A 54,692-nucleotide genomic window follows, 5' to 3' on the forward strand; every position below is an offset into this window, starting at 1 on the left:
GTTCGAGAACATGGGCGCACAGCTGGTGAAGGAAGCGGCGATCAAGACCAACGACGTGGTGGGCGACGGCACCACGACCGCGACCGTGCTCGCCCAGGCGATCGTGGGCGAGGGCATGCGGGCGATCGCCCACGGCGGCAACCCCGTGCTCGTCAAGCGGGGCATCGACGCGGCGGTGGGCCGGCTCGTCGAGCACCTGGAGACGATGGCGCATCCGGTGAAGTCCGAAGAGGACTACGCGCGGGTCGCGGCGATCTCCGCCAACGACGACGGGGCCGTCGGCTCGGTGATCGCCAAGGCGCTGCACACGGTGGGGGAGAGCGGCGTCGTCACGATCGAGGAGTCGCCGCGCATCGGCATGTCGGTGGAGTTCGTGGAGGGCTTCGAGTTCGACAACGGCTACCTCTCGCCGTACCTCGTCACGGATCCCGGGCGCCTGGAAGCGGTGCTCGACGACCCGTACATCCTCATGTGCAGCGAGAAGATCAGCAACGTGCAGCAGCTGATGCCGGTGCTGGACAAGGTGATGCGCAACCCGCGCCCGCTCGTGCTGATCGCGGAGAACGTGGAGGGCACGGCGCTGTCGATGCTCGTGCACAACCACGTGAACCGCACGTTCCAGGCCGTCGCGATCCGGGCGCCGGGCTTCGGCGACCGCCGGCTGCACAAGCTGGAGGACCTCGCGGCCGTGGTCGGCGGGGCCGTGCTGTCGAAGCACTCGGGCTTCACGCTGGAGACGATGAAGCTGGAGCACCTCGGCCGCGCGAAGCAGGTGCGGGTGACGGAGAACGCGACCCAGATCGTCGGGGGCGCGGGGTCGGCCGACGACATCGAGTTCCGCGTGAACCAGCTGCGGGCCGAGCGCGAGCGCGCGCAGTTCGGCATCGACGACGACGTGCTGACCGAGCGGATCGGCGCGCTGACGGGCAAGGTCGCGGTGATCCGCGTCGGCGCCGCGACGCCGGCCGAGCTCAAGGAGCTGCAGCACCGCGTGGAGGACGCGCTCTCGGCCACCCGGGCCGCGATCGCGGAGGGCGTGGTCGCCGGCGGCGGCGCGACCCTGCTGCACGCCGAAAAGGTACTGGAGGGTCTCGACCTCGAAGGCGACTACGCCATCGGCGCCGACATCGTGCGGCGCGCGCTGAGCGCGCCGGCGCTGCTGATCGCCAGCAACGCCGGGTACGCGGCCGAGGAGATCGTGGCGCAGACCCGGAAACTCGGCGACGACGAAGGGTTCGACGCGTTGGTCGGGCGCTTCGGCGACCTCGTCGAGCTCGGCATCATCGACCCGCTGCGGGTGTGCCGGTCGGCGTTGCAGAACGGCGCGTCGGTCGCCGGCCTGCTGCTGACGACGAACTCGCTGATCGCCGAGGAGCAGACGCCGTGGGGCGGCAGCGCGGCGCTGATGACCGAGTTCGGGCCGCTCGACGAGGGCCTGCACCAGCCTTCACCCGACGCGAGCACTCCGCAGTCGCTCGGGATGGGGCCGTCGGTCGGCTGATCCGTTCTCGGTCCGGGCTGCCGATCCGGGCGACTCGACCCCCGCGCACCTCACCCCCGTACGGGTGCGCGGGGGTCTTCCCGTTGAGCGGCACGGAAAGCCGCGAGTGCCCCGGTGAGCGCGAACCGGCCCGGCCCGGTGAAGGCCAGCACCAGCAACGTCCAGCAGAACAGGGCGGCCTGCTCACCGCCGTTCTGGATCGGCAGCACGTCATTCGGCGCGTGGACGGTGAAGTAGGCGAAGGCCATCGACCCCGAGCCGATCAGCGCGGCCGCGCGGGTGCCGATGCCGAGGCACACCAGCGTGCCCGCCACGAGCTGGATGAGCGCCGCCCACCAGCCGGGCCACGAGCCGACCTGCGCGGGGGCGTGGGCGCCGAGGAGGCCGAAGAGGGTTTTCACGCCGTGGCAGGCGAAGAGGAACCCCACGACGATGCGGAAGAGTCCGATCGCGTGGTCGCGGATCGCGTCCAGCCGGTGCATGGTACCTCCACAAAGGACGGTGCCGGGGCGCGGCCGGGCCGACACCCCGGTCGGCTGCCGTAATGGTCCAGACCTATCGGTGCGTGCGACCAGGTATACCGGCTGTGCCGTCCGGCGCGGTACCTGCGAAAGTGTGGCCTCGCGCGTGCGGGGTGCTCAGGCGCGCCGCGGCGGCCAGCCGGACTCGAGGAGATCGAACACGGCGTTGAGCGCGGCGAGGGGGTCGGGCTCGGTGCCCGTGAGGTCGGGGATCTCCAGCACGAAGCGGGCCAGGGCCCTGGCGGCCGTTTCGGTGGTAGGCAGGTCGCTCGCTTCGGCGATCGCTTCCGCCAACGCGTCTTCGCTCGCGATCCAGAGCTTGCGCGCGTACCCGCGCAGGGCCGGCGTGGAGACGATCAGGGCGCGCTTGCGTTCGTACTCCGGCGGCAGTTCGGCCGCGAACGGCCCGCGGCCGGCGAAGAACCGGCGCAGGGCGGCGAGAACGGGTTCGCCGGCTTCCCGCTCGCGCACGGCGGCGACGAGACCTTCGCGGCGTTCGGTGCCGTCGTCGAAGATCAGGGCTTCCTTGCCGTCGGGCACGTGGGCGAACAGCGTGGCGACGGAGACGTCGGCCTCCTCGGCGATCCGCGCGACGGTGACGTGGTCGTAGCCGTGTTCCAGGAACAGGCGCAGGGCGGCTTCGTCGAGCGCCTGGCGGGTGCGGGCCTTCTTGCGTTCGCGTCGTCCGGGCATGAATCTCACGATAGCCAAAACTGGAGTTACTCTGAAATCAGAGTGACTACAGAAACGAGGGCTCGTCATGCCGACCCAGTCCACGATCGCGCTGGTGACCGGCGGCAACGCCGGCATCGGCTACTTCGTCGCCGAGCAGCTCGCCACGGCCGGGGCCGCCGTGGTGCTCGGCAGCCGCGACCCGGTGAAAGCCGCCTCCGCGACCGCGGCGATCCAGGCGCGGCTGCCCGGCGCCCGGGTCACGTCCGTGCGCCTCGACCTCGCCGACCTCGCCTCGCTGAAATCCTCGGCCGACGCCCTCGACGTGCCTCGGCTCGACGTGGCCGTCCTCAACGCGGGGGTGCTCCTCGACGGTCCCGAGCGGCGCGAAACCCCGGCCGGCCACGAGCTGACGTTCGGCACCAACCACCTCGGCCACTTCGCCCTCACGGCCCTGCTGTGGCCGCGGTTGTCGGCCGGTCGCGTGGTGACCACGGGCAGCTTCACGGCCCGCTCCGCGCGTCTCGACCTCGACGACCTGCAGAGCACTCAGGCCTACGCCCCCAAGCGGGCCTACGAGCGCGCCAAACTCGCGCAGATGCTGTTCGGTTTCGAGTTGGCCCACCGTCTCGAGAAGGCGGGCAGCGGGGCCCTCAGCGTCGTGGTCCACCCGGGCGGCGCGCTGGACGCACTGACTCCGTCGCGGCCGCCGGTCCACTCGCGCACCACTGCCCAGCTGCTCCGTACGCTTCCCGCCGGCCTGCTGCTGCAAGGAAAACACGCAGGCGCGTGGTCCGCCGTGCACGCGGCGCTCGACCCGTCCGTCCGGAATGGACAGCTGTGGGGCCCGCGGTCGTTCGGGCTGCGCGGAAAACCGCGCCTCGAAACGCCGAAGGGCCCGCTCGCCGACCCCGCGACGGGCCGTCGGCTGTGGGACTCGAGCGCGGAACTCGCGGGCGTGGACCCGGACTTCGTGACCGCGCCCTGATGGGCGGTCGATGAGGGGATTTGGGCCTTTCGGGTGGTACTGCCCGATGTGCGCCGGTGAAGCGCGGGGTTCGGTTACGGTCGTGCCGACGGGATCGGCGGCGGGAGGCCGGCTGACGCGTGGTCTGTCTTTCCTGGGGAGGAAATCCGCACCGTGACGGGCAAGGTCTACACGTCGGACGCGCCGGACTACACGCAGGCGGTCTTCGAGGCGTACGCGGGCAGCACGAAGGTGGGTGCGGCGCAGACGCGGACGGTGAGCCGGTACGCGGTCTACAAGGAATTTTCGTTCGTGGCCGAGGATCGCGACCTGGTCGGGGGCATCGACCGGATCAAGGTCACGCTGTGCGTGTACGTCCTGTCCGGAAGCACTGTGGCACGCCCTACCAGGCGTGGTGGCCCCAGGCCTGATCACCCGGGAAACGCCGGTCACCGGGGTCCGGTGACCGGCGCGGGGTTCAGCCTGCGGGTGTCACGTCGATGAGGATCTTGCCCGTCGCGCCGTTTTCCGAGGCTTCGTGGGCTTTCGCGGTGTCGGCCAGGGCGAAGCGGTGCACCGGCAGGCCGCGCTCCTCGCCCAGGCGCAGCGCGCCGTCGACGAGGGCCGCGGTGACGTCCTCGGCGCCGGCGCGCAGTTTGTCCAAGCCGACGGTGTAGAGGACCAGGAACTGGTAGCGCGAGTTCAGCCACAGGTTGCGGCCGAACTCGAGGGTGATCCTGCCGGTGCCGCGGTCGTCGCCGTAGGCCGCGACGGTGCCGCGGGTGCGCAGGACGTCGGCGTGCAGCCCGGTGTTCGTGCCGGCGGCGACCTCGACGACGAGGTCCACGCCGTCGGGGGCGATCGCCCGGATCTCGGCCGCCAGGTCGCCCGAGGTGTAGAGCAGCGCGTGGTCCGCGCCGGCCGCTCGGGCGAGGGTGGCTTTGGCCTCGGTGCTGACGGTGGTGAGCACGGTCGCGCCGGCCCAGCGGGCGAGCTGGATGGTGGCGTTGCCGACGGCGCCCGCCCCTCCCGTGACCAGGACGGTGCGGCCCGCGAGCGCGCCCGGGGCGAGCCGCGTCGGCCCGTCCTCGGCGACGGTCAGGGCGCGGTGCGCGGTGAGCGCGGGAATCGCGAAGCCGGCGCCCTCGTCGAAGCCGACCCCGTCGGGCAGGCGCACGAGCCGCTCGGCCGGCAGCACGGTGTACTCCTGCGCCGTTCCGGACGCGGGGGAGTGGGCGGCGGCCAGCAGCACCCACACGCGGTCTCCGGCCGCGAACTCCGTGACGCCCGGCCCGACGGCGTCGACCACGCCGGCACCGTCCTGGTTGGGCACCGCCGGGCCCGCGAGCTCCCCGGGCCCGCGGCGCGACTTCCAGTCCGTGGGGTTCACCGCCGACACGACGATCCGCACGCGAACCTCGCCGGCGCCCGGCCCCGGGACATCCCGCTCCGACACCGACAACACTTCCGGCCCGCCGTGGCGGGTGAACGTGACAGCCTTCATGTCTCGTGCAATCCCGTACCCCCGCGGCCCTATTCCTTGCCCGCCGGAATTTCCTCCCGCCGGGCGTGGGGTTTACCCCACACCGGCGGCTGAGCGGCCGTGGTGGCTGCTCGATGGCTCCGCGGCGCCCCTCACGCGAGGCTTGGACACACGAGCAGCGCCGACGAAAGGAGCGAACGATGGCCACCCACCGCACGCCGGATTCGCACCTCGAACGAGCGGCTCAGGCGCAGTCCGTCGCCACGGCGAACCCGCCGTTGCGCACCGCGGCGCCCGGCTTCACCATGCTCGACCCGGTCCAGGACACGCGCGCGACGAAAGCCGCTGCTGCGCAAGCGATCGCGGTCCTGCGGGAGGCCCTGCACTGACAGGGCGTGCCGCCGCGCCCCTCCCGCACAGCGGCGGCACCCGCGGGCCGGCCATCCCCCCCGTCATGGCCGGCCCGCGGCTCGCGGCGCCCGGCCCGGCGACGGTGACCACACCGGCGCGGGCGTGGGTACGGTGAAGGCCTCCGACCCGGTCGGGAGGGCGCCGTGGAATCTCCCCGTGAAACGCTCGAGCTGATCCTGCACACGGTTCCGCAGCCGGTCTGGGTGATCGACCACGGCGGGGCGATCGTCTACGCGAACCCGGCGGCCGTCGGCGCGCTCGGCTACGGCGACCTCGCCGAGCTGCGCGGGCGCCAGAGCCACGAGACGGTGCACCACCACTATCCGGACGGCTCGCCCTTCCCCGCGTCGGAGTGCCCGATGCTGCGGTCGCGCCAGGCCGGGGAGACCGTGCACAGCGACGAGGACTGGTTCTTCCGGCGGGACGGCTCGATGTTCCCGATCGAGTGGTGGTCGGCCCCGCTGGACCTGCCCGGCGGCCGTGGCGCGGTGCTCGCCTTCGAGGAGACCACGCGGCGCCGTGCGGCGGAGCAGGCCGTGCGCGAGCGGGACGCCGCGCGGATCCGCGCGGCCGAGTCGCGCGCCACCGGCCGGCGCATCGTCGAGAGCGCGACGGCCGCCCGCCGGCAGCTGGCCCGCGACCTGCACGACGGTGCGCAGCAACGGCTCGTCGCGCTGCTCATCGACCTGCAGCTCGCCCGTGAGGAGTTCGCCGCCGCGCCGGAGCGGGTGCCCGGGCTGCTCGACGAGGCCGTCGAGCAGACGCGCGCGGCCATCACCGAGCTGCGGGACCTCGCCGCCGGGATCCACCCGGCCATCCTGTCCGCGCGCGGGCTCCGGTTCGCCGTCGAGGCGCTCGCCTCGCGCGCGGCGCTGCCGGTGGCGGTGACCGGGTCGGTCGAGGTCGAGCTCGCCGAAGGGGTCGAGGCGTGCGCCTACTTCGTCGCCGCCGAAGCGCTCACGAACGCGGTCAAGCACTCGCACGCCTCGCAGGTCACGGTGACCGTGGCGGCGACCGGGCCCCTGCTCACGGTCGAGGTGCGCGACGACGGCGTCGGCGGGGCCGTCGCCGGCGGATCCGGTTCCGGCCTCGCCGGCCTGGCCGATCGCGTCGACGCCCTCGACGGCCGGCTCACCCTGTCCTCCCCGCCCGGCGGCGGAACCGTGCTGCGCGCGGAGTTCCCCCTCTGAACGCGCGAACTGTGGGGACATCCCCATGGCGGGGCCGGGTGCGGGACGGGGACCCTTGAGCTATGCCGCCCACCGCCCTGATCGTCGACGACGACACCGGCTTCCGGCGCGCGGCGCGGCGCCTGCTCGCCGCCCGGGGCTTCGCCGTCGTCGCCGAGGCGGCCGACGCGGGGCAAGCCCTGGCAGCCGCACGGGCCCACCACCCCGACTGCGTGCTCCTCGACCTCCACCTCCCCGACACCGACGGCCTCTCGGCCGCCCGCGCCCTCACCGCCGCCCCCGGCCCGGCGCCCCGGATCCTCGTCACCTCGACCGAGCCGCCCGGCTACACCCCCGCCGACCTCGCCGCAGTCGGCATCATCGCCTTCATCGCCAAGGACCACCTCGCGACGGCCGACCTGCCGACGCTGTTCGGCTTCACGGCCGCCTGACCCCTCGGCGCGGGGACGTCAGCCTCGGTCGTCGAACGGCTCGTCGCTCCAGCGAAACCACGCTTTCCCGTCCTCGACGTGGAGGAGGAACTCGGCCACCGGCCCACGCGACGACAGCAGGCTCAGCGATCCCGTGATGCGCTCGTGGATCCGTTCCCAGGCCTCCACGTGATCGTCCAGACCGGACTCGACCAGCTCCAGTTCTTCGTCGAACAGCGGCTTGACTCCGGCGAAGGCGGGCCGCGCCGCCGAAATTTCCTCGGCACGATCTCCGGAACGCACGACCCCGGGACGTCAGCTCCGCAGGTACCGCAGCACCGCCAGCACCCGCCGGTGCCGGCTGCTCGCCGACTGGTGCAGGCCGAGTTTGCTGAAGATCCCCGTCACGTGGCGTTCCACGGCGGGCACGGTGACCACGAGCTTCTCCGCGATGCCGACGTTGGAGTGGCCCTCGGCCATGAGGGCGAGGACGTCGCGCTCGCGGGGGGTGAGGTCGTCGAGCGGGCTGCCGACGCGTTTGCGCCCGACGAGGCGGGCGATGACGTCCGGGTCGAGGGCCGTGTCGCCGGCGGCGACGCGGCGGACGGCGTCGATGAGGACCGCCGGGTCGGCGACCTTTTCCTTGAGCAGGTAGCCGACGCCTTCCGCGCGGTCGCCGACGAGCTCGAAGGCGTAGCGGTCCTCCAGGAACTGCGACAGGACGATCACCCCGACGTCGGGGTCGGAGGAGCGGATCTCCAGCGCCGCGCGCAGGCCGTCGTCGGTGAGGTCCGGGGGCATGCGGATGTCGGTGATCAGCACGTCGGGCCGGTGCGCGCGGACCTGACGCAGCACGGCGGGCGCGTCGGAGGCCACGCCGGCGACCTCGAAGCCGGCGCGTTCGAGGACGCGCACGATCCCCTCCCGGACCAGGGCCTGGTCCTCGCCGACGACCACCCGGATCCGTTCCGACACCGGCCTCACGCTACCGGGGCCGGTCCGCCCGGGCGCGCCCGGAAAACCCGTCCGGCGGGCGCGGGTGCGGTGCGTGCCGGGGCGGTGACCGGCTGCTGCGCCGCCGGACCGTGACCGCGAACCCCCTTGAACTCTGGCTAACGACGAGTTACCGTCCGCCTAACCAGTATTCACCTCCCGCAAAGAAGCAGGTGGCCCATGTCCGAAGTGGCGACCAACGCCCCGGCCGGCGTGGCCGGGTCCGCCTACACCCGAAGAGAGCGCGGTCTGATCATCGCGGCCGCGGTCAGCGGCTGGGGGATGGAGTACTTCGATCTCGTGATCCTGTCGCTCGTGGCCGGCGACGTCGGGAAGACGTTCGGCGTCTCCACGGCCGCGGTGGGCGCGGTCTTCACCGCGCAGCTCGCGGCCACGGCGATCGGCGGCATCCTGTTCGGCCCGCTGGCCGACCGGTTCGGCCGCCGCCGCGTGCTCACGTGGACGATCTGGATCTTCGCGATCGGCACGGGGCTCGGCGCGCTCGCGCCGAACTTCGGGTTGTTCGTGGTGTGCCGGATGCTCGCCGGGGTCGGCATCGGCGGCGAGTGGGCCATCGGGTTCGCGCTGCTGAACGAGGCGTGGTCGCCCAAGCGCCGCGGGCTCGCCGGCGGCATGGTGCAGGCCGCGATCTGGCCCGCTTACGCGATCGGCATCTTCGTCGCCGGCGCGGTTCCGAACTGGCGCTGGGCCTTCGCCATCGGCGCGCTGCCCGCGCTGGCCGCGGTGGCGATCCGGCTCGCCTGCCCGGAGTCGAAGCAGTGGCTGGAACTGCAGCGCGCCAAGGCGGAGGGCCGGACGGCCGGCACGGCGCAAACCCGAGAGCCCGCCGGACTCGCCTTGCTGTTCAAGAAGAACGCGCTGAAGATGGTCGTGCTCGGCACCGTCGTGGTGTTCGGCGCGCAGTACTCCTACTACGTCTACTCGTCCTGGATGCCGACCTTCCTCAAGACCGGCCTGCACCTGGGCGCGGGACCGACGCAGACGGTGCTCTACGTCAGCGCCGCCATCTCGCTCGTCTCCTACGTCGCGGCGGGCGCGCTCGGCGACCGGTGGGGCCGGCGCAAGGCGCTGCTCGCCTTCGCCTCGGTGCAGCTGGTCGCGTTCATCGCCTTCGCCGTGCTGATCGCCACCGGCGCCGCGACCGGGTCGGTGATCGCGATGTACTTCGTGATCTCGTTCGGGCTCGGCTATTTCGCCGTGTTCGGCACGTGGTTCGGCGAGCTGTTCGCGACGCCGATCCGGGCCACGGGCTCGAGCTTCTGCTACTCGGTGGGCCGCGGCATCGCGAGCTTCGGGCCCGGGATCGTCGGCCTGCTCGCCGCCCGCTACGGCCTCGGCGGCGGCATCTCGACCGGCCTGTTCGCCGTGGCACTGATGATGATCACCGCGCTGTTCCTGGCCGACCGCTCCGGCCGGGCCATCACCGCGGCGGAATGAGGAAGGGGAACGCCTTGCAGCACCTCTGGAGGGACCACGTCGACGAGCGCCTCGCGCTCGAGGCCCGCGAGTTCACGCGCGAGCACGTGGCCCCGGTCGCGGACGCCCTCGACCGCGACGACCGCTACCCGCTCGACCTCGTGCGGCTCACCGCCGAACGCGGCTGGAACTCGATGACGCTCGACCCGCGCTACGGCGGCGAGGGCCGCCCGATGACGGAACTGCTCGCCGTGCTGGAGGAGCTCTCGGTCGCCAGTGCGATCCTGGGCATCTCGCTCATCACGATCTTCCAGAGCCAGCGCTGCATCGAGCTCTACGGCGAGGAGTCGCTCAAGGAGCGCTACCTGCCGCGCTACGCGGGCGGCCTGCCCGCGTCGTTCGCGCTGACCGAGGACGGGCACGGCAGCGACATCCGCACGCTCGACACCAAGGCCCACCGCACCGACAAGGGCTGGGTCCTCAACGGCGAGAAGGCCTTCATCACCTCCGGCGCGGCCGCGGAGCTGTTCGTGGTGCTCGCCGAGACCGACGTCGGCGTCTCGACGTTCGCGGTCACCAAGGACACCCCGGGCGTGTCCAGCTACCAGGGCCACGAGGCCGAGACGTTCGGGCTGCGCAACGGCCCGCACGTCAACCTGGTGCTGGAGGACGTCGAGGTGCCCGCCGACCACCTCATCGGCACCGAGGGCCGCGGCCTCAAGCAGGTGATGGTCACCCTCGCCAACTCGCGCACGCTCGCCGCCGGCATCAGCCTCGGCATCGCGCGCGCGGCGTTCGAGGGCGCGCTGAAGTACGTGGACACGCGCTCGGCGTTCGGCACGAAGGTCCTGGATTTCCAAGGGATCCAGTGGTACTTCGCCGAGCTGGCCGCGCAGATCGACGCGACGCGGCTGCTCACCTACGAGGCCGCGCGCGACCTCGACGCGGGCCGCGACATCGCGCGCTCGTCGTCGTCGGCGAAGCTGCTGGCGGCCTCGCTCGCCACGAAGGTCGCCTCCACGGCGGTGCAGGTGTGCGGCGCGCACGGCACGCGCGAGACCCAGCCGTTCGGCCGGTACCTGCGCGACGCGAAGGCGTACGAGGTGGCCGGGGGATCGGCCGAGGTGCTCAAGAACACCGTCGCGAAGAGCCTGGTCAAGGCCGTCAGGGTGGAGGATCGGTAGATGTTCGCGGCAACACTGAAGCAGCGGTGCGAGACCAGCGGCGACGCGCCGTTCCTGCTGCAGGACGACAAGGTGATCAGCTGGGCCGGGCTGCTCGACGTGGTCACCCGCACCGCGACGCTGCTGCAGAGCAACGGCGTCCGGGCCGGTGACCGTGTGCTGCTCGCCTGCGGCAACACGCCGACGTTCCCCTACCTGTGGTTCGCGCTGCGCTGGCTCGGCGCCACGTGCGTGCCGCTGCACAACCAGGCGACCGGCGCGCACATCCGCCAGGTCGTGGCCGACGCGGGCATCGAGTTCGCCGTCGGCGACACCGCGAGCATCGCGCGCCTGGTCGCCGACGCCGGCTTCGACCCCGGGCACACGCTCGGCTTCGCCACGGCCGGCGAGCTGGAGCACGCCGTGGCCGGCCTCGCGCCGCACCCGATGCACGAGGCCGGGATCGACGCCGAGAGCAGCCTGCTCTACACCTCGGGCACCACCGGCCCGCCCAAGGGGGCGGTGCTGTCCGACGGCGCGTTCCTCGCCGGCGGCCGGGAGCTGGCCGACGCGATCGGGATCCGCGCCGACGACCGGATCATGGTGGCGCTGCCGCTGTTCCACACCAACCCGCAGGTGTACGCGGTGATGACCGCGATCGCCACGGGCTGTTCCCTGGCGCTGCTGGAGAAGTTCGAACCGGCGAAGTTCCTGGAGCAGGCGATCCGGTACGAGGCCACGGGGTTCACCTACGTCGGCACGATGCTGGCGATGCTCGTGCGCAAGCTGCCCGAGCACATCCCGCCGCACAAGCTGCGCTTCTGCACCGGCGGCGGCGCGCCCGTCGGGCTGTGGACGACGATCGAGGACCACGTGGGCGTCGAGGTCCACGAGCTCTACGGCATGACCGAGACCGGCGGCTGGGTCACGGCCAACCGGTCCGGGCAGCGTCGCCGCGGCACCTGCGGTACCGTCCGGCCCGACATGGACCTGGCGATCCTCGACGCGAACGACGTGCCCGTGGCACCCGGCGAGCCCGGGCAGATCTGCGTGCGCCCGCGTGAGGCCTTCGTGCTCTTCGACGGCTACCACGGCAAGGCCGAGCTGACGCTGCAGAAGTTCCGCAACCTGTGGTTCCACACCGGGGACCTGGGCGCGCTCGACGACGAGGGTTACCTCGTCTTCCACGGCCGGGCCGACGACATGATCCGCCGCGCCGGCGAGAACGTGCGCCCGGCCGACGTCGAGGCGGCGATCGCCGAGCACCCGGCGGTGGACGAGGTGGCCGTGGTCGGCGTGCCCGACGACGTCGTGGGCCAGGAGGTCCGTGCCGTCGTGGTGCCGCGCGGCGAGTTCGACCCGCTCGGGCTGCCCGCGTTCCTCGACGGCAAGCTGCCGAAGTTCGCCTGGCCGCGCTACATCTCGGTGCGCCCCGCACTGCCCAAGACGGCGACGCAGAAGGTCCGCTCGGCCCTGCTGCGCACGCACGAAACCGACGACGTCGACCTCCGCGGAGCCCGCTCATGACCGAACCCGAACCCGTGCTGTTCGAGGTGACCGACGGCGTCGCCGTGCTCACCCTCAACGCGCCGCGCAAACGCAACGCCATCGACGGCGAGCTGGCCGGCGCGCTGATCGAGGCGTGCGAACGCATCGACGCCGACCTCGCGATCGGCTCGGCCGTGATCCAGGGCGCCGGCGGGTACTTCTGCTCGGGCGGCGACCGCGACGAGCTGGCGGCGATCTCGGCCGCCCCCGCGTCGGACGAGGGAATCCGCGCCACGCAACGGATCTACGACGCGTTCCTGCGTTTCGGTGCGCTGAAGGTGCCGACGGTCGCCGCCGTGCGCGGCGGGGCGGTGGGCGCCGGGATGAACCTCGCGCTGGCCGCCGACGTGCGCGTCGTCGCCGAGGACGCCGTGCTCGCGTCCGGCTTCACGCGCCTGGGCGTGCACCCCGGCGGCGGGCACTACACGTTGCTGACGCGGGTCGTCACGCCGGAGGCCGCGACGGTGCTCGGCGTGCTGGGCGAGTCGGTGAACGGCCGCCGCGCCGTGGAGCTCGGGCTCGCCTACGAAGCGCAGCCCGACGAGGAGGTCGAGGCCCGGGCCTTCGCGCTCGCGGCTCGCGGCGGCGGCGACCCGGCCCTCACGCGGGCGGCGATCCGCAGCCTGCGGGCGGAGGTCGGCCCGCCGGCGTTGAGCTGGCAGGCGGCCGTGCCCCTGGAACAGAGCGCGCAGCTGTGGTCGTTCGCCCGCAAGGGCTCCGACCGCTGGAAGGGCACCGAGCGCGCAAGCGACTGAGCCGCGCGCGCGACACCTGTGGCCGCGCAACCGGACGGGTGCGGCCACCGGAGAAAGCCGAAGGGCGACCGGCTGAGAACACCGAGGGCGGGGAAGGACCTGACCGAGGGGGAAGGTCCACCCCCGCCCTCGGTGTCCGTCCACTGTGTCTGTATGGAACAGGGTCGGTACAAATCGCTGTCTGTACAGATCACGGTCTGTACAGATCACTGCGTCCGTACAAACCGGGGACGCGTCAGACCGCCACGCTCGTCAGCGCCGCCAGCGCGAGCCCGACCGTCCACTCGGGACGCTCCGGCACCGCCGCGAACCGCCTCGACCGGGCCACGGCGTCGATCAGCTCCATCACCGCGAGGCTCGCGGTCTCCGCCACCGCTTCCTCGACGCCGGGGTTCACCGCGAGCACCGCGCCCACCCAGTAGTCCAGGTAGCGCTTGCGGTCGCGGCGCACGGCCTCGCCGAGGTCCTCGGGCACGTGGTGCTCCTCGGTCATCCACACCGCGATCAGGTCGCTCTTCGCGATCGCCGTGCGGACGTGTGTGGTCACCAGCCGCTCCAGCACCTCGTGCGGGGTCCCGTCCGAGGCCATCGCCAGCGCGCCGCCCCAGCACAGCTCGTCGGCGATCTCCTCGACCACGGCGGTGAGCACGGCCGCCTTGCTGGGGAAGTGGCTGTAGATCGACGGGCCGGCGATGCCCACGCCCGCGGCGATGTCGTCGATGCCCACGGCGTGGTAGCCGCGTTCGCGGAACAGCTTCGCCGCCTCGTCGAGGATCGCGCGGCTGCGCGTGTTCTCCGCCACGGCCGGTGATTCCCGGTCCACCACGCGGATTTCCGGCAGGGTCTTCGGCGGTTCCGGCGCGAGCAACGTGGCCAGCAGCACGGTTTCCAGCGTCGCCGCGTGGGCCGACAGCCGGCGCCGCGGCAACGCGGGCACGCTGTTGAGCAGGCCCAGCGCGGCGCGGATCCGGAACTCCGCCTGGCTCGTGGTCAGTTCCGGGCGCGCGTCCACCAGCACGCGCAGCCAGAGGCCGACGCCTTCGACACGCACCGCCACCAGCTCTTCGCGGACCTCGCTCGTGAGGTAGTGGGCCTCCTGGTGCCACAGGCGCACCACGTCGGGTCGCTCCAGCACGACGCCGACAACGGAGGTCGCGAGCCGCCGCAGCACCTCGTCGGTGTCGCCGCCCTGCGCCAGCGCGAGCACCTCGCGGTTGCGCCAGGTGAGCACCATCTCGCGGATGGGCTCGGCGAGCAGCGCGCGCTTGTCGGGGAAGTGCTTGTACACCGCACCGGCCGTGATGCCGACCTGCTCGGCGATGTCCGCCACGGACACTCCGCCGTAGCCGCGTTCGCGGAACAGCCGGGCCGCGGCCGCGAGCAGCTCGGCGCGGCGGTTGGGACGCGCGGACGGCGAGGACTGCCGCTTCGTCCCGCGAACTTCCGCCCGGCTCACTCGTTCTCCTCATCGCGTCAGCACCGTTCCCACCAGGTTAGCGGGCGCGCGCCGCGAAGGCTTCCACAACCGGGATTCGGGAAGCGCTGCTAGGGCTGCTGGTTCTGGAACTGGAACTGCACGCGCACCTGCCCGTCGAGCGGGACGACGAACGTGGTGTCGCTGGCCGACCACGTACGCGGAACGAGGAACATGCGGTCGTTGCCGTGCACGAGCAGCCGCAGGTTGCGGTAGCGGTAGCGGAAGGTCTGTCCCGGTGCCGACGGCAGCGCGGTCTCCTCGATGCCCGGGCTGCGCAGGAACAGCCGCTCCTTCGTGTCCACGATCACGCTCGGCAGCTGGTCCAGCGACCGCGCTTGCGCCATCGCGAGCCCGCGCCCCGACCACTGCGCGACCGTGGCCGTGGTCCAGAACAAGCTCACCGCCACGACCACCAGCACCAGGGCCAGCGACACGCGCCGCACGGGCGAGACCGGCGGCGGGGCGCTGCCGGCCAGGCGGCGCAGGATCCGGAAGCCGTACACCACCAGCACGCCGCCCGCGGCGATGAGCAGGGGAGTGACCAGGGCGTAGAAGGTCCAGTCGCGCACGAACGCATACAGCAGCAGCAACACCACCCCTGCGGCCAGGACCGTCAGCCCCGCCGCGGTGAGCGTGCGCACCGTGGACCGGAGCCGGCTGGTGTCCTCGGCCGCCGCGATCCGCTTCTGCACGACCGAATGCAGGGCCAGCGCGCCGACGCTGGCGAAGGTGAGCACGAGCAACGGCGTCAGCAGCGGCTGCGGGCTGCGCATCACGTAGTCCTGCGTGGCCAGGCCGATCGTGTCCACGTCGATGCCGAAGTACTCGTACTGCGAACGCGTGGAGACGTAGCCGAAGTAGAACAGCAGCGTGGTGAGCAGGGTCGCCGGGGCGACGACGTTCCCGACCGTCCGCACCCAGTGCTCGAACCGGCCGGTGACGTCCCCCTCCTCGGGCACCTCGCTCAGCCCGACGTGGCCGACGTCGTCGTGGATTCCGTCGTCGTCACGGCGGACTCCTCCGTCGTCGTCGTGGTTTCCGGGGTCTCGAGCGGGTTCGTCAGGTCGATCGTGTTGGTCCGCAGCGTCTTGCCGAACTCCGCACACGCGCTCGGGTCTCCGCCGCAGGCGTAGCTGCCCTTCATGGTCAGCGTGGCGCCGTCGCCGGGCCGGTGCCAGGAGAGCGCGACGGAGCAGGAGTTGTCCTGCGCCGTGAAGGTGTACGACGAACACGCGGGAGGGCCGCCGCAGGCCCCGCCGCCGGTGACGAGGTCCCCGGGACCGGCGGCGACCTCACCCACCGCGATCCGGGCGCCTTCGGGGACGTTGCTGTCGAGCAGGCTCACGCGGATGCAGTCCTGCGCGCCGCTCGCGTCGTTGCCGCCCCCGACCGGCAGGCCGGCCAGCGCCACCGAGCCCTCGCGTTCGGACGAGCGCGGCGGCTCCGGGCCGGTGCCCTCCGTCGAGGGATTCGAGCCGGTGGTCTCGACCGACGACGCCGTCGACGCCACGCCGGTCGAGACCTCCGTTGCCGGACCGGCGCCGGAACCCGGCCCCGAACAAGCCGCGGCGCTCGCGAGCAGGAGCGAACCGGCACCCACCCGCACGGCGAACCGGTGACGTATCGACATGGCACCCACCTCCCACTCAAGTTAGAGCGGGAAGAGCGAGAGGAACACACCACAGCGGCACAACCCGGTCACGAGGTTTTCACCGCCGGCCGAAGTCCGAAGTGGACTCACCGGCCGGTGAGGCGCTCCACGAGCGGGGCGAACTCCTCGACGAACGCGCTGTTCACGGTGAAGTACGACACCCCGAGCTCTTCGCGGCGGCGTTCGAGCTCGGCGGCCATCGTGTCGAGGTCACCGTTGAGCACCGTGAGCGAATCGCGCTCGATGAGGGTTTTCGCGTCGAGGCCGCCGAGGAACCCGCTCATCCACGGCGGCGCCTCGGTGCCCACCACGAAAATGTTGTGCGACAGCTCGATCTCGCCGGCGCGGGCCCCCGCGGCCGCGCGGATCTCCGCCACGTGGCCGGCCATCTCCGCGCGCGTGGTCAGCGCGCCGCCGGCGAGGGTGACGATGTCGGCCTTCGCCGCGGCCAGCCGGCGGGCCTTGGGGCCGCCGGCCGCGATCATCACCGGGGTGTGCGCGGCGCCGTCGAGGCGCCGGACGTGGTCGACGGTCTCCGACACCTGGTCGAGCCGGTCCTGGCCGGAGCCGTAGGGCAGGCCCAGCTCGTCGGCCGCCTGGCGCATCGTGGGCAGGCCGGTGCCGAGGCCGAGCTCGAAGCGGCCGTCGGTGAGCTGCGTGAGGCTGTGGGCCTCCCACGCGGCCGCGCGCGGCGTGCGCAGGGGGCTGGCCAGCACGAACGAGCCGACGCGCAAGGTCGTGGTGACCGCCGCGGCGATCGCCAGCGCCGCCGTGGGCGAGGGCAGGTTGAGGTTGTCGGGTGAGAGCAGGGTCGAGTAGCCCAGCTCCTCCGCGCGCCGCGCCGTGGCCTGCCACTGCGCGCCGCTGCCCTGGGCCGCCGCGACCACTCCGAACCGGAACGCCTTGTTCGCCATGGAAACACCCCCGTAGTCGATGACGCCGATACAACCACCGTCCGGGGTGCGGGTGCCACCACGGCGGGTGTCCTCGCCGGCTCTCGGGCGAACCGGCGAGGACGTCGCCGTCAGCCGCGCTGGTACTCCTCCCAGGTTTTCTTCGGGTTCACCGCCGGGCCGTCGTCCGGGCCGCGTCCGGCCAGGCCGTTGAGGCCCAGGTAGTAGTCGCCGGTCTGGTGCTGGGCGCCCGAGGACAGGTCCGGGTCGGAGATCGCGACGGTGTGGATGTGGTAACCCCAGTCGGCCTGCTCCGGCGTGCGCAGCCACGCCGCGAACCCGACCTGGCGCAGGGTCTTGACCACGCTCGTGCGGGTCGCGGTGGACAGGCCCGCCACCGAGACGTCGAACGTGCCGCCGCCGTCGTGCGTGCCGGCGGAGGCGTCGACGCCGCCTGGGTTGTACGAGCCCTGCGTGAGGCTCAGCTGCCGTCCGAGCAGGCCTTCGGCGGCCACGAGCATGGCCTTGGTGCGGGTGTTGAGCGTGACGCCGTGGTAGGTCACGTGGCTGCCCGCGGCGATCACGGCGGTGACGGTGTAGCGGTTCGCGCCCAGCTTCTCCAGCGACGTCCGGCCGGGTAGGCCCGAGGCGTCGATCCCGGTGTAGCCCAGCGACTTCTGGTATTGCGAGTACGCCGTGATGGTCGTGGTGCCGAAGTACCCGTCCACGTACTTCGCGTCGAGCAGGCCCTTCGCCTGCAGCGCCTGCTCCACCAGCAGCACGCTGTCGTGCGCGCCGGGCGTCTGCGTGCTGTCGGCGCGGCGCGGGTCGATCTGCGCGGCCTTGAGCACGGCCTCCATGCTCGCCGCGGGCAGCGCCTGCGTGGCCGCACCGGCCGAAACCGGTGCGGCCACGCCGAGCGCCGCCGCCGCGAGCGCGGTCAGTGTGACGACCTTCCTGAGCATCCCTGGTCCTCTCGTCCGCGGATGAATCCGGGCAAAGAATCATGGAACGGGATACAAGGGACGTACAACTCGAAGGTCCAGGCCGGGTTCAGTCGGCGATGAGCAGCCTGGTCAAGGCCACCCCGCGCTCCTGCTGGCGCCGCGCGAGCCACCGGCCCGGAGCCACCCCGCTGCCGCCGTGCTCGGGGTGGATGAGGTAGGCGGGCGCGGAGTTCTCGAACACCGCGATGCCCAGGTTCAGCGGGTCGCGGACCGACGAGGTCCACCGGCAGGTGTCCGGATCGGCCACCAGGGTGTGCGGGTTGCGCCCGTCCACGCCGCGCACCAGTTCGACACCGCCGCGCGGCACGTCCTGCCACCACGCGTTGGTGTGCAGCACGACGGTACGGGCGACAAGGGCGTGCGGGATGACGATGAGGTCGCCTTGGGCCTGCAGCCCGTCGAGCACGGGAACGGTGACTTGCCGTTCGAGGTGCTCCAGCACGTCGAGGCCGGAGCGGTCGAGGAGGTCGGCGAGGCTGACGGTCCGGGTGTCCGTTGTGGATGTTTCGGTCATGGTGATCACCTTGGGGTTTCGCAGGGTTGGGTCAGGTCCGGCGAAGCAGGCCGGTGTACTGGGCTCCGGTGAGCCCGTAGGACCAGCCGGCGGCGTCGACGGGATCGTCGAACCACGGCGGCACGGACAATCCGTAGCGGCGGCGGGTGCCGTCGCGTTCCACGGATCCGTTGACCGCGAGGAGAAGCCGGCGCGCGATGATGCCGGGCGCGCGGGGCACGTCGTAGAGCTCCAGTTCGGAGTCCCGGTTGCCCGGATCCGGTGCCCGCGCCACGAACGTGAGACCGGCCCGCTCGATGTAGGCGTCCCAGCCCAGGCGTTCGACGGCGCACCGGCGGACCTCGACGTTGCGTTCGGTGTTGATGGCTTCGGCCGTCACGTCTTCGATCACCCACGCCGGCACCGGGGTGCCGTGCCACGCATACGCGCGCCAGCCGTCGGGGTAGGCGATGGCCGGTCCGTCGGCGGCGTGCGTCCGCACCTCGCCGTACGCGGCGCCGGGCACGGGTTCGGTGTGGACGACGACCGGGCGTTCGGTGAGCACGCACACGTCGTCGCGGGGCCACCACCAGCCGCACGAGCGCACGGTTTCCGCCCACAGGTCCAGCTGCCGTTCGGGTTCGGGTCCGAAGTGGACACCGAGCCGGCGGTGGGCGTCGTAGTGCGCCACCCAGTGGGCCTCGTGCTGGCCGTACCAGCCGATCCCGGTCGGCGCGCGCAGTGCGGCCCTGATCGTGCCGGCGACGGAATCGAGGATGCTGCGCCGCACCGACCAGAGGATGCCGGAGTACAGCCACGTGTCCAGGGACCCGCGATCGAGCGCTTCCGAGGGATCTTCGGGCAGGACCGACGGTCGCCACGAGTTGCCGGAGGAGCGGATCCTGCGGTCGAACCGGGCACGCAGGCCCGACAAGGAGTTGGCGAGGCGGCTCTCCAGCCAGGTCGGCGACCCGGCCGACAGCGGCCGGCTCGGTGGTACGAATTTCACTGCCGCGCCAGGAGAATCCACCCACACGAACGTCGGGGGAGGCTGGTCGACGAGCTCGTAGAGCGCGGTGATCGCCGCTTCCGCGGCCGGCCGGTCGGCGGGCTCGCAGGACAGGGCGTGGCCGAGCCACTCCGCTCGGGCCGCCTCGGCGAGCTGCCGGCGAACCCGTTGCGGGTCAACGATTTCAGGGTGTTCCGGAGCGCGGGCTCCCGGCCCGCGGGGCGCGGTCACCGCGCGAGGGCGAGCACGCCCTTTCCTTCAGACATACCGCGATCATGACAGCAGCCGGGGTTATCGCGCAAGCGTTTTGGCCGCCGCCGTGTCCTCGGGGCGCACGGCAGCGGCCGGCCGGCGTCACTCTTTCCAGTCGGAGTTCTCGATCACGTCGACGAAATCGGTGTGCTTGAAGCCGGGCACGAAGTGCTCCAGCACGTCGGCGTTCACCGTGCCGAACGTCGAGTCGGGACGGTGGGCGAACCCGTCCTTGAACGCCTGCAGGATCCGGCGCTTGAAGTCGGGGCGCGGGTGCGCGGCGGTGACGGCGGCGATGTCCTCGCCGGACACGCGGTCCAGGTGCAGGCCGAGCACGTCGGTCTCGACGCCCGCGGTCGTGGCGGCGATCTCGGGCGCCATCCGGTAGGGCACCTCGGGCGTGGTGTGCAGCGCGATCGACGTCCACACCAGGTCGGCGTCGGCGGCCGAACGGCCGTGCGCGAGCAGGAACTCCCGGGCCTGGTCGGCGCCGTCGATCTCGAAGCGCTGCTGCTCGCTGCGCCACGGCGGCACGAGACCGGTGTCGTGGAACAGCGCGGCGACGTAGAGCAGCTCCGGGTCGGGGTCGATGCCGAGGGCCCGCGCCTGCAGGCTGCCGAACAGGAACACGCGGCGCGAGTGGTTGAACAGCAGCTCGGTGGACTTCTCGCGGATCAGCGCCGTCACCTCGGCGACGAGCTCCGTGTCCGGCACGGTGATCCCGGCGATCGTCTCGGTCATCACGACTCCCTGGGTGAGAAACGGTGTGGTCCTCGCAGTTTGCTGCGTGCGAGCCCTCCTCCGCCGTGCCCGGACCGGACACGAACCCCACCGATAGGGACATCGCTCAGGCGAGCGCGATCCGCCGCAGCACGTCGGTGAACGCCGTGCGCTGCTCCGCGCTCAGCTCACCCAGCAACGTGTCCTCGGTCTCGGCGACGAGCGGCGCGACGCGGCGCAGCACCGCGGCGCCGTCCTCGGTGATCCGCAACAGCTTGCGCCGGCGGTTGCCGGGGTCGACGCGCCGCACGACGTGACCGCGCTCCTCGAGCCGCGCGAGGAGCGGCGTGAGCGTGGCCGTGTCGATGCGCGTCGCCTCGGCCAGCGCCGCCTGGTCGAGATCGGGCGAGGCCCGCAGCACGCGCAGCGCGACGTACTGCGGCGGCGTCACTTCGCGCACGGTGTCCTGCCAGTGCGCGGTGTAGGTGCGCAGGGCTTGGCGCAGCAGGTAGAGCGGAGCGTCGCCGAGCGGGCGCTCGCCGTCCTCGACGTCGTGGTCCGGTCCGATGTCCATGGCCCCAGGCTGCCTCATGCCGCGCGGGCGTACGCGGGCGCCATGGCCAGATCCACGGTCGCGGCGCCGCTCGCCGGCACCGTCAGGGCCCGCGTCTGCGGCAGGAACCCTTCGGCGACGGCGGTCAGCGTCACGGAGCCGGGTGCCAGGCCGGTCAGGTGGAACCGGCCGCGGCCGTCGGTGTCCGACCGCGCGGTGACGGCGCCCTGCGGATCCGTCACGACGAGGACCGCCGGGGCGCTGACGTGCCCGGAGATCTCCCCGGCCGGCGCCGGCTGCCCGGGCTCGGCGGCGGTGGCGCGGCCGCGTTCCCGCACGTGGATCAGGAAAGCGGCACCCGCGGACCACGCCAGCAGGGTCAGGACCGGCACCAGCAGGTGGGCGCCGTGGAAGTAGTCGAGGTCCGACAGCGCGCGCACCGCGGCACCCGGCGGCAGCGCGGCCGAGGCCCACCGCGCCGGTTCCGGCAGGAGGTTCACGCCGAGCACGCCGCCGCTGGTCGAGTTGCCGACGGTGAGCAGCAGCAGCGTCGACATCGGGATGCCGATCGCGCCGAACCACGTGCCGAGCGCCTTGGTCGCCAGCGCCGTCGCGGCCGAGAGGAGGCCGAGCGTCAGCGCGAGCGGCACGAACGGCGCGGGCAGTGCGCCGAGCACCGGCCCGGCCAGCGCGGCCGCGGCGATCCCGGCCAGCGCCGCGAACCCCACGAGCGCCGCCATGCGGTGGCGCAGCCGGACGCGCCGCGCGGCCGCCAGCAGGTTCTGCGCGAGCGCGAACGACGCCAGCGTGACGCCGAAGGCCACGTAGAAGCCCGACATCCCCTTGCTGTCGAACGCCGAGAGCGGCAGCACGTCGGTGACCGCCAGCGGCTGCCCCCGGTGCTGCGCGAACGCGGTCACGAGCTTCTCGGCCGCGGACACCGTCGAGGCGCCGCTCGCGCCGACGACGTCCAGCCGCAGGTGCCCGGCCTGGTCGGTCAGCGTCGCGACGGCGTCGCCGTGGCGCAGCAGCGCGTCGCCCGCGGCCTGGTCGGCGACGGGCACGACGGCCACGGCCGGCCCGGTCGCCCCGGCGAACTGCGCTTGCAGCGAGGTCCCGGCCACCGCGACGGGCACCTGGTAGGGCCGCGGGCTGCGCTGGAACCCGACGTAGAGACCGATGAACACGAGCACCAGCAGCAGGGAGATGCCCAGTGGCTGCCACCACCAGCGGTGCCGGGTGAGCACGGAAGTCTTCATGCCCGGTTCAACTATTCGTGCACGAATAGTATTCCGGACGGCGGCAGCGGTGACCGCGCGCACAGGTCTTCCCGTAGTGAAAACTACCATGTACTGTCACCTGTCATGAAAACTACAACAAGGCTGGACGGTCCACAGTGGACGCGGTGACCGTCACCGACTACCACACGGCGGGGGAGCCCTTCCGCATCGTCACCGGTGGGGCGCCGGAGATCCCCGGCACGACGGTGCTCGAACGGCGCGAGGCCGCACGGTCCACGCCGGCCATCGACGCGGTGCGCGAACTGCTCGTGCGCGAGCCGCGCGGGCACTCGGCGATGTACGGCTGTTTCCTGGTGCCGCCGCAGACCGAGGGGTCGTTGTTCGGCGTGCTGTTCTGGCACCGCGAGGGCTACTCCACCGCCTGCGGGCACGGCACGATCGCGCTCGGCGCGTGGGCCGTGCGCACCGGCCGGGTCGAAGCGGCGGCCGACGGCGTGACCGAGGTGCCGATGGACGTCCCGTCGGGTCGCGTCATCGCCGCGGTGACGTGCGAGGGCGGCGAGGTGCGGAAGGTGGCCTTCCGCAACGTCGGCACGACCGTGCTCGGCCGCGGCGTCGAGGTCAGCACGAAAAGCGGCCCGGTCGCGGTCGATCTCGCCTACAGCGGCGCGATCTACGCGTGCGTGCCGGCTTCCGCGTTCGGCCTCGCCGTGGTCCCCGAGCACCACGCCGAGCTCGTGGCGGCCGGCCGCGAGGTCAAGGCCGCGCTCAGCGGCACCGAGTGGGCACGGCACTCCGCGGACAGCCGGCTCGGCGGCGTCTACGGCGTGATCCTCTACGACGACCTCGGCGACACCGCGACCGGGCCGCACCAGCGCAACGTGACCGTGTTCGCCGACGGGCAGGTCGACCGTTCCCCTTGTGGCTCCGGCACTTCCGCGCGGCTGGCGCTGCTCGCGGCCGAAGGCCGGCTGCGCGAGGGCGACGTGCTCACCCACGGCTCCATCATCGGCACGACCTTCACCGGCCGGATCCTGTCGACCGGCGGCGACGGCACCGACGGCAGCGTCGCCACGGAGATCGAAGGCACCGCACACCTGGCCGGCGAGAGCGTGTTCACGCTCGACCCGGCCGACGAACTGGGAACGGGGTTCACCCTGCGATGACGAAACTGGCCATCATCGGCGGCGGCAACATGGGCGAGGCGCTGCTCGCCGGACTGCTCGCCGGCACCGAACCGAGGTTCACGGCGGCCGAGGTCGTCGTGGTCGAGCTCGCCGGCGAGCGCGCGGCGTACCTGCGCGAGCGCTACGGCGTGGCCACCACGGCCGAAGCCGGACCCGCGATCCGGGCGGCGGAAACCGTGCTGCTCACGGTGAAGCCGTACCACGTGGACGACCTGTTCGCCGCGGTCGCGGACGACGTGAACGACGACCAGCTGTTCGTCTCGGCCGTCGGCGGCGTGCGCACGTCGCGGCTCGAAGCGCTGCTGCCGGGCAAGTCGCCGGTGGTGCGCTGCATGCCCAACACCCCGGTGTCCGTCGGCCGCGGGGTCGTGGCGATCAGCGCGGGCACGCACGCGGGCGAGGCCGAGCTCGACTACGCGCAGTCGCTGTTCGAGCCGGTGGGCAAGGTCGTGCGCGTCGAGGAGTCGCGCATGGACGCCATCACGGCACTGTCGGGCAGCGGACCGGCGTACTACTTCTTCCTCACCGAGGCGCTGATCGAAGCCGGGATCCTGCTCGGCCTGCCGCGCCCGCTGGCCGAGGAGCTGGTGAAGGCCAACGCCGCCGGCGCGGCCGAGATGCTGCAGGTCCCGGACGCCGACGCGGTGCGCATGCGCGCGGCCGTGACCAGCCCGGGCGGGGCGACGATCGCCGCGATCCGGCAGTTCGAGGAACGCGGGGTGCGCGCGGCGGTGATGGCGGCGATCGAGGCGGCGCGCGACCGGGCCGCTGAGATGGGGCGCTGAGATGGGGCGCTGAGCCCTGGTCACTCCCGGCCGGGCCGCCGCGCCCGCATGTCGCGGGGCACGAGGGCGGTGCGCAAGGCGGTCAGCAGGTCGGTGTGGTCCGAAACCGCGGCCGGGTCCTTGCGCGCCAGCCCGGCCACCAGGCAGTCGACGACCAGCGTCGCCCCGAGTCCCTCGTGCGTCAGGCCGCTGACCGAGTGCACGGCCGTGAGCACGACGTCGACCTGGTCGCCGAGCACGGGCCGCAGGGAGTTGGTCACGAGCAGCACGCGCGCGCCGATCGCACGCGCGTGGTCGACGAGGGTCTTGACGTCGTGCAGGAGCCGGTCGGGTACGCACAGCACCACGACGTCGTTCCCCTTGAGGCGCAACAGGTCGTCGGCGAGCCGGAAGCCCGTGGCCGACGTGCTCCAGGCGCGCCGGCCGAGCCGGTGCAGGCGGGTCACGAGGTACTGCATCGGCAGCTCGGACGGGCCGAGGCCGTAGCCGAGCACCTCGGCCGCGGAGTCCAGCAGGTCGACGGCCGCGGTGAACTCGGGGTCTGCCAGCAGCCGGCGTGTCTCCGTGAGCCGCTCGACCGACTCGGTCAGCACCTGGTCGAGCAGGGCGCCGGTGTCGTCGCCGGTCCGCTCGATGCGCTCGCGCAGCCGCGTGGCCGGGTTGGTGTCGCCGACGACGTAGCGGCCCACCACGCGCTTGAGCTCCGGCAGGCCGGAGTAGCCCAGCGCCTTCACCGCGCGGACGACCGTCGCGTCGCTGGTGCCGCTGAGCACGCCGAGGTCGCCGGCCGTGGACAGCAGGATCGCTTCCTGGTGGCTGCGCAGGTACTCCGCCACGCGCTGCTCGGCAGGCGACAGCCCGGCGAGCCGCTCCTCGACACGAGCGCTGAGCGAGTCGGTCCGGTCGTCGTGGGCGGTCACGACCCGACAGCCTACCGAGCAGCGGTCGCGGCCCGCCGCGCCGGACGGTCAGTGCACAGTGGACGGTGCGGCCGCTGAATTTTCAGCGCCCGCCTCAGGCGGGCTGCCGGCCGGCCAGCACGGCCCGGACGGCGCGCTCGACCAGGATCGGCACGAACGCCTGGACCGGCGCGCCGGTGAAGCGGGCCCGCTCGCGCTCCACGAGGTCGTGCACGGACTCGGCGCCGACGGTCGCGAAGTCGCGGCTGAGGCGGTCTTCCAGGTGCCCGAAGTGGGCGTCGGGCTGCTCCGGGGCCAGGGCTCCGAGGGTCTGCGTGCTCATGAAGCCTCCTGGCGTCACCCGATGGAGGTTTCATTGCAGTACACCTAGGTAAACGTGGGGTAAACGAAGCCGGTCGTCACGGTGTCGGCCGACGGTGTCAGCTCGACTTGGCCGCAGGCAGGCCCAGCAGCGTGTCGAGCTGCTCGGAGGTGAGCAGGCCGGCGTCGACCACGAGCTCGTGGATCGAACGGCCGGTGGCCGAAGCCTGCTTCGCCAGCGCGCTCGCCGCTTCGTAGCCGATCACCGGGTTCAGCGCCGTGACGAGGCCGATCGACTCGCGGACCTGGCGGCGCAGCTGCTCGGTGTTGGCCGTGATGCCCGTGACGCAGCGGCGCGCCAGCGTCTGCGCGCCGGTGCGCAGGTGGCGCAGCGACTTCAGCAAGGAGTGGGCGATGATCGGCTCGAACGCGTTGAGCTGCAGCTGCCCGGCCTCGGCGGCGAGCGTGACGGTGGTGTCGTTGCCGATCACCTCGAACGCGATCTGGTTGACCACCTCGGGGATCACCGGGTTGACCTTGCCCGGCATGATGCTCGACCCGGCCTGGACCTTCGGCAGCCGCAGCTCGTTGAGCCCGGCCTGCGGACCGGAGGACAGCAGCCGAAGATCGTTGCAGGTCTTGGAAAGTTTCACCGCCACGCGCTTGAGCACGCCGGACAGCTGCACGAACACCCCGACGTCGGCCGTCGCCTCCACGAGGTCGGTGGCGGTGACGAGCGGCGTGCCGGTGAGCCGGGCGAGGTGCTCGCACGCCAGGCGCGCGTAGTCCGGGTGCGCGTTGAGGCCCGTGCCGATCGCGGTGCCGCCGAGGTTGATCTCGGTCAGCAGCGTGAGTGCCTCGGCCAGCCGCTGCTCGTCCTCGCCGAGCGTCACGGCGAACGCGGTGAACTCGCGGCCCAGCGTCATCGGCACGGCGTCCTGCAGCTGAGTGCGCCCGATCTTCACGACGTCGGCGAACTCGCGGCCCTTGGCGGCGAGCGCGCCGCGCAGCTCGGCCATGGCGTCGAGCAGCTCGGTCGCGGCCGCGTGCACCGCGAGCTTCACGGCGGTGGGGTAGACGTCGTTGGTGGACTGGCCCAGGTTCACGTCGTCGATCGGGTGCAGCCGGGCGTAGTCGCCGCGGGGGTGGCCGAGGAGCTCCAGCGCCCGGTTCGTCACGACCTCGTTCACGTTCATGTTCGACGACGTGCCCGCCCCGCCCTGGATCACGTCCACGGTGAACTGCTCGTGCAGCCGGCCGGCCTCGATCTCCTCGCACGCGGCGACGATCGCGGTGGTCTTGTCGCCGGACAGCAGGCCGACGTCGTGGTTGGCCAGCGCGGCCGCGTGCTTCACGCGGGCCAGCGCGACCACGAGCTCGGGGTGGGTCGAGAGCGGCAGGCCGCTGATGGGGAAGTTGGCCATGGCGCGGCGGGTGTGCACGCCGTAGTACGCGTCGGCGGGCACGGCCAGCTCGCCGAGCAGGTCCGCTTCGGTGCGGGTGGACGTCATCGGTCACTCCTGGTGAACAACCCGCCGTGGTCGGCGGTCACGGCGCCGGCGACGACCGTCGCCACGGGCCGGTGGGTGAAGGACAGGCCCGCGAACGGGGTGTTGTGCGAACGGCCGACGGTGTCGGCGGGGTCGACCGTCCAGCCGGCCCGCGGGTCGACGAGGGTGAACGTGGCCGGCTCGCCGACGGCGATCGGCCGGCCCGCGGACGCGGCGATGCCGCCGATGCGCGCCGGGGCGTGGGACATGCGGTCGGCTACCAGCGCCCAGTCGACGCCGCGGCTGGTGTGCAGGACCTCGGACACCACGGCCAGCGCCGTCTCCAGCCCGGTCATCCCGAACGGCGCCCCGCACCAGTCGGCGGCCTTCGCCTCGGCGAGGTGCGGCGCGTGGTCGGTGGCGACGGCGTCGATCGTGCCGTCGAGCAGCGCGGCGCGCAGCGCGCGGACGTCGCTCGGGGAGCGCAGCGGCGGGTTGACCTTGAACTTCGTGTCGGCGCTCGCGGCTTCGCCGTCGGTGAGCAGCAGGTGGTGCGGCGTGACCTCGGCGCTCACGGCCCAGCCCTGCTCCTTGGCCCACCGCACGAGCGCGACCGAGCGCGCCGTGGACACGTGGCACACGTGCAGCGGCGCCCCGGCGTCGGCGGCGAGCACGATGTCGCGCGCCACCACGGTTTCCTCGCCCGTGGCCGGCCACGGCGGCAGCCCGGTGCGCTCGGCCGCGCGGCCCGCGTTGATCTGGCCGGCGCCGGCCAGCGGGCCGGACTGGGCGTGCTGGGCGAGCACGGTGCCGGTCCGCTTGGTCAGCTCGAGGGCGTCACGCACGAGCACCGGGTCGTCGACGCAGCGGCCGTCGTCGGAGAACAGGCGCGCGCCGGCCGCGGCCATGGCTTCCAGCGGCGCGAGGCGTTGTCCCGCAAGGCCTTCGGTGATGGCGCCGACGGCGTGCACGCGGCACGACGCGGTGCGCTCGGCCAGGTCGAGGATGTGGCGGATCCGCTCGGCGGAGTCGGTGACCGGGCTGCAGTTGGCCATGGCGAACACGTCGGAGTAGCCGCCGGCCGCCGCCGCGGCGGTACCGGTGGCGATGGTCTCGGCGTCCTCGCCGCCCGGCTCGCGCAGGTGCGTGTGCAGGTCGACGAACGCGGGCAGCAGCACGAGACCGTCGGCGTCGAACCGGTTCGGCTCGTCGGCGCTGCCGCGGGGCCGCAGCTCGGTGATGCGGCCGTCGCGCACCACGAGGTCGATCGGGGTGCCGCCGAACGGGGCCACGCCGGTGAGCACCGCGTGGCCGAGCGGGGCCTGCGTCAGCGGGCTCATGGCGTCTCCTCCAGGCGGAAAACGGGGCCGTCCTTGCAGATCAACGGCGACTCCTCGGGCCCGCCGCGGGTGCCGGTGGCGCAGCCGTGGCAGTAGCCGAGGCCACACGCCATGTGGGCTTCCAGCGACACCTGCACCTCGGCGCCCCAGCGATCGGCCAGCTCGCGGCACAGCCACGCCAGCCGGTCCGAGCCGCACGTGAAGATCTGCCGCGGCGGTGCACTGTCCAAAGTGGAGGTCAGCTCCGCGCGCAGGCGCGCGATCTCGCTGGTGCCCTCGGCATCGGTCACGGTGAGTACGCGCTCGGCGCCGCACTCGCGGTAGAAGTCCGCGCCGATCACGGCTTGCCGCGTCCGTCCACTCGCGACGGCGACCAGCTCCGTGCCGCTGCCGGCGAGGTCCTGGGCGACGGTGGTGAGCGAGCAGGTGCCGATGCCGCGCCCGACCAGCAGCACGCGCGGGGTGCCGGTGGGCACGTGGAACCCGCGGCCCAGCGGGCCGACCACGAGCATCGTCTCGCCCGCGGCGAATGTGGTGAGCTTGCGCGTGCCGTCACCGACCACGCCGTAGACGACCTCGATCGTGCCCGCCTCCGCGTCGCGGCGGTAGATCGCCATCGGCCGGGGCAGCACGGGGCCGCGTTCGCCGTGGCGGGCGGCGGTGAGCATCACGAACTGCCCGGCCGTCGCGGCCCGCGCGATGGTCGGCGCGTGCAGGCGCAGGTACTGGTAGCGGTCGGCTTCCGGGCGGTGCTCCAGCACTTCCGCGTGGTGCCACGTCGGGGTCGGGAGCACGGCGCCGGTGGGCGGCAGGGGCGTCACGTGGTCGCGGACGGCCCGCGTTTCGGTCGTGGTCATGACTGCTCCGATCCCGCGACCGGGAACGCGGTGTCGAGCCGGACGAGGCTGTGGGCGAGCACTTCGGTGCCGACGACGAGGTCGGCGAGGTCGGTCCACTCGTCGGGGCTGTGGCTCACCCCGGCGCGGCTGGGCACGAAGAGCATGCCGGTCGGCGTGACGTGGTTGACCATCTGCGCGTCGTGGCTGGCGCCGCTGGGCAGTACGCGGTGCGCGTAGCCCAGCTCGGCGCACGTGGCCGCGACGACGTCGGTCACCCGGCGGGGCAGCAGCACGGGGGACGCGTCGGCGAGGGTGTGGGCGGCGAACCCGATTCCCCGGCGCGCAGCGAGGGCGTGGGCGCGCTCGACGATCTCCGCGGCGGTCTGGCGCTGGCGGTCGCTGTCGACGTCGCGCACGTCGACGTGCAGCTGCGCTTGACCCGCGATCGTCGTGATGGAGCCGGGCGCGGAGTCGAGCCGCCCGACGGTCGCGCGGGTGCCGTGGTGGCGGCTGTCGGTGGCGATGGCTTCGATCAGCAGCACGATCTCGGCCGCGGCGGCGAGCGCGTCGGCGCGCTGGTGCATCGGCGTGCCGCCGGTGTGCGACGCGCGGCCGGTGAGGTCGAGCCGCAGCCGGGTGCTGCCGGAGATGAGGTCGACGACGCCGAGCGGCAGGCCCGTCGACTCGAGCACGCTGCCCTGTTCGATGTGCAGCTCCAGGAACGCGGCCCAGTCCTCGGGGCGCCAGCGCGCACCGGCCGCACCCGCGGGATCGAGGCCCACCGAGCGCATCGCGTCGGCCAGGCTCACGCCGCCGGCGTCGAACTTGGTCTCCAGGTCCGCGGCGCCGGTGAGCCCGGCGACGACCCGGCTGCCGGTGCACGCCTGGCCGAACCGCGCGCCCTCCTCCGCGGCGAACACGACGAACCGCACCGGGTGGGCCAGGCGCACGTCGTGCTCGGTGTAGAGCCGCGCGGTCTCCATGGCGGCGACCACGCCGGCGATGCCGTCGAACGCGCCGGCGTTGGGCACGCTGTCGAGGTGCGAGCCGGTGCCGAGCGCGGGCGCGCCGGCCACGGTGCCGGGGAGCTCGGCGATCGTGTTGCCCGCGGCGTCGGTGTGCACGGCGAGGCCGAGCCCGCTGACGTGCTCGGCGAACAGCGCGTGCGCGCGGCGTTCGAGCGGGGTGTGCGCGAGGCGGGTCACGCCCGGGCCGGAGTCCGGTTCGGACAGTGCGGCGAACGTGTCGAGCCAGTGCGCGATCCGCTCCGGGTCGGCGCGCAGCCGAGCGTCCACAGTGGACCCTGCTGGTGCGGTGGACGCGGTCATCGTGGGCCGCCTGGCAGCTCCGCGAGCAGCGCCGCCGTCGGCGGGCCCGTCACCTCGGCGAGCGCGGGAGTGGCCACCACCGCCACCACTGCGGCGACTTCGGCACGCGCGGTCGCCGCGAGGTTCAGCAGCGTCCGCAGCCGCGCGGGTTCCCACGCGGTGCCGACCAGCGCGATCCGCGTGCCGGCCGCGACCGGCGGGTGGAAGCCGACCACGCCTTCGAGCTCGGACGCGCGCGTCACCGTGGCGCCCAGCTGCCGGGCGACGACGTGGGCGAGCACGGCGTCGTCGGCGCCGTGCCACACCGCGATCTGGTCGAGGGTCTGCGTGGTCAGCAACTCCGCCAGCGCGGCCCCGACCACTTCGGTGGCGGCGGGATCGGTGGGCGTGTCGAGCGAAGGGCCGTAGGTGTCGGGGCTGACGCCGAGCTTGCGCACCGCGGCGCCGGCGTCCTGGACGGGAGTGGTCATGACGGGTTCTCCGAAGGGGTTCGAGTGCCCGCGAGGGCGGGGGTGCCGTCGGCCGCGAGCACGCTGAGCAGGACGACGGGCTCGGCGCCGGCCGCGCGGACGCGGTCGGCCAGCGCGGCGGCGGTCGTGTGGGTGGGGGTGTCGGCCGGGTTGTCGGCGATCGGCGTGACCACGGCGACGCGGTCGCCCCGGTGCACCTCGCCGGCGTCCACCGTGAACGGCAGGCCGGTGTGCAACGCGAGCGCCGTGGTGACCGCGACGGCGTCGGCCGTGCCCGTCGTGACCAGCCGATCGGTGGCCGTGGGCAGTTCCTCGGCGAGCAGCGCCGCGGCCCGGCGCAGGATCGACGGCCGCGTGGTGAACGCGGCGCCGATCGCGGCGAGATCCGCGCGCAGCTCGGTCCGCCGCCGTGCGGCGTCGAGGAACACGGTGGTGGTGTCGGTGGCCGTGGCCAGGTCGTGATCGAGGCTCATCGGGCGCTCCTCGCCGGTCCGCCGACGGCCGTGGTGGGTTCGGCACCGGCGAAACCGAGCTCCGCGGAAAGCTCGCGCGCGGCGGTGAGGACGGCGTCCGTCGCCACCGTGCGCGCACTGCCCTCGCGCATGCGGTTGCCCGCCGCGGCCAGCGTCACGCTCGCGGCCACCGCGCCCGTGGAGGTGAAGATCGGGGCGGCCACGGCCCACACGCCGCGGTCGAGCTCGTCGTCGCAGATGTCGTAACCACGGGCCCGCACGAGGGCGAGGTGCTCGACGAGCTCGTCCACTGTGGTCGGCGTGTCCGGGGTGAACGCGTCGAGCGACTGGGTTTCGAGCACCCGCCGGGCCGCGGGCTCCGGCAGGTAGGCCAGCAGCGAACGGCTGGACGCGGCGGCGTGCAGCGGCATCTCCTGCCCGATGCGCACGAACAGGCGCAGCGGGTGCCGGCCCTCCACCAGCGCGACGCACACCGCGCGGGCGCCGATGAGCTCGGTGAGGAACACCGTCTCGCCACTGGCTTCCGCGGCGTCGACCACGGCCTGGTGCGGGTTGGCCAGCAAGGCCGTCCGGTGCGGCGCCGGCTCGCCGAGCTGCCGCGCGGCCGGGCCGAGGAAGTAGCGCTTGTTGGTGGGGGAGCGGGTCACGAAGTTCTCCTCCATCAGCGTGGTGAGCACGCGGTGCGCGCTGCCCACGGGGATGTCGAGCTCCTCGTGCAGCTCCTGGAGCGTGGCGCCCTTGCCCTTCGTCGCGAGGGCCCGCAGCACGGACAAGGCGCGGATGACGACCTGCATGGTTCTCCTTGCTCGGGGCGGCTCAGGCCAGCTGCTCGGCGCGCCGGTCGGGGATGAAGATCATTGCGACCATGTCGAGCAGGTAGATCACGGACAGCACGCCGATGGCGAAACCGAAGCCGTAGCTGGCGGCCACGAGCGCGACGACGATCGGTGCGAACCCGCCGACCGCGCGGCCGAGGTTGAACAGCACGTTCTGCGCCGTGGACCGGATGGCCGTGGGGTAGAGCTCGGCCATCAGCGCGCCGTAGCCGCCGATCATGCCGTTGGCGAAGGCGCCCATGACCGCGCCGCCCACCATCAGCGCCCACGGCGAAGAGAGCTGGCTGTAGCCCAGTACCGAGACGGCGGCCCCGGCCTGGAAGAGCCAGAAGGCCTTGCGGCGGCCCAGTTTGTCGGCGATCTCGCCGAACGCCAGAATTCCGACGCCCATGCCCACCACCGTGACGGCGGTCCACACCCCGGATTTGGTGAGGCTGTAGCCGAACTGCGTGGACAGGTAGGTGGGCAGCCAGATCATGATGCCGAAGTAGCCGAAGTTCTGCACCGACGTGAGCACGAGGACGCCGATCGTCGCGCGGGTGGTGGGCCCGTCGGCCACCAGCAGCTTGAGCGGCACCTTCGGCTTGCCCTGCCGGCTCTCGCGGTGGCGGGTGAACTGCTCGGGCTCGTGCAGCCGCGAGCGGAACACGATGGCGACGATCGCGGGAAACGCGCCGAGCAGGAACAGCCCGCGCCAGCCCCACGCGTTGAGCACAGGAGCGGAGACGAGCGCCGCGAGCAGCACCCCGGCCTGCCAGCCGAGGCCGACGAGCGACGTCGCCCGTGCGCGCTTCTTCGCCGGCCACGCTTCGGCCGCCAGCGTCATGCCGATGCCGAACTCGCCGCCGATGCCGACGCCGGCGAGGAACCGGAAGACCGCGATCTCCCAGTAGCTCGTGGAAATCGCCGTGAGCCCGGTGAACACGGCGAAGAAGATCACCGAGTAGGTCAGCACCTTCACGCGGCCGATGCGGTCGGACAGGACCCCGAACGCGATCCCGCCGACCACCGCGCCGATCAGCGTGATGGTGGCCAGCGAGCCGGCCTCGGCGCCGCCGAGCCCGAGGTCGCCGGAGATGGCGGAGAGGGCGAACCCGAGGATCAGCAGGTCGAAGCCGTCCATCGCGTAGCCGAGCGACGACGCGAACACGGCCTTGCGGGCGTAGCGCGTGGTCGCCTTCGTGGCGGGGGTGTCTTCGGACGTGACGGGTGGCGCGGCGCTGCCGGCGAGCGTTTCGTCGGACATGGTGGGGAGCACTCCTCACGGCGTTGGGGGAAAGACGGGTCGGGGGAAGGACGGGAAGGGTCAGGTGCGCAGGGTTCCGATGAGCTCGTGGACGGCGCCCGCCCCGAGCTCGGCACAGTGGCCCGCGAGGTCGCGCACGATCTCCGCCATCGCGTAGGGGCGGGTGAACGTCGCGGTGCCGACCTGCACGGCGGTGGCGCCGGCGATGAGGAACTCGACGACGTCACGCGCGCTGCTGATGCCGCCGCAGCCGATGACGGGGATGTCGACGGCCGAGGCCGCCTGCCACACCAGCCGCAGCGCGAGCGGTTTCACGGCCGGGCCGGACAGGCCGCCGACGCCGTTGCCCAGCACGGCGCGCCGCGAGCGCACGTCGACGGCCAGGGCGGGGAAGGTGTTGCTCACGGTCACGGCGGTCGCGCCCGCCCGCTCGGCGGCGCGGGCGATCTCGCCGATGTCGGTGACACCGGGCGTGAGCTTCACCAGCACCGGCAGTTCCGTCCGAGCCGCCACGCCGGCGACGACGGCCTCGACCGCCGCGGGGTCGGCGCCGATGGCGAGCCCGCCGTGTTCGAGGTTGGGGCAGGACACGTTGACCTCGAAGGCCGCGCACTCCGCACCGGCCAGCTCGTCGGCGACCTGCCAGTACTCGTCCACGGTCAGCCCGCCGACGCTGGCGATCACCGGGACGCCGAACTCGCGGTAGCGCGGCAGCACGTCGTGGACGAACCGGCTCGTGCCCGGGCTGGGGATGCCGACGCTGTTGAGCATGCCGAGCGCACTTTCGGTCAGCCGGTGCGACGGGTTGCCGGAGCGGCGCTGCGCGAACACGGTCTTCGTCACGACCGCGCCGAGCTCGCGCACCGGCAGCAGGGGACCGAGCTCAGGGCCGAAGCAGCCGGACGCGGGCATCACCGGGTTGGCGAGCGTGAGCGGGCCCAGGGGCACCGCCAGATCGACGGCCGACCCGGGCGCGGCGGCGAACAGCCGGTCGCGGTCGTCGCGGCCGGTTGTCCGGTCCAGCACCTCCGTCATGCGGAATCACACCCTCCATCGAACGGAAACGAGAGATGTGAGGATGAGTCCGGGCCGACGTGGTGTCAAGGCAGCGGCGGCCCCGGCCGTTGCCGGTGGTCAGGGCCGGTTTTCACGACGTGGCGGCCCGGGCGCGGAGTGTTTCCGCGTGACGGAAACTCGTCCTCCGGGACGCCGGAAGGTTCCGCAGGTCAGGGCGTGATTCGGCCAGTTGCCGACTGCGCTGTGACGCGCGCCGACAAATGTGCGAACGCGAACGCGCGGGCGGGTCGGGGGCATCGTCGTGAGTGGACGGCGTCTACTCGAGCCACTCCGTGACGAACCGGTCGTTCTCGTGGATGTGCACAGCCTCGTAGCGCTCGGGCCCGAGGACCACGAACTTGTGCGCGACCCCGGCGGCGACCGCGAGGACGTCGCCCGCCCGGCCTTCCCGTTCGGTGTCGCCGATCGTGAACAGAGCGCGGCCGCGCTGGATCACGAACGTCTCGCGATAGGGGTGGCGGTGCAGCCGCGGGCCGGACCCGGCGACGTCGGTGCTCTCGCGGATGATGGACACGCTCGCACCGACCTCGTGTCCCTCGACGTTGCGCGTCAGCGCGCCGGTCTGGTCTTCGGTACTGGTCGAATCGGTCATTCCTGCCACGGTAGCCGCGAGCAGGCGAAGCCGGGACCGGATTCGGTCTGTTTCGGCGTCCGCCGGTGGTCGTAGGGCGACGACATCGGTGAAGGGAGCGAGCTGTGGATCTTCTGGAGCAGTACTTCGTGGCGCAGGACGGCTTCGGCGCGGTGGTGGCCGAGGTGCCGGCGCGGCGGTGGGACGCGCCGTCGCCGTGCGCGGCGTGGACGGTGCGGGACATCGTGGGCCACGTGCTGTGGGGCCGCCACCGGCTGGCGGCCTGGGTGACCGGCGCCGACTACCCCGAGACCGCGGGGGAGCCCGGCGCGCCGAACCCCGGGGTGCTGTGCGCCGGGGACCCGGCGGGGGAGTGGCGCGTGGCCTTCGAGGCCACCGCCCCGGCGCTGACCCGCGACGGGCTCGCGCGGGTCACGTCGGTCGACGACGCCGGGGGCGCGCCGCTCACGACGCTGCTGCCGGCGTTCATCTCCGACGCGCTGGTCCACACCTGGGACATCGCCCAGGCCGTCGGTCTGACCGTCACGCTGGATCCGGCGGTGGTGAAGGCGACGGACGAGTGGGTCCGCTCGATTCCGTTGCGGCGGCCCGAGTTCTTCGGGCCCGAGCTCGCACCGCCGGCGGACGCCGACGAGACCACGCGGCTGCTGGCGTTCCTGGGCCGCGCGGCCTGAGCGCCGGGGGAGGTCAGGCGGGCGGCTGCGGCCCCCGCCTGGCCTGCCACGGCCACGCGCCGGAGATCTCGACCTCGAGCGCGAAGCTCAGCACGGTCCGGATCAGCACGATCAGGCCGAGGACCAGCACGTTCTCCAGCGACGCGTCGACGATCACGGTCCGGATGATGTCCCCGGCGATGAGGATCTCGAGCCCGAGCAGGATGACGCGGCCGAGGTGCACCCGCAGCTGGTCGTAGCTGCCGCGGTGCCGGGTGACGTCGACGACGAAGCGCACCAGGACCACCACGAGACCGAGGGCCATGATGCCGACGCCGAGGCCTTCGATCACGGTGGCGACGGTCTCGAACGACTCGGTGAAACTCATCCGCGAGCACCCTCTCCGAAGCGGACTTCGGGGAAGGTCCGCGGCTCCCGGTCGGAACGTACGAACCGCCGCGACGGGCTGTCAAGGCCCTCGCGGCGGCAGTGGTTCACCGGAAGCCGCCGGTGATCCGCGGTTTTCGAATTCGGTGTGGACGTTTCCGTCGGGGCGTGCGGCAGTCCGGGGAAATGGCCGCACGGCCACCCCCGGATCGGTTTTACGCCTTCGCCTTTGTGCGGCCTCGGCGGGCACGCGACTTCGAGCCGGAGGCGCGGCTGTTTTCGTAGGCGGTGACCACGTCGGTGGGAATGCGGCCGCGTTCGGAAATGCTCCAGCCGTTGTCCGCGGCCCACGCGCGGATGGCGCGCGAGCGTTCGCGGTCCTCGGGCGTCGGCGTGCCCGAACCGGTGCCACGGCGCACCTTGCGGCCGCCTGTGCGCCGCGAGGCGGCGATGTAGCGGGCGAACTCTTCACGCAGAGTTCCCGCGTTCTTGTCGGAGAGATCGATTTCGTACTGGACGCCGTCGAGGCCGAAGGGCACGGTCTGGTGCGCGACCCCGCCGTCGATGTCGTCCACCATCTGGACCAGGACCTTGTGCGCCATGGCGGGTGAATCCTCCTCGAACGTTTCCGGCAGCCCCGTTTCCGTGGCCTGTGAAGAACTGTAACATCGATCCACAGTGGAACGCAGTATCGGGAGTGACCGGATTACGTGTCCGTCCCGATCATTTTCCGACATTTCCCCTCACACGCGGGAATGGTCAGCGGTGACACCCGGGCGCGCTGGCCGTGGTGGCGCGCACGACGAGCCGCGTCGGCAGTTCCGTGACCACCCGGCCGGCCGGGTCGGCGGCGGCGTGGGCCAGCAGCAGATCCACGGCGTGGCGGCCGGCCTCGGCCACCGGCATGGCGACCGTGGTGAGCGGGGGAGCGGACACCGCCGCGTAGACGAGGTCGTCGAAGCCGGTCACGCTCAGCTCGCCCGGCACGTCGACCCCGCGGTCGCGCAGGCGCGCCAGCACACCGAGCGCCATCACGTCGTTGTAGGCGAGCGCCGCGGTCACCCCGGCGGCCAGCGCCTGGTCGGCGGCGGGCGCACCGTCCTCGTACCGCGGGGCGAACGGCCCGAGCTCCACGATCTCGACGCCGTGTTCCGCGGCGGCGGGTCGCAGCCCGCGCAGCCGCTCGTGGTTGGACCACGAGCTGTCCGGGCCGTTGAGGTAGGCGCAGCGCCGGTGCCCGAGCCCGGCCAGGTGCGCCACGACCTCGCGCATCCCGCCGGCGCTGTCCATCACCGTGGCACCGATCCCGGCGACGCGGCGGTTGAGCAGCGCCAGCGACGTGAGGCCGGCGAGCTCGGTGATGGTGTCGTCGTCGATCCCGGGTGAGCACAGCAGCACGCCGTCGGCCTGCTTCGCCAGCGTGCGCACGAGCTCCTGCTCGGTGGCCGGGTCCTCGTCGCTGTCGCCGACCAGCACGGCGTGGCCGGTTTCGCGCGCCCGCGCCTGCACGCTCTTGAGCAGGCCGGTGAAAAACGGGTTCCCCAGATCCGGCACCACGATCGCGATCGCGCCGGTCTTGCCGGTGATGAGGCTGCGGGCCGCCGGGCTCGGCCGGTAGCCCAGCTCCCGCACGACCGCGAGCACCCGGTCGCGCGTGGCTTCGCTGACGCGGTCGGGCGAGCCGAGAGCCCGCGACACCGTGGCCACCGACACCTCTGCCCGCCGTGCGACATCCCGGATCGTGACCCGCACGGTTCTCCTCCGCCCACCGCCGCGGCGCGGCTGGCCCCGATTGTAGGGCCGGGCCCGGCGCGCCCGGCTGTGACCTGCGCCCCTGCGGCTCGCGCTCGTCCCGACCGACCCGCGGCACGATAGTCATCCGATGAATCGATGAAGAGGCTACAACGCTTCTGAGGAGTCATGGTGCTCCAGTCGGGTTGCCTTGTCACGAACTTACGCAGAGGTCTCGACAACGGATGTCAGACATCCTATGTTTTGAGCCCGACCGCCGCCGCACTGACCTGGAGGTCGCAGACATGGACGTCTCCCGCAGAACAGTCCTCGGCGGCGCGCTCGCCGGGATCGCGGCGAGCGCGGCGGGGCTGGGCCCGGCCGTCGCCTCGGCCGCGAGCCACCCGCCGCCCGGCGGCGACGATTTCGACTGGGCCGCGTTCCTCGCCACCGCGGATCTGCGGTGGCAGCGGATGCCGGCCGCGTGGACGGAAGGGCCGTTCCTCGGCAACGGCTTCCTCGGCTCCGGCGTCTACGCCGAGCCGGGCAAGAACGCGGTGCGCTTCACCGTGCAGCACAGCGAGGTGCAGGACCACCGGCCGCAGTACGGCTCGCTGTTCGGCCTGGCGCGGCTGCCGATCGGGTACTTCACGCTCGAACCCGCCGGCGCGATCACGGGCGTCGACTGGCGGCTGGATCTGGGCAACGCCGAGCTCACCGGCACGATCACCACCGCCGCGGGCAGCCTCGCGCTGCGCGCGATCGTCCACACCGGACAGCCGGTGCTCGCCGTCGAGGTGCGCCCGACCGAGGGCGAACGCGGGTTCCGCTGGGTCTTCCACCCGGCCGAGGCCGTGAGCCCACGAGCCGACCCGGTGTGGAAGAAGGCGCCGCCCGAGGGGTACGTCGCGAACCCGCCGGCGACGGTCCGCGCCGTCGGCGACAGCCACGTCGCCGAGCAACCGCTGCTCGCGGGCGGTGAGCACGTCACCGCCTGGCGGGAGGTCACCCGCGGCGGCGCGCGGACGCTCTACGCCTCGGTCGCCTGGTCGCACCCCGAGCGCACGTCCACCGCGCGGGCGCTGTGGTCCGTGCGCACGGCGGCCGAGTTCGGCGCGCTCACCCGCGAGCACCGCCGCTGGTGGCAGGACTACTACCGGCGCAGTTTCGTGTCCATTCCGGACACCCGGCTGCAGAGCTTCTACTGGATCCAGCTGTACAAGCTCGCCTCGGCCGCGCGGCGCGAGGCGCCGGTGATGGCGACTTCGGGCCCGTGGCTGGAGAACACGCCGTGGCCGGCCACGTGGTGGAACCTCAACGTGCAGCTCGAGTACTGGCTCATCCACGGCTCCAACCACCTCGAGCTCGACGCCGTGAGCCGGGCGCTCGACCAGTACCGCGGGCACCTGTCGAGTCAGGTCGGCGCGCCGTACCAGGGCGACTCCGCCGGCATCCCGCGCACCACCGACATGACGCTGTCCAACGGCCTATCCGACGCCAACAGCGGCTTCCCCGTCGGCGTGCCCGGCCAGGACACCCCGACTCCGGAGGTCGGCGACCTCACCTGGGCACTGCACAACGTGTGGCTGTCCTACCGGCACACACTGGACCGCCGCCTGCTGCGCGACACGCTGTTCCCGTTGCTGCGCAAGGCGATCAACTACTACCTGCACTTCCTCGCGCCAGGCCCGGACGGCAGACTGCACCTGCCGCCCACTTTCTCGCCCGAGTACGGCGTGAACGCCCCCGACTGCACCTACGACCTCGCGCTCGTGCGCTGGGGCTGCCGCACCCTCCTCGACGCGGCGCGCGAACTGCGCATCGCCGACCCGCTCGTGTCCCGCTGGCAGCAGGTGGCCGCGACGCTCGCGCCCTACGCCGTGGACGAGAACGGCTACATGATCGGCGCCGGCGTGCCGTTCGCGAAGTCGCACCGGCACTACTCACACCTGCTGCAGGTCTATCCGCTGTACGAGATCACCTGGGAGCAGCCGGAGAACCGCGCCCTCATCGAGAAGTCGCTGGCGCACTGGGTCGGCTTCGAAGGCGCGCTGCAGGGCTACACCTTCACCGGCGCGGCGTCGATCTCGGCCTCGATGCGACGCGGCGACCAGGCGGCGGCCTACCTCGACCAGCTGCAGAGCCGGTTCATCAAGCCCAACACGATGTACGAGGAGTCGGGCCCCGTGATCGAGACGCCGCTCTCGGCGGTGAAGTCGATGCAGGACATGCTGGTGCAGAGCTGGGGCGGCGTCGTGCGGCTGTTCCCCGCCGTCCCCGCGACGTGGGCCGACATCTCCCTGCGCGACTTCCGCACCGAGGGCGCGTTCCTGCTCAGCGCCGCCCGCGAAGGCGGCAGAACGCGCTGGCTGAAGGTCCACAGCGAAGCCGGCGCCCCCTGCGTCCTGCGCCCGGGCATCGACGGCGCCCTCGAGGTCACCGACGCACGGGGTCGCTCGAAGCGCTGGCGCACCCTGCCCAACGGCGACGTCCAGGTCGACCTCGCCCGCGGAGAAGACGCCTTCGTGTACCGCGCGGGCGACCGGCCGGACTTCGCGGTGCGGCCGGTGGCTCCGAACGGACCGAGCACCCCGTGGGGGCTGCCGGCCTGACCCGGACGCGGTGGCGGATCTCGGGCAGGATGGTCCCTGCCGCGCAACGGATGCGCGACGCCGACGACCCGACTCCCGAGAGGACACAGTGGACACTCGCAGGACCGCCGTCGTGACCGGGGCCGGGCGCGGGATCGGGGCGGCCGTCGCGGAACGGCTGCACGGGCTCGGCCACCGCGTCGCGCTGCTCGACCTCGACGCCGGCAGCGCGGCGGCGAAGGCACGGGAGCTCGACGCCTCCGGCACGGCTGCGCGTGCGTTCGCCGTCGACGTCCGCGACCCGGCCGCCGTGCGGTCCGTCGCCGAGCAGGTGCGGCACGAGTTCGGCGTGCCGGAGATCCTGGTGAACAACGCGGCCCGCACGCAGAGCCGGTCGGTGTGGGACATCGACGTGGCCGAGTGGGACGACGTGCTCGCGACCAACCTGCGCGGCGTTTTCCTGCTCACGCGCGAGCTCGCGCCGGCGATGCGCGAGCGCGGGTGGGGCCGCGTGGTCAACCTCGCGTCGCTGGCGGGGCAGCAGGGCGGGCTGGTGGCGGGGGCGCACTACGCATCGTCGAAGGCCGGGGTTCTGGTGCTCACCAAGGTGTTCGCGAAAGAGCTCGCGGCCTCGGGCGTCACGGTGAACGCCGTGGCGCCCGCGGCGACACGCACGCCGGTGATGGACGAGATGGACGCCGGACAGCTCGAAGCCGCCGAGGCCGCGATCCCCGTGGGCCGGTTCGGGCGGGCCGGGGAGGTCGCGGACCTCGTCGCCTACCTGTGCGGCGAGAACACCGGGTACATCACCGGGGCCACCTTCGACATCAACGGCGGCCTGTTCATGCGCTGACTCACATGCTGCGCAGCACCGACACGACGGTGCCCAGCACCACGGCCCGGTCGCCGTCGATCACGTCGTAGGCCGGGTTGCGGGGTTCGAGGTACACGTGGCCGTTGCGGCGCCGGTAGACCTTCACGGTCGCCTCTTCGTCGATCATCGCGGCGACGATCTGACCCGAGTGCGCCTCCGATTGCTGGCGCACCACCACGATGTCGCCGTCGCAGATCGCGGCGTCGATCATCGAGTCGCCGCGCACGCGCAGGCCGAAGACGTTGCCGCGGCCGGTGAGCCCGCGCGGCAGCTGCAGCATCTCGTCGAGGTGCTCCTCGGCCGAGATCGGCGTGCCGGCGGCGATGTGGCCGACGACCGGCACCGCCACGGAGTCCTCACCCTGCTGCGGCTCGGCCGTGCCGAGGAACGCGCGCACGTCGATCGGCCGCGACATCGAGCTGCTGCGCCGCAGGTAACCCTTGTCCTCCAGGCTCGCCAGGTGCTTCGACACCGACGAGGACGACCGCAGTCCCACGGCCTCGCCGATCTCGCGGCTGCTCGGCGCGTATCCGTGGCGGACCACCCAGTCCCGGATCGTGACCAGGATCTGCTGCTGGCGAAGTGGCAGGGACGAGGCGTCGAGATGGTCGAAGGTGTCGTCGTAGGTGGTCACCCGCCGAATCGTAGAGGTAGCCGCCCCGCCCACCGGTGACCGGTCCGGTGCGTCGGCGAAGTTCGCCCGGCCGGGGAAGCAACCGTCCGGACCGGTCGTGCGTGAGGAAAGCGACCGAACGTCCACGGAGGGGGAAATCGTGCACAGACGAAGATCTCTGGTGCTCGCGGTGGCGAGCGCGGCACTGGTGCTGGTGGGGACGGCCGCGCCCGCGGTCGCGTCGGAGAAGGGGATCGACGGCGTCGTCACCGACGCCCGGACCGGCGCCCCGGTGCGCGGCGCGTGGGTGCAGGTGCACGACAGCAGCGGGGCCGGGATCACGGGGGCCGGCACCGACGACGCGGGCCACTACGACGTTTCGCTGCGGCCGGGCCAGTACACGCTCGAGGTCATGGCCACCGAGTACGACACCAAGGTCACCGACCCGGTGACCTCGCCGGGCACCGTGCCGGTCGCCCTGGCACCGTACGAATACGGCGGCCTGGCCGGCACGTTCGGGCGCGGCCCCGGCCGGCCGGTCACCGGCGCCGCCGTGCAGCTCGCCGACCCGAACGGCAACGACGTCGCCCGCACGGTCACCGATGCCGGCGGCGGGTACCGCTTCGACCACGTGAAGACCGGCAAGTACAAACTCCGCTACTACTGGCCCGAAAACGCCGAGCAGTGGTATCCGCGGCAGACCGATCCGTACCAGGCGAAGCTCGTCGAGGTGACCGCCGGCGCGGACACCGTCGTCGACGAGACGGCGCTGCCGGCGGGTTCGGCCGAGCTCACCGTGACCGACGACGCGACCCGCCGGCCGCTGCCAGGGGCGTGCGTGTCCGCGACCGGGGTGGGCCAGTGGGCCAACGCGTGCGCGGACTCGGCGGGCAAGGTGCGCTTCCCGGTGCTGCGCGCCGGCACCTACCAGTTCCGCATCACCGCCGAGGGCCACCTCGACGACGTGATCAACGCCGACGTCCGCGCCGACGAGACGACCGAGCTCGCGTCGAAGCTGCTGCAGCGGGCGAAAGTGTCGGTCAGCTTCACCGACGCCGCCACCGGCGCGCCGGTCGGCGACGCCTGCCTGGCGATCGTCGACCCGACCCAGCACGGGTCGGTGTCGCCGGACAACATGTCGTGCGCCTTCGGCACGGGCAAGCTCGACCTCGACTTCCTGTGGCCGGGCAAGTACCGGTTCTTCGCGGTGCCCGGGAACGTCGCGGGCGGCGACGGCGCGCACGGCAGCCAGTGGGTCGGCGCGCGGGGCGGCACGGGTGACGTCGAGAAGGCGACCTGGTTCGAGATCAAGCCCGGGCAGACGACCGACGTGCGGGTGAAGTTCGACGCGGCGGGCTCGATCACCGGCAAGGTCACCGACGCCGCGACGGGCGCACCGGTCGCCGAGGTCTGCCCGGGGGTCACGGCCGCGTGGTCGGGTTACAACCACCCGTGGGGCGTGCAGTGCACCTACACCGAGGGCCGGTACACGATCGGCGGGCTCGGGCCCTACGACTGGCGCGTGCAGTTCCCCGACCTGACCGGCGCCCACGCGTGGCAGTGGTCCGGCGGCGCGTCCGATCGGTTCTCGGCCCGGCCCGTGCACGTCACGGCGGGGGCCGCGACCACGCTCGACGCCGCGCTGAAGCCGGCGGGCAGGATCACCGGGAAGGTGCTCGACGCGACGCTCCCGATGCAGTGGGTCGCAGTGAACGCCTACAACACCCGCACGGGTGACCCGGTCGGTCCCGACGGGCTCGTGACCGGCGCCGGCCAGTACACGCTGCCCGGGCTGGCCACGCAGGACGTGCGGATCGAGTGGTGGCACGGCAGCCAGGGTCCGCTCGAGTACCCGCGGCCCGTGCCCGTGGTGACCGGCCGCGAAACGGGCGGGATCGACCTGCGCGTACCTGCGGTTTCGTGACGTTCGGGGCGGGGGACCGGGCTCGGCTGGTCCCCCGCCCCGGGGTCGTCGAAAATCTTCCCGATCGGTTTGTCGAATCGTGCGCGGGGCCGTTCGACGCGTCGGTGTGGGCCGGTCAGCGCTTCCGGGAAGAATCCGGATCCCGGCCCGAGGGACAAAGGAGCGGACATGCGGTTTCTCATGATGCACCGGCTGTCGGAGAGCGACTCTTCGGCGTGGAACCCCAGCCAGGAGTTCATCGCGAAGATGGGCGAGTTCATCCAGGACTCGGCGGAGAAGGGCATCCTGATCACGGCGGAGGGCGTCCACCCGTCGGAGAAGGGCGCGCTCGTGCGCAAGACGCGCGGCGGCGCCATCAAGGCCACCGACGGCCCGTTCACCGAGGCCAAGGAGGTCATCGGGGGCTTCGCGCTGCTGAACTTCGCGAACCGCGAGGAAGCCGTGGAGTACGCGAAGACCTACGCGGCGCTCTTCGACGACGAGATCGAGGTCGAGGTGCGCCAGGTCGTCGAGTTCGACGAGCTGCCCAGCGCGTGACGTCCCGGCCGGTCCGCCCGCGGTGGGCGGACCGGCCGGGTCACCGGTACGAAGGCGCGAACACCGGCACCAGCGCCGGGTCGTTGAACGACGTGATGCGGGCGATGCGCCCACCGCGGACGGTCAGGACCTGCACGCCGTACGGCTGGTCGCGCCCGTCGTCGGTGCGGTGGTGCACGACGAGGGCGGGCTGGCCGTTGGCGCGGGTGGGCGTCATCCGCCAGCGGCCAGGGCGCAGCACGCGCGCGGCGAGGAACCCCGCGACGGCGTCGCGGCCGGTGAACCACGTCGGGATGGGCGGCATCTCCAGCTCGACGTCGGCGCGCAGGAGCCGGACCAGCGCTTCGGCGTCGGCGCGGGTGAACGCGGCCACGTAGTCCTCGAGCAGCGCCCGGTCGGTCTCGCCGGTCGGTTCGGTCATCTCGTTCTCGATCGGTCCGGCCTCGGCGAGGTGGGTCCGCGCGCGGCGCAGGGCGCTGTCGACGGCCGCCGTGGTCGTGTCGAGCAGCTCGGCGACCTCGGCCGCGGGGAAGGCGAGCACGTCGCGCAACGTCAGCACGGCCCGCTGCCGCGCGGGCAGCAGCTGCAGCGCGGCGATGAACGCGAGCCGCACCCCGGCCCGCGCGGCGGCGGCCACGGCCGGGTCGCCGGCCCCGAACTCGGGGGCCGGCTGGAGCCACGCGACCGCGGGCTCCCGCGAGGCGACGGGCACCCGGTGGTCGTCGGACGGCGCGCCCAGGCCCGACGGCAGCGGCCGCCGGGCCCGGGTCGCCAGCGCCGTGAGGCAGGCGGTGGTGGCGATCTTGTACAGCCAGCGCCGCACCGACGACCGGCCCTCGAACCCGCCGAACCCGCGCCACGCCCGCAGGTACGTCTCCTGCACGAGATCCTCGGCGTCGTGGATCGAACCCAGCAGCCGGTAGCAGTGGGCGAGCAGCTCCGGCCGGAACGGCTCGGTCAGCGCGCTGAACTCGGCGTTCGACGGCATGGGCTCTCCCGTGGTGCGCAGGAGTCCACTGTAGAGGCCGCTCACGGCAGCGCGCGCACGCCGGCGCCGCCGACCACGTGCTCCGGCGCCGCGGTCTCATCGGCCGCCAGGTCCATCACGGCCTTGGCCACCTGCTCCGGGGTGAGCACCGGCTGCAGACCCTCGACGAACGCGTCGCGCGCCACGCCCTGGCGGGCCGCGTAGGCGGTGACGCCGGCCGAGCCCACCCCGGCCGTCGGCGTGAGCTGGGGGAGCAGCGTCAGGAACCGCAGGCCGAGCCCGGCGCGCTCGGCTTCGTCGGCTGCGTAGCCGCGCAGGTAGCGGACCGCGGCCTTGGCGCTCGCGTACCCACCGCTGAGCGGCGACCCGGCCAGCGCCGCACCGCTCGACATCGACACGACCACGCCGCCGGGCGCGAGCGGCTGGCGCAACGCCGCGCGCGTCCACTCGAAGACGTGCCGCGTGTCGGTGTGCCAGTTGCGGCTGAAGGTTTCCCAGGTCTGCTCCTGCACCGGCGCCATGTGCGGCGTGGCGCCGGCGTTCAGCACGAGCAGGTCGGGACGGTGGTCGCGGAGCACGGCCGCGGCCAGCGTTTCGTCGGTCGCGTCGGCGGCCAGGGGCGTGAAGAGCTCCCCGGCCTCGTCGCGGACGGCGCGCAGATCTTCTTCGGTGCGCGCGATCCCGACGACGCGCGTGCCGGCGGCCACGAGCGCGACGGCGATCGCCCGCCCGAACCCACGGCCGGCTCCGGTGACGACGGCGGTCTGGAAAGACATCGGACACTCCCGGGTGGTGAGGGAAATCGGTCCGCATCAAGACCTCGCGGCGCCGCGAAAACCGTCGGCCCTCCGCTGTGTCTTGGGTCACACTCAGCTCAGCGGTGCAGACGGCCCGGTGCGGGGCGTGGCACCTTTCGGTCACCGGATCGTATAACGACCTATACGGCGTCCTTTGTGGACACCTGCGCTCCGCCGTCCGTGTGCCAGTCGTAGACGACCGTCGTCCGGAGGACGACGTCCTGCAGGGACCGGCGGTGCGGGCTGACGATCGCCCACAGCAGCCCGACCGGGAAGACGACGCAGAACAGCGCGCGAGCCGCGGCGCGCGCCCAGCCCAGGCGCCGGCCGCGGCCCAGCACGCGGAGGCCGAGCAGGGCGTCGCCGTAGCTGCGGCCGATGGTGGCCCAGCCGACGGTGAGGTACGCGATCGCGACGGCCACGGAGATCCCGCCGGCCAGTGCCGGCGGTGCCGCGGGCCACCGGAACGACAGCGGCGAGGCCGCGAACAGCGCTGCCACCACCGCGAAGTAGCCGCCGACCGTGATCAGCCCGGTCACGGCCGCGTCGATCACCGCGGCGATCAGGCGCGTGACGATGCCCGCCGGCCCCTCAGGCGGGCCGGTCACCACGGCGCCGCAGCACGCGGCCGACCGCGCGGGCCACGGCGTCGTCGGCGTTCACCCCGGCTCCGCGGACGCCCCGGATCGCTTCCCCCGCAACGGTTCCAGTCGACTGACGCACGACCTCGGGCAGGTCCATCGCGGCCACGAGGTCACCGAAGTCCAGTGTGGACACCACGCCCGCCACGTCGATCTCCGCGAGCACGGCGTCGACGTCCACGTGCTCGCCGACCAGCTTCGGCAGATCCACCGCGTCGAGCACGGCCGCGGCGGCCGCGGTCACCACGTCCCGCACCGCGCGGCGCGCCACGTCCTCGGGCACGGCGGCCGTCAGCACGGCCCAGCCCGCCCGCCGCAGGGGCGTCGACGCCCACCAGCCGGCCTTGAGCGCCACCGCGCCCAGCCCCAGCACCGCACCGACGCGGTCGGGCTCGTCGTTCACGACCGTCCCCTTTCAGCCGGTCGCCGCCGGCCGGTCGCCGGGGGCGTCGAGGAACTGGATCACGGCGAGGACCACCAGCAGTACGAGCGCGATCAGCAGCACCGCGAGCCCGCTCGGCCGGTCGAGGAACAGGAACACGAGCACGGCGATCGCGACGGCACCGGCGCGCAGGGCCACGCGGTAGGAGTGCACCCACTTGCCGAGACCGGTGGCGCGCAGGCCGCTGCGCGAGCGCAGCCACGACAGTCCCTTGACCACACCCTGGCGGATGTGCACGGCGGTCGACGAAGGACCGGCGAGGAAGGCCCCGAGCGCCACGACGATCCCGACCGCGAACAGCGTTCTCAGACCGTCGCGCAGGAAGCGCAGCACGATGTCGAACGCCGCCGAGACGGGCGCCGCCGAGCGGCTCGGGACCGCGTCGACGACGATGGTGCGCCCGATCGCGAGCCCGATGGCGAGGACCAGCATGCTGAAGGCGAACCCGAGCGCGGCGCCGATGAGCGCCCGCCGTTTGTGCTTGGCGACGTAGACGCCCGCGGCGAGCAGGACGATCGCGATCCACGGCAGCCACGTGGCGAGCCGGTCCGAGGCGGTGTACCAGGACCGCGCTTTCACCAGGCCGGCCGCGTCGGCGACCGCGATCGTCGGGTGGACTTCGGGGATGCGGTTGACGATGGTGAGCCCGTCGGCGGCGAGCTGCTGCTTGGCGACGTCGATGAACGGCGCCAGGTCGAGCACGACCTTGTCACCCTGGATCGCGATGGCCGAGGCCGATCCGTCGAGCACCGCCACCGCCTGCTCGTGGGCCACGCGGATCACGCGGTCCCACGTCTGCGCGATCTGGTCACTCGCCACGAGGGTCGCGACGCGGCCGTGCACGAAGCTCTGCACGCCCGACGCGAGCGGACCGGTCAGGTCCTCCAGCCGGTCGGTGACGGCCGGCGGGACGCCCTGGGCCGCGAGCGCGCGGACGGCGTCGGTCGCGATGGCCTGCACGTTGACGTTGGTGAAGATCGCCTCGGTGACCCGGTCGGTCACGGCGGCCTGCACCGCCGGGTCGCGGATCAGCGGGCTCATCGTGGCGGTGAACCGGTCGGTGTCGGAAATCTGGTTGTGCACCCACACCGACGCGAGCGCGAGCGGGGCGAGGATGCAGCCGATCACGATGAGGATCGAGGACACGATCGGCCGCCAGCTGACGCGGCGACGTTCGCGCGTGGCCCGCAGCCGCGCTACCTCGAGCCGCAGCTGTTCCAGCTCGGCCCGCTCGTCGGCGGTCGGCTCGATGCGGTGTTCCGTGCTCTCCGACATGACCGGTCCGGTCCGCTCAGCTCGACATCATTTCCCGCAGCGCGGCTTCCTGCTCCGCGGACAGGTTGGACTGCAGCAGCTCCGGCTTGTGGCCGCCGGCCTCGATCGCGGCCTTGACCTTGTCGACCACCGCGTCGCTGGACATCAGGAACAAGGCCGAGGTGCCGGGCGTGATCTTGTCGCGCACGGACTTGATGAAGTCGTCGTCGATGCCGACGTCGGTCAGCGAGCCGGCGAGCGCCCCGGTGGCCGCGCCGATGGCGGCACCGAGCAGCGGCACCAGGAAGATCAGGCCGAAGAGCATGCCCCAGAACATCCCGCTCATCGCTCCGCCGGCGGTGAGGTTGCGCAGCTGACGGGTCTTCGGCTTCTTGGCGTCGGGTTTCCACGACACGGTGGCCGCGTCGTGGATCGAGATCAGTTCCTGCTTGGCCAGGCTCCGGAGGGTGTCCACCGCGTTGTCGGCTCCGTCGGGGCTGTCGAACTTCCACACCGTCAGCGTCGTCATCGTGCTCTCCTGTCGGGTTCGCGGGCTGCGCCGACGCCACCGTCGCCCCGCACGGCCCCGTCCGCCTCGCCCCTGCGGGGTGAGACCCGCCGCCGCACCGCCGCGGCACCGAGCCGCAGCTCGGTGCGCCGGACCGCGTCGTGCCGGGCGGCCTGCGCGCCGGCGTCGAGCGCGCGCACGAGGGGTGAGCCGGGGCCGTGGCGGGCGCGGATGCTCGCGATGCGTTCGGCGAAGTCGGTCGGGCGGCCGTCCGGGGCCGTCCGCATGTCGCAGAACCACAGGGCGTCGCGCAGCACGGTGCGCTCGTCCGGGTAGCGGGCGAGGTCGGCCGCGAGCCCGCGCTCCTCTGCGATGAACGCGGCGGCCGAGTGCTGGGCCACGAGGTTCACCAGCCGGGGCGGTGCCGCCACCGCGACGAGGAACCGGGCGCCGTCGAGCGGGTGGTAGCCGGTGACGACGAGGCCGGGTGCGTAGCCGATGTCGTGCACCAGCGCGGCCGCGACAAGCAGCTCCTCCTCGTCGGCGGACAGCAGGCTCGGCCCGATCTGCCGCCCGCACTTCGCGACGCCCCGCACGTGCTCCCACCTTCGCGGCAGCTCGCGCGAAAGGTGGCGCTGCGCGAGGCCCCAGGCCCACGCGGTCAGCGCGCCTTGGGGGCGCGTCGCCGGTTCAGCGGCGGCTGTGACGGGGCTGGAGTGCGTCGGAGGCATGTACGACCAGCGCCCAGATGACGAGCACGTCGAGGGTGAGCACGATGAGCGCCCAGAACGGCGCGGCGGGCAGGAAAGTCAGGTGCGCCAAGGCGCTGAGCCCGGCGATCGCGATACCGGGGTACCGGGCCCAGCTCGCCCGCGCGAACAGCCCGAGCCCCGTCACCACCGCGGCCACGCCCAGCACCAGGTGCACCCAGCCCCAGCCGGTGAGGTCGAACAGCAGGGTCCCGTGCGCGGTCACGGCGTAGTACTGCGGGTCGAGCAGCGCCGTGAGCCCTTCGACCAGGGTGAAGCTCCCGAGCAGGAGCATCATCGTGGCACCGAAGAAGATCCAGCGGGCCCAGCCGGACTCCTCGTCGGTGGACTCCTGCGCGGGTGCGTCCGGGCGCACAGCGTGATCGCTCATGATCGGGTCCCTTCTCCTGGCCGCGGACATCCTCGACGGCCGGGCTCGCGGGCGCTTCGCCCCGTGCGGATGAAACCGTCCATTCCGGACGTCAGCGGGCCGGCCGTCCGGCGAGCACGCGGAACAGCACGCGCAACGCCTCGCCCATGCCGTGGGGCGCGGCCGCGGCGGGGGCGACGCCGGGCGCGTCCAGCGGCACGCGGACGCGCAGCGCGCCGGGCAGGGTGCGGAACCGCAGCGGTGGTTCCAGCCGAAGCGCCTCACCGTCGACGCCGATGTCCACAAGGGACTGTCCCGAGCTCACCACGAACTCCTCGGTCTGCCACTCGTGGTAGCCGGGGTAGCGGGCGAGCTGGCCCGTGAGCTCGGCGGTGATCAGCGCCGGCAGGTCGCGCGCGCGGTCGACGTTCACGGTGACGATGCCGAGCGAGCCGCTGTCGAGCCGTTCGCGCGAGCCGAAGCCGCTGAGGCGGTCGAGGCGGTAGGCGCCGTTGGACACGAGCACGATGTCGGCCGGCGGGCGGTCTTCGTCACCGGGCACGCGGTACTGGAGGTCGAAGTGCTCGGACTCCGGGCCTAGCAGCTGCGGCAGCTGGCCGGCGACCGTCGACACCTTGGCGTCGCGGTAGCCCGGTGACTGGACCACGGTGGCGTAGACGCCGAGCGAGGCGTTGTTCACGAACACCCGGTCGCCGATCAGCGCGAGGTCGATGCGGTGCTCGGCCGCTTCGCCGTACGCGTCTAGGGCGGCGGTCACGTTCTCGCGGTCGAGCCCGAGGTCGAGGGCGAAGTGGTTGCGGGTGCCGGCGGGCACGCAGACGTACGGCAGGCCGTGGCGGCGCGCGACGTCGGCGACCAGCGCCTGGGAGCCGTCGCCGCCGGCCATCCCGATCACGTCCGCGTGCTGGGCGGCCTCTTCGGCGAGCGCCCGAAGGTCATCGCCGCGGCGCAGCACCACGGGGGTGACGCCGCGTTCGCGCGCCTTGCGTTCGAGGTCGAACTGCGCCACCTTCCCGCCGCCGGAGCGCGGGTTCATCAGCAGCACGCCGTGGCGCGCGGGCCCGACACGGTCGGCCTGTGCCGGCCGGGCCAGGTCGTGGCCGATCGCCACCCGCGCCGCCAGTGCCGCGAGCACCATCAGCCCGAGGACCAGAAGCAGCACCACCAACGTGCGCAGGTCCGGCAGCAGGGCGATCGCGGCGAGCGCGAGGACCGCCACGACCGCGAGCACGATCCGCGCGAACCCGTGGCGGACCAGCGCCGCCCAGGCCGCGATCGTGGCGATCACCAGCAGCACCACGCCGAGCACCAGCTGCCCCGGGCTGCGGACCGCGGCGAGCACCGCCACCACGACCGCGGCGGCCAGCGCGAGGAGGGCGCCGAGCGCGCACGCGCGCCGGGCGAGCGACGGAGCAGGGCCGGTCATGCGCCGACCCTGCGTGGGCGGACGGCCCCGTGTCGTCACCCCGTCCGGATGATGCCTCGTCTCACCCCGTGCGGGGGAGGAAAGGCGCTCGCCCGAGCGCGAAGCTGCCCCGATGGTGCTCACCTCACGACGTTCGACGGTCGAATCCCGGGAAGACCGGATCGCCCGGGGCAAGGCGGCCCGCGCGGCCGCTCCGCGGTCGAGCCACGCCGGGTTCACGAGAGAACGTGGCCGCCCGGGTCCGCTGGAACTGCTCGCACGCCAAGACGAGACGCGCGTCAAGGATCTGCTGCCGATCCGCTACGGGCGCATGGCGGTGTCGCCGTTCACCTACTTCCGCGGTGCCGCGCTGCCGATGGCGAGCGACCTGTCCGGCACGCCGGTCAGCGGGCTGCGGGTGCAGGCGTGCGGCGACGCGCACCTGATGAACTTCGGCGTGTTCGCCTCGCCGGAACGCAAGCTCGTATTCGACATCAACGACTTCGACGAGACCCTGCCCGGCCCGTGGGAGTGGGACGTGAAGCGCCTCGCGGCGAGCCTCGAGATCGCGAGCCGGGACAACGGGTTTTCCGCCCGCCAGTGCCGCGGCGTGGTGCTCGCGACGATCGCGCAGTACCGCAAGGCGATGCGGGACTTCGGCGAGCGCACCGCGCTCGATGTCTGGTACGCCCACGCCGATGTCGATCAGGTCGAGGCCTTGTACGCCGATCGCCTGGGCGGGCACCGGCGCCGGATGATCGCGAAGGGCATGGCCTCGGCTCAGGCGCACGACAATCTCGGCGCCCTGCGTCGCTTCACGTCGGTCACCGACGGCACGGTGCAGATCAAGCCCGACCCGCCGATCGTGCTGCCCCTCGAAGAGCTGGCGCCCACCAAGGAGGCCGCCGACGAGGTGCGCAACCAGATGGGCTCGATCCTGAAGGCCTACCGCGCCACGCTGGAACCCGAGCGGCGCGTGCTGCTGGACCGCTACCGGATCGTGGACATGGCGCACAAGGTCGTGGGCGTCGGCAGTGTCGGCACCCGGTGCTGGATGGTGCTGCTGCTCGGCAACGACGACCGCGACCCGTTGTTCCTGCAGGCGAAGGAAGCCGGCCCGTCGGTGCTGGAGGAGTTCGCCGGGGCCAGCGACTACGACAACTCCGGGCGCCGCGTGGTCGTGGGCCAGCGGCTGATGCAGACGGTGAGCGACATCTTCCTCGGCTGGGTCCACGTGACCGGTGTCGACGAACGCCCGCGCGACTTCTACCTGCGCCAGCTGCGCGACTGGAAGGGCTCGGCCAACGTCGAGTCGATGGACCCGCGCGACCTGCGCACCTACGGCATGCTGTGCGCGTGGACGCTCGCGCGCGCCCACGCCCGCACCGGCGACAGCGTGGCGATCGGCGCCTACGTCGGTTCCGGTGACTCGTTCGACCACGCGATCGCCGAGTTCACGCACGACTACGCCGACCAGAACGAGAAGGACCACACGGAGCTGACCAAGGCCATCAAGACCGGTGCGGTCAAGGCCGAGTCGGGGCGGTGAAGGCGCGGCAGCTGCTCGGCCCGGGTGTGCTGCGTCCCGTGCTGACGGTGGCGACGCTCATCGCCGTGTACTACCTGCTCCCGGTGAACCGGCAGCTCGACGCGTGGACGGTCGTGGGGCTCGTCGTCGGGGTGACGCTGGTCGTGGTCCTGGTGGTGGTCGAAGCGCGCGCGATCCTGCGCTCCGCGCGCCCGGCGTTGCAGGGCATCCAGGCGCTGGCGCTGGTGGTGCCGCTGTTCCTGCTGGTGTTCGCCAACGTCTACTACGTGCTGCAGTACAACGTGCCGCAGAGCTTCAGCGCGCCGCTGAACCGCACCGATTCGCTGTACTTCGTGGTCACGGTGTTCGCGACGGTCGGGTTCGGCGACATCGTGCCCGTGACGCAGGCCGCGCGCCTGCTGGTCACGGTGCAGATGATCGCGAACCTGCTGGTGGTCGGCGTCGCGCTGCGGGTGATCCTGACGGCCGTGCAGCGCAGCCGCTCGCGGTTACCGCTGGGCGTGCTTCGGGATCAGCAGCGCCGTGACGACCCCGAGGAGGCCGAGGCACACGAGCATGATCAGGGCGATGCCGAACGGCCCGTTGCCCGGGACGGCCGCACCGGCGAGCACGGAGCCGACCAGCGCGGTGCCCAGTGACGAGCCGAGGTTCGACACGCTGCGCGAGACACCGGAGATGTCGCCCTGCGCCTCTTCCGGCGAGCTCGACTGCACGAGGTTGACCGACGCCGTCAGCATCACGCCGATCCCGATGCCCATCAGCAGCAGCCCGGGTGTGAAGGTCCAGACGCTCGAGTCCTCGCGGACCAGCACCAGCATCAGCACCAGGCCCAGCGTCGTGGAGGTGAAGCCGGCCCGGATCAGCCGGCGCAGCGAGTGGCGCCGCGACATCCGTCCCGCGAGCGCCGACGCGGCGAGGATGCCGATGGTGGCCGGCACGAGCACCAGTCCCGTCTCGATCGCGCTGAAGCCGCGGATCTGCTGCAGGAACACCGATGTCACGAAGAACGCGCCCTGCATGACCAGCCACTGCAGCACCTGGGTGACGAGCCCGAGGTTGGATGCCTTGCTGCGGAAGATCTTCAGCGAGAACAACGGTGCGCGTCCGGCGTGCTCCACGCGCCGCAGGTGCAGGAAGAAGATCACCAGCAGCACGGCCCCGATCGCGACGTAGATCCACACCGGCGACATGCCGCCCTTCGGGATCACCACCGTGCCCCCGATCGTGAAGTCCTCCCGCGACTTGAGCCACCCGTAGGTCGAGCTCTGCAGCACGCCGAACACCACGAAGAACAGCCCGGCCGCCGACAGCACGGCGCCCCACACGTCGAAGTGCGGCGGCCGCTCGGCCAGCGGCGGGTCGACGATGCGCAGGGCGAGGAAGATGATCAGCACGATCACGGCCACCTGGAAGAGGAACGACGCCCGC

General features: G+C 72.7%; 59 protein-coding genes and 1 pseudogene (2 of these 60 only partly in view). 19 read left to right on the forward strand and 41 right to left on the reverse strand.

The annotated features are described in order from the left end of the window. Positions 1-1,501, forward strand: the 3' portion of a protein-coding gene (gene groL, locus AB0878_RS09285; RefSeq protein ID WP_366578097.1) for a chaperonin GroEL. 191 nt of this gene lie to the left of the window's left edge; 1,501 of the gene's 1,692 nt are visible here — the last part of the coding sequence; its start codon lies off the left edge, out of view; the stop codon is at positions 1,499-1,501. Positions 1,502-1,551: 50 nt separating this feature from the next. Here groL and AB0878_RS09290 read toward each other — a convergent pair whose 3' ends face one another. Together AB0878_RS09290 and AB0878_RS09295 are read right to left on the reverse strand one after the other, a co-directional pair. Then, positions 1,552-1,983: a DoxX family protein gene (locus tag AB0878_RS09290; protein ID WP_366578098.1), complete on the reverse strand. Its 432-nt coding sequence runs from the start codon at positions 1,981-1,983 to the stop codon at positions 1,552-1,554. A gap of 156 nt (positions 1,984-2,139) precedes the next feature. Then, a complete protein-coding gene (locus AB0878_RS09295; protein WP_366578100.1) occupies positions 2,140-2,715 on the reverse strand; it encodes a TetR family transcriptional regulator in 576 nt (191 codons plus the stop codon). Between the two features lie 67 nt (positions 2,716-2,782). Between AB0878_RS09295 and AB0878_RS09300 the strand changes: the two genes are divergently transcribed. Both AB0878_RS09300 and AB0878_RS09305 read left to right on the forward strand, forming a co-directional pair. After that, the gene (locus tag AB0878_RS09300; protein WP_366578102.1) at positions 2,783-3,682 is read left to right on the forward strand and encodes an SDR family NAD(P)-dependent oxidoreductase; all 900 of its coding nucleotides are present in this window, start codon (positions 2,783-2,785) and stop codon (positions 3,680-3,682) included. A gap of 153 nt (positions 3,683-3,835) precedes the next feature. Continuing rightward, complete coding sequence (locus AB0878_RS09305) at positions 3,836-4,165, forward strand: hypothetical protein (RefSeq protein WP_366578104.1); 330 nt, start codon at positions 3,836-3,838, stop codon at positions 4,163-4,165. Here the strand turns inward: AB0878_RS09305 and AB0878_RS09310 are convergent. Further along, a complete protein-coding gene (locus tag AB0878_RS09310) occupies positions 4,140-5,165 on the reverse strand; it encodes an NADPH:quinone reductase (RefSeq protein ID WP_366578106.1) in 1,026 nt (341 codons plus the stop codon). The genes AB0878_RS09305 and AB0878_RS09310 overlap by 26 nt on opposite strands. A gap of 179 nt (positions 5,166-5,344) precedes the next feature. Here AB0878_RS09310 and AB0878_RS09315 point away from each other — a divergent pair, with 179 nt between their 5' ends. The 3 genes from AB0878_RS09315 to AB0878_RS09325 all read left to right on the forward strand — a co-directional run bounded on the left by AB0878_RS09315 (position 5,345) and on the right by AB0878_RS09325 (position 7,176). Next, positions 5,345-5,533 carry a hypothetical protein gene (locus AB0878_RS09315; protein ID WP_366578108.1) on the forward strand — a complete coding sequence of 63 codons (189 nt, stop codon included), beginning with the start codon at positions 5,345-5,347 and terminating at the stop codon, positions 5,531-5,533. A gap of 165 nt (positions 5,534-5,698) precedes the next feature. Then, a complete protein-coding gene (locus AB0878_RS09320; RefSeq protein ID WP_366578110.1) occupies positions 5,699-6,745 on the forward strand; it encodes a histidine kinase in 1,047 nt (348 codons plus the stop codon). 62 nt (positions 6,746-6,807) lie between these two features. Beyond that, entirely contained in the window at positions 6,808-7,176 is a 369-nt protein-coding gene (locus tag AB0878_RS09325) for a response regulator (RefSeq protein WP_366578111.1), read from the forward strand. A gap of 18 nt (positions 7,177-7,194) precedes the next feature. Here AB0878_RS09325 and AB0878_RS09330 read toward each other — a convergent pair whose 3' ends face one another. Continuing rightward, on the reverse strand, positions 7,195-7,458 hold the full coding sequence (locus tag AB0878_RS09330; RefSeq protein WP_366578113.1) for a hypothetical protein: 264 nt from the start codon (positions 7,456-7,458) through the stop codon (positions 7,195-7,197). 12 nt (positions 7,459-7,470) lie between these two features. Beyond that, complete coding sequence (locus tag AB0878_RS09335) at positions 7,471-8,118, reverse strand: response regulator transcription factor (protein WP_366578710.1); 648 nt, start codon at positions 8,116-8,118, stop codon at positions 7,471-7,473. A 210-nt stretch (positions 8,119-8,328) separates the two neighbouring features. On the opposite strand from AB0878_RS09335, the gene AB0878_RS09340 reads away from it, so the two are divergent. The 4 genes from AB0878_RS09340 to AB0878_RS09355 are packed head-to-tail and all read left to right on the forward strand — an operon-like array spanning position 8,329 to position 13,051. Next, a complete protein-coding gene (locus AB0878_RS09340) occupies positions 8,329-9,606 on the forward strand; it encodes an MFS transporter (RefSeq protein ID WP_366578115.1) in 1,278 nt (425 codons plus the stop codon). A gap of 14 nt (positions 9,607-9,620) precedes the next feature. After that, positions 9,621-10,769 carry an acyl-CoA dehydrogenase family protein gene (locus tag AB0878_RS09345; protein ID WP_366578117.1) on the forward strand — a complete coding sequence of 383 codons (1,149 nt, stop codon included), beginning with the start codon at positions 9,621-9,623 and terminating at the stop codon, positions 10,767-10,769. Beyond that, positions 10,770-12,275: an AMP-binding protein gene (locus AB0878_RS09350; RefSeq protein WP_366578118.1), complete on the forward strand. Its 1,506-nt coding sequence runs from the start codon at positions 10,770-10,772 to the stop codon at positions 12,273-12,275. It abuts the gene before it with no gap. After that, the gene (locus AB0878_RS09355; RefSeq protein WP_366578120.1) at positions 12,272-13,051 is read left to right on the forward strand and encodes an enoyl-CoA hydratase/isomerase family protein; all 780 of its coding nucleotides are present in this window, start codon (positions 12,272-12,274) and stop codon (positions 13,049-13,051) included. Before AB0878_RS09350 ends, AB0878_RS09355 begins: the two co-directional genes overlap by 4 nt. Positions 13,052-13,286: 235 nt before the next feature. Here AB0878_RS09355 and AB0878_RS09360 read toward each other — a convergent pair whose 3' ends face one another. The 10 genes from AB0878_RS09360 to AB0878_RS09405 form a co-directional block, all read right to left on the reverse strand. Further along, positions 13,287-14,507 (reverse strand): TetR family transcriptional regulator, encoded by a 1,221-nt coding sequence (locus tag AB0878_RS09360; RefSeq protein ID WP_366578122.1) that lies wholly within the window; start codon positions 14,505-14,507, stop codon positions 13,287-13,289. 89 nt (positions 14,508-14,596) lie between these two features. Continuing rightward, on the reverse strand, positions 14,597-15,487 hold the full coding sequence (locus tag AB0878_RS09365) for a hypothetical protein (protein WP_366578124.1): 891 nt from the start codon (positions 15,485-15,487) through the stop codon (positions 14,597-14,599). A 5-nt stretch (positions 15,488-15,492) separates the two neighbouring features. Then, positions 15,493-16,158 (reverse strand): hypothetical protein, encoded by a 666-nt coding sequence (locus tag AB0878_RS09370; RefSeq protein ID WP_366578126.1) that lies wholly within the window; start codon positions 16,156-16,158, stop codon positions 15,493-15,495. A gap of 107 nt (positions 16,159-16,265) precedes the next feature. Further along, complete coding sequence (locus AB0878_RS09375) at positions 16,266-17,093, reverse strand: LLM class flavin-dependent oxidoreductase (protein ID WP_366578128.1); 828 nt, start codon at positions 17,091-17,093, stop codon at positions 16,266-16,268. Positions 17,094-17,203: 110 nt separating this feature from the next. Beyond that, a complete protein-coding gene (locus tag AB0878_RS09380) occupies positions 17,204-18,037 on the reverse strand; it encodes a peptidoglycan-binding protein (RefSeq protein ID WP_366578130.1) in 834 nt (277 codons plus the stop codon). Positions 18,038-18,125: 88 nt separating this feature from the next. Beyond that, a complete protein-coding gene (locus AB0878_RS09385; protein WP_366578131.1) occupies positions 18,126-18,593 on the reverse strand; it encodes a hypothetical protein in 468 nt (155 codons plus the stop codon). 31 nt (positions 18,594-18,624) lie between these two features. Continuing rightward, on the reverse strand, positions 18,625-19,812 hold the full coding sequence (locus tag AB0878_RS09390; RefSeq protein ID WP_366578133.1) for a DUF6745 domain-containing protein: 1,188 nt from the start codon (positions 19,810-19,812) through the stop codon (positions 18,625-18,627). A 123-nt stretch (positions 19,813-19,935) separates the two neighbouring features. Beyond that, a complete protein-coding gene (locus AB0878_RS09395; protein WP_366578135.1) occupies positions 19,936-20,574 on the reverse strand; it encodes an HD domain-containing protein in 639 nt (212 codons plus the stop codon). 106 nt (positions 20,575-20,680) lie between these two features. After that, complete coding sequence (locus AB0878_RS09400; RefSeq protein WP_366578136.1) at positions 20,681-21,127, reverse strand: MarR family transcriptional regulator; 447 nt, start codon at positions 21,125-21,127, stop codon at positions 20,681-20,683. A gap of 14 nt (positions 21,128-21,141) precedes the next feature. Continuing rightward, complete coding sequence (locus AB0878_RS09405; protein ID WP_366578138.1) at positions 21,142-22,365, reverse strand: carboxypeptidase-like regulatory domain-containing protein; 1,224 nt, start codon at positions 22,363-22,365, stop codon at positions 21,142-21,144. A 146-nt stretch (positions 22,366-22,511) separates the two neighbouring features. Here AB0878_RS09405 and AB0878_RS09410 point away from each other — a divergent pair, with 146 nt between their 5' ends. After that, positions 22,512-23,513, forward strand: coding sequence for a proline racemase family protein (locus AB0878_RS09410; protein WP_366578140.1), 1,002 nt, complete (start codon positions 22,512-22,514; stop codon positions 23,511-23,513). Continuing rightward, on the forward strand, positions 23,510-24,319 hold the full coding sequence (gene proC / locus AB0878_RS09415) for a pyrroline-5-carboxylate reductase (protein WP_366578141.1): 810 nt from the start codon (positions 23,510-23,512) through the stop codon (positions 24,317-24,319). Before AB0878_RS09410 ends, proC begins: the two co-directional genes overlap by 4 nt. A gap of 20 nt (positions 24,320-24,339) precedes the next feature. Here proC and AB0878_RS09420 read toward each other — a convergent pair whose 3' ends face one another. The 12 genes from AB0878_RS09420 to AB0878_RS09475 all read right to left on the reverse strand — a co-directional run bounded on the left by AB0878_RS09420 (position 24,340) and on the right by AB0878_RS09475 (position 35,230). Then, positions 24,340-25,239 carry a MurR/RpiR family transcriptional regulator gene (locus AB0878_RS09420; RefSeq protein ID WP_366578143.1) on the reverse strand — a complete coding sequence of 300 codons (900 nt, stop codon included), beginning with the start codon at positions 25,237-25,239 and terminating at the stop codon, positions 24,340-24,342. A 94-nt stretch (positions 25,240-25,333) separates the two neighbouring features. After that, positions 25,334-25,561 (reverse strand): three-helix bundle dimerization domain-containing protein, encoded by a 228-nt coding sequence (locus AB0878_RS09425; protein WP_366578144.1) that lies wholly within the window; start codon positions 25,559-25,561, stop codon positions 25,334-25,336. Positions 25,562-25,658: 97 nt separating this feature from the next. Further along, a complete protein-coding gene (locus AB0878_RS09430) occupies positions 25,659-27,050 on the reverse strand; it encodes an aspartate ammonia-lyase (RefSeq protein WP_366578146.1) in 1,392 nt (463 codons plus the stop codon). After that, complete coding sequence (locus AB0878_RS09435; protein WP_366578148.1) at positions 27,047-28,369, reverse strand: dihydroorotase; 1,323 nt, start codon at positions 28,367-28,369, stop codon at positions 27,047-27,049. The genes AB0878_RS09430 and AB0878_RS09435 overlap by 4 nt, the downstream gene beginning before the upstream one ends. Continuing rightward, entirely contained in the window at positions 28,366-29,226 is an 861-nt protein-coding gene (locus AB0878_RS09440; protein ID WP_366578150.1) for a dihydroorotate oxidase electron transfer subunit, read from the reverse strand. Before AB0878_RS09440 ends, AB0878_RS09435 begins: the two co-directional genes overlap by 4 nt. After that, positions 29,223-30,536: a Zn-dependent hydrolase gene (locus AB0878_RS09445; RefSeq protein ID WP_366578152.1), complete on the reverse strand. Its 1,314-nt coding sequence runs from the start codon at positions 30,534-30,536 to the stop codon at positions 29,223-29,225. Before AB0878_RS09445 ends, AB0878_RS09440 begins: the two co-directional genes overlap by 4 nt. Further along, positions 30,533-31,006, reverse strand: coding sequence for a hypothetical protein (locus AB0878_RS09450; RefSeq protein ID WP_366578154.1), 474 nt, complete (start codon positions 31,004-31,006; stop codon positions 30,533-30,535). Before AB0878_RS09450 ends, AB0878_RS09445 begins: the two co-directional genes overlap by 4 nt. Beyond that, positions 31,003-31,479: a hypothetical protein gene (locus AB0878_RS09455; protein ID WP_366578156.1), complete on the reverse strand. Its 477-nt coding sequence runs from the start codon at positions 31,477-31,479 to the stop codon at positions 31,003-31,005. The genes AB0878_RS09450 and AB0878_RS09455 overlap by 4 nt, the downstream gene beginning before the upstream one ends. Continuing rightward, a complete protein-coding gene (locus AB0878_RS09460) occupies positions 31,476-32,273 on the reverse strand; it encodes an IclR family transcriptional regulator (protein ID WP_366578158.1) in 798 nt (265 codons plus the stop codon). Before AB0878_RS09460 ends, AB0878_RS09455 begins: the two co-directional genes overlap by 4 nt. 22 nt (positions 32,274-32,295) lie before the next feature. After that, positions 32,296-33,561 carry an MFS transporter gene (locus AB0878_RS09465; RefSeq protein ID WP_366578160.1) on the reverse strand — a complete coding sequence of 422 codons (1,266 nt, stop codon included), beginning with the start codon at positions 33,559-33,561 and terminating at the stop codon, positions 32,296-32,298. Between the two features lie 60 nt (positions 33,562-33,621). Next, positions 33,622-34,596 carry a dihydroorotate dehydrogenase gene (locus AB0878_RS09470; protein ID WP_366578162.1) on the reverse strand — a complete coding sequence of 325 codons (975 nt, stop codon included), beginning with the start codon at positions 34,594-34,596 and terminating at the stop codon, positions 33,622-33,624. 298 nt (positions 34,597-34,894) lie between these two features. Continuing rightward, positions 34,895-35,230, reverse strand: a complete 336-nt coding sequence (locus tag AB0878_RS09475) for a cupin domain-containing protein (protein ID WP_366578164.1) — start codon at positions 35,228-35,230, stop codon at positions 34,895-34,897. A gap of 104 nt (positions 35,231-35,334) precedes the next feature. On the opposite strand from AB0878_RS09475, the gene AB0878_RS09480 reads away from it, so the two are divergent. Further along, positions 35,335-35,904 (forward strand): TIGR03086 family metal-binding protein, encoded by a 570-nt coding sequence (locus AB0878_RS09480; RefSeq protein WP_366578166.1) that lies wholly within the window; start codon positions 35,335-35,337, stop codon positions 35,902-35,904. Between the two features lie 13 nt (positions 35,905-35,917). Here AB0878_RS09480 and AB0878_RS09485 read toward each other — a convergent pair whose 3' ends face one another. The 3 genes from AB0878_RS09485 to AB0878_RS09495 form a co-directional block, all read right to left on the reverse strand. Continuing rightward, the gene (locus AB0878_RS09485) at positions 35,918-36,271 is read right to left on the reverse strand and encodes a DUF1622 domain-containing protein (protein ID WP_366578168.1); all 354 of its coding nucleotides are present in this window, start codon (positions 36,269-36,271) and stop codon (positions 35,918-35,920) included. 214 nt (positions 36,272-36,485) lie between these two features. Further along, a complete protein-coding gene (locus tag AB0878_RS09490) occupies positions 36,486-36,872 on the reverse strand; it encodes an Lsr2 family protein (protein ID WP_366578170.1) in 387 nt (128 codons plus the stop codon). Between the two features lie 157 nt (positions 36,873-37,029). Further along, positions 37,030-38,022, reverse strand: coding sequence for a LacI family DNA-binding transcriptional regulator (locus AB0878_RS09495; protein ID WP_366578172.1), 993 nt, complete (start codon positions 38,020-38,022; stop codon positions 37,030-37,032). A 284-nt stretch (positions 38,023-38,306) separates the two neighbouring features. Here AB0878_RS09495 and AB0878_RS09500 point away from each other — a divergent pair, with 284 nt between their 5' ends. Together AB0878_RS09500 and AB0878_RS09505 are read left to right on the forward strand one after the other, a co-directional pair. Then, complete coding sequence (locus AB0878_RS09500; RefSeq protein WP_366578174.1) at positions 38,307-40,613, forward strand: Tat pathway signal sequence domain protein; 2,307 nt, start codon at positions 38,307-38,309, stop codon at positions 40,611-40,613. Between the two features lie 112 nt (positions 40,614-40,725). Further along, on the forward strand, positions 40,726-41,445 hold the full coding sequence (locus tag AB0878_RS09505; protein ID WP_366578176.1) for an SDR family NAD(P)-dependent oxidoreductase: 720 nt from the start codon (positions 40,726-40,728) through the stop codon (positions 41,443-41,445). Position 41,446: 1 nt separating this feature from the next. Here the strand turns inward: AB0878_RS09505 and lexA are convergent, their stop codons facing one another. After that, on the reverse strand, positions 41,447-42,100 hold the full coding sequence (lexA, locus tag AB0878_RS09510; RefSeq protein WP_364045697.1) for a transcriptional repressor LexA: 654 nt from the start codon (positions 42,098-42,100) through the stop codon (positions 41,447-41,449). Positions 42,101-42,239: 139 nt separating this feature from the next. On the opposite strand from lexA, the gene AB0878_RS09515 reads away from it, so the two are divergent. Then, positions 42,240-44,003, forward strand: a complete 1,764-nt coding sequence (locus tag AB0878_RS09515; RefSeq protein ID WP_366578178.1) for a carboxypeptidase regulatory-like domain-containing protein — start codon at positions 42,240-42,242, stop codon at positions 44,001-44,003. Between the two features lie 168 nt (positions 44,004-44,171). After that, complete coding sequence (locus AB0878_RS09520) at positions 44,172-44,540, forward strand: YciI family protein (RefSeq protein ID WP_366578180.1); 369 nt, start codon at positions 44,172-44,174, stop codon at positions 44,538-44,540. A gap of 40 nt (positions 44,541-44,580) precedes the next feature. Here the strand turns inward: AB0878_RS09520 and AB0878_RS09525 are convergent, their stop codons facing one another. The 9 genes from AB0878_RS09525 to AB0878_RS09565 form a co-directional block, all read right to left on the reverse strand. Continuing rightward, a complete protein-coding gene (locus AB0878_RS09525) occupies positions 44,581-45,528 on the reverse strand; it encodes an RNA polymerase subunit sigma-70 (protein ID WP_366578182.1) in 948 nt (315 codons plus the stop codon). Positions 45,529-45,569: 41 nt separating this feature from the next. Next, positions 45,570-46,304 (reverse strand): SDR family oxidoreductase, encoded by a 735-nt coding sequence (locus tag AB0878_RS09530; protein WP_366578184.1) that lies wholly within the window; start codon positions 46,302-46,304, stop codon positions 45,570-45,572. Positions 46,305-46,465: 161 nt separating this feature from the next. After that, positions 46,466-46,933 (reverse strand): RDD family protein, encoded by a 468-nt coding sequence (locus AB0878_RS09535; RefSeq protein ID WP_366578186.1) that lies wholly within the window; start codon positions 46,931-46,933, stop codon positions 46,466-46,468. Continuing rightward, positions 46,917-47,369, reverse strand: coding sequence for a hypothetical protein (locus tag AB0878_RS09540; RefSeq protein WP_366578188.1), 453 nt, complete (start codon positions 47,367-47,369; stop codon positions 46,917-46,919). Before AB0878_RS09540 ends, AB0878_RS09535 begins: the two co-directional genes overlap by 17 nt. Positions 47,370-47,381: 12 nt before the next feature. Continuing rightward, complete coding sequence (locus AB0878_RS09545) at positions 47,382-48,683, reverse strand: hypothetical protein (RefSeq protein WP_366578190.1); 1,302 nt, start codon at positions 48,681-48,683, stop codon at positions 47,382-47,384. 16 nt (positions 48,684-48,699) lie between these two features. Then, entirely contained in the window at positions 48,700-49,191 is a 492-nt protein-coding gene (locus AB0878_RS09550; RefSeq protein ID WP_366578192.1) for a DUF1269 domain-containing protein, read from the reverse strand. Next, the gene (locus tag AB0878_RS09555) at positions 49,188-49,901 is read right to left on the reverse strand and encodes an HD domain-containing protein (protein ID WP_366578194.1); all 714 of its coding nucleotides are present in this window, start codon (positions 49,899-49,901) and stop codon (positions 49,188-49,190) included. Before AB0878_RS09555 ends, AB0878_RS09550 begins: the two co-directional genes overlap by 4 nt. Next, the gene (locus AB0878_RS09560; RefSeq protein ID WP_366578196.1) at positions 49,861-50,310 is read right to left on the reverse strand and encodes a hypothetical protein; all 450 of its coding nucleotides are present in this window, start codon (positions 50,308-50,310) and stop codon (positions 49,861-49,863) included. The genes AB0878_RS09555 and AB0878_RS09560 overlap by 41 nt, the downstream gene beginning before the upstream one ends. Positions 50,311-50,401: 91 nt before the next feature. Further along, complete coding sequence (locus AB0878_RS09565) at positions 50,402-51,736, reverse strand: diacylglycerol kinase family protein (RefSeq protein WP_366578198.1); 1,335 nt, start codon at positions 51,734-51,736, stop codon at positions 50,402-50,404. Positions 51,737-51,848: 112 nt separating this feature from the next. On the opposite strand from AB0878_RS09565, the gene AB0878_RS09570 reads away from it, so the two are divergent. Together AB0878_RS09570 and AB0878_RS09575 are read left to right on the forward strand one after the other, a co-directional pair. After that, entirely contained in the window at positions 51,849-53,264 is a 1,416-nt protein-coding gene (locus tag AB0878_RS09570; protein ID WP_366578200.1) for a DUF2252 domain-containing protein, read from the forward strand. 281 nt (positions 53,265-53,545) lie between these two features. Beyond that, positions 53,546-53,677, forward strand: a pseudogene (locus AB0878_RS09575) (potassium channel family protein); the annotation flags it as partial. A gap of 75 nt (positions 53,678-53,752) precedes the next feature. On the opposite strand, the gene AB0878_RS09580 reads toward AB0878_RS09575, so the two are convergent. Then, positions 53,753-54,692: the 3' portion of an MFS transporter gene (locus AB0878_RS09580; protein WP_366578202.1), read on the reverse strand. It continues 500 nt past the right edge of the window; 940 of the gene's 1,440 nt are visible here — the last part of the coding sequence; the start codon falls outside the window, past its right edge — the gene reads right to left on this strand; it ends in the stop codon at positions 53,753-53,755.

This window comes from Amycolatopsis sp. NPDC047767 (assembly GCF_040704195.1).
GTDB lineage: Bacteria > Actinomycetota > Actinomycetes > Mycobacteriales > Pseudonocardiaceae > Amycolatopsis.

Excerpts from the sequence above, each read along its gene's own strand:
- AB0878_RS09450 (WP_366578154.1), bottom strand. The coding sequence starts at position 31,006 with ATGACCACTCCCGTCCAGGACGCCGGCGCCGCGGTGCGCAAGCTCGGC.
- AB0878_RS09445 (WP_366578152.1), bottom strand. The coding sequence starts at position 30,536 with ATGACCGCGTCCACCGCACCAGCAGGGTCCACTGTGGACGCTCGGCTG.
- AB0878_RS09370 (WP_366578126.1), bottom strand. The coding sequence starts at position 16,158 with ATGTCGATACGTCACCGGTTCGCCGTGCGGGTGGGTGCCGGTTCGCTC.
- AB0878_RS09560 (WP_366578196.1), bottom strand. The coding sequence starts at position 50,310 with ATGAGCGATCACGCTGTGCGCCCGGACGCACCCGCGCAGGAGTCCACC.
- AB0878_RS09295 (WP_366578100.1), bottom strand. The coding sequence starts at position 2,715 with ATGCCCGGACGACGCGAACGCAAGAAGGCCCGCACCCGCCAGGCGCTC.
- AB0878_RS09565 (WP_366578198.1), bottom strand. The coding sequence starts at position 51,736 with ATGACCGGCCCTGCTCCGTCGCTCGCCCGGCGCGCGTGCGCGCTCGGC.
- AB0878_RS09350 (WP_366578118.1), top strand. The coding sequence starts at position 10,770 with ATGTTCGCGGCAACACTGAAGCAGCGGTGCGAGACCAGCGGCGACGCG.
- AB0878_RS09400 (WP_366578136.1), bottom strand. The coding sequence starts at position 21,127 with ATGGACATCGGACCGGACCACGACGTCGAGGACGGCGAGCGCCCGCTC.
- AB0878_RS09530 (WP_366578184.1), bottom strand. The coding sequence starts at position 46,304 with ATGTCTTTCCAGACCGCCGTCGTCACCGGAGCCGGCCGTGGGTTCGGG.
- AB0878_RS09375 (WP_366578128.1), bottom strand. The coding sequence starts at position 17,093 with ATGGCGAACAAGGCGTTCCGGTTCGGAGTGGTCGCGGCGGCCCAGGGC.
- AB0878_RS09425 (WP_366578144.1), bottom strand. The coding sequence starts at position 25,561 with ATGAGCACGCAGACCCTCGGAGCCCTGGCCCCGGAGCAGCCCGACGCC.
- AB0878_RS09520 (WP_366578180.1), top strand. The coding sequence starts at position 44,172 with ATGCGGTTTCTCATGATGCACCGGCTGTCGGAGAGCGACTCTTCGGCG.
- AB0878_RS09440 (WP_366578150.1), bottom strand. The coding sequence starts at position 29,226 with ATGACCACGACCGAAACGCGGGCCGTCCGCGACCACGTGACGCCCCTG.
- AB0878_RS09340 (WP_366578115.1), top strand. The coding sequence starts at position 8,329 with ATGTCCGAAGTGGCGACCAACGCCCCGGCCGGCGTGGCCGGGTCCGCC.
- AB0878_RS09325 (WP_366578111.1), top strand. The coding sequence starts at position 6,808 with ATGCCGCCCACCGCCCTGATCGTCGACGACGACACCGGCTTCCGGCGC.
- AB0878_RS09435 (WP_366578148.1), bottom strand. The coding sequence starts at position 28,369 with ATGAGCCCGCTGACGCAGGCCCCGCTCGGCCACGCGGTGCTCACCGGC.
- AB0878_RS09500 (WP_366578174.1), top strand. The coding sequence starts at position 38,307 with ATGGACGTCTCCCGCAGAACAGTCCTCGGCGGCGCGCTCGCCGGGATC.
- AB0878_RS09355 (WP_366578120.1), top strand. The coding sequence starts at position 12,272 with ATGACCGAACCCGAACCCGTGCTGTTCGAGGTGACCGACGGCGTCGCC.
- AB0878_RS09430 (WP_366578146.1), bottom strand. The coding sequence starts at position 27,050 with ATGACGTCCACCCGCACCGAAGCGGACCTGCTCGGCGAGCTGGCCGTG.
- AB0878_RS09555 (WP_366578194.1), bottom strand. The coding sequence starts at position 49,901 with ATGCCTCCGACGCACTCCAGCCCCGTCACAGCCGCCGCTGAACCGGCG.
- AB0878_RS09300 (WP_366578102.1), top strand. The coding sequence starts at position 2,783 with ATGCCGACCCAGTCCACGATCGCGCTGGTGACCGGCGGCAACGCCGGC.
- AB0878_RS09525 (WP_366578182.1), bottom strand. The coding sequence starts at position 45,528 with ATGCCGTCGAACGCCGAGTTCAGCGCGCTGACCGAGCCGTTCCGGCCG.
- AB0878_RS09550 (WP_366578192.1), bottom strand. The coding sequence starts at position 49,191 with ATGACGACGCTGACGGTGTGGAAGTTCGACAGCCCCGACGGAGCCGAC.
- AB0878_RS09475 (WP_366578164.1), bottom strand. The coding sequence starts at position 35,230 with ATGACCGATTCGACCAGTACCGAAGACCAGACCGGCGCGCTGACGCGC.
- AB0878_RS09310 (WP_366578106.1), bottom strand. The coding sequence starts at position 5,165 with ATGAAGGCTGTCACGTTCACCCGCCACGGCGGGCCGGAAGTGTTGTCG.
- AB0878_RS09395 (WP_366578135.1), bottom strand. The coding sequence starts at position 20,574 with ATGACCGAGACGATCGCCGGGATCACCGTGCCGGACACGGAGCTCGTC.
- AB0878_RS09380 (WP_366578130.1), bottom strand. The coding sequence starts at position 18,037 with ATGCTCAGGAAGGTCGTCACACTGACCGCGCTCGCGGCGGCGGCGCTC.
- proC (WP_366578141.1), top strand. The coding sequence starts at position 23,510 with ATGACGAAACTGGCCATCATCGGCGGCGGCAACATGGGCGAGGCGCTG.
- AB0878_RS09460 (WP_366578158.1), bottom strand. The coding sequence starts at position 32,273 with ATGCAGGTCGTCATCCGCGCCTTGTCCGTGCTGCGGGCCCTCGCGACG.
- AB0878_RS09385 (WP_366578131.1), bottom strand. The coding sequence starts at position 18,593 with ATGACCGAAACATCCACAACGGACACCCGGACCGTCAGCCTCGCCGAC.
- AB0878_RS09455 (WP_366578156.1), bottom strand. The coding sequence starts at position 31,479 with ATGAGCCTCGATCACGACCTGGCCACGGCCACCGACACCACCACCGTG.
- AB0878_RS09470 (WP_366578162.1), bottom strand. The coding sequence starts at position 34,596 with ATGACGGAGGTGCTGGACCGGACAACCGGCCGCGACGACCGCGACCGG.
- AB0878_RS09570 (WP_366578200.1), top strand. The coding sequence starts at position 51,849 with ATGGTGCTCACCTCACGACGTTCGACGGTCGAATCCCGGGAAGACCGG.
- AB0878_RS09315 (WP_366578108.1), top strand. The coding sequence starts at position 5,345 with ATGGCCACCCACCGCACGCCGGATTCGCACCTCGAACGAGCGGCTCAG.
- AB0878_RS09465 (WP_366578160.1), bottom strand. The coding sequence starts at position 33,561 with ATGTCCGACGAAACGCTCGCCGGCAGCGCCGCGCCACCCGTCACGTCC.
- AB0878_RS09290 (WP_366578098.1), bottom strand. The coding sequence starts at position 1,983 with ATGCACCGGCTGGACGCGATCCGCGACCACGCGATCGGACTCTTCCGC.
- AB0878_RS09490 (WP_366578170.1), bottom strand. The coding sequence starts at position 36,872 with ATGGCGCACAAGGTCCTGGTCCAGATGGTGGACGACATCGACGGCGGG.
- AB0878_RS09545 (WP_366578190.1), bottom strand. The coding sequence starts at position 48,683 with ATGTCGGAGAGCACGGAACACCGCATCGAGCCGACCGCCGACGAGCGG.
- AB0878_RS09485 (WP_366578168.1), bottom strand. The coding sequence starts at position 36,271 with ATGAGTTTCACCGAGTCGTTCGAGACCGTCGCCACCGTGATCGAAGGC.
- AB0878_RS09405 (WP_366578138.1), bottom strand. The coding sequence starts at position 22,365 with ATGAAGACTTCCGTGCTCACCCGGCACCGCTGGTGGTGGCAGCCACTG.